46 protein-coding genes and 1 pseudogene (1 of these 47 running past the window's edge) are annotated in these 57,671 nt (G+C 45.5%); 18 read left to right on the top strand and 29 right to left on the bottom strand.

The window, feature by feature from the left end; translation table 11 throughout:
- The 9 genes and pseudogenes from tuf to rpoC all read left to right on the top strand — a co-directional run.
- Positions 1-239: pseudogene (tuf, locus tag AB6D80_RS07625) on the top strand (elongation factor Tu); the annotation flags it as partial.
- A 223-nt stretch (positions 240-462) separates the two neighbouring features.
- Positions 463-840, top strand: coding sequence for a preprotein translocase subunit SecE (gene secE, locus AB6D80_RS07630; protein ID WP_017096511.1), 378 nt, complete (start codon positions 463-465; stop codon positions 838-840).
- 13 nt (positions 841-853) lie between these two features.
- Positions 854-1,402: a transcription termination/antitermination protein NusG gene (gene nusG / locus AB6D80_RS07635; protein WP_012605006.1), complete on the top strand. Its 549-nt coding sequence runs from the start codon at positions 854-856 to the stop codon at positions 1,400-1,402.
- 212 nt (positions 1,403-1,614) lie between these two features.
- Positions 1,615-2,043, top strand: a complete 429-nt coding sequence (rplK, locus tag AB6D80_RS07640; RefSeq protein WP_010435555.1) for a 50S ribosomal protein L11 — start codon at positions 1,615-1,617, stop codon at positions 2,041-2,043.
- A gap of 4 nt (positions 2,044-2,047) precedes the next feature.
- A complete protein-coding gene (gene rplA, locus AB6D80_RS07645) occupies positions 2,048-2,752 on the top strand; it encodes a 50S ribosomal protein L1 (protein ID WP_372188166.1) in 705 nt (234 codons plus the stop codon).
- A gap of 242 nt (positions 2,753-2,994) precedes the next feature.
- Complete coding sequence (gene rplJ / locus AB6D80_RS07650; RefSeq protein ID WP_009844673.1) at positions 2,995-3,489, top strand: 50S ribosomal protein L10; 495 nt, start codon at positions 2,995-2,997, stop codon at positions 3,487-3,489.
- Between the two features lie 57 nt (positions 3,490-3,546).
- Entirely contained in the window at positions 3,547-3,912 is a 366-nt protein-coding gene (rplL, locus tag AB6D80_RS07655) for a 50S ribosomal protein L7/L12 (RefSeq protein ID WP_009844674.1), read from the top strand.
- Between the two features lie 234 nt (positions 3,913-4,146).
- On the top strand, positions 4,147-8,175 hold the full coding sequence (gene rpoB / locus AB6D80_RS07660; RefSeq protein WP_009844675.1) for a DNA-directed RNA polymerase subunit beta: 4,029 nt from the start codon (positions 4,147-4,149) through the stop codon (positions 8,173-8,175).
- Positions 8,176-8,265: 90 nt separating this feature from the next.
- Positions 8,266-12,468, top strand: coding sequence for a DNA-directed RNA polymerase subunit beta' (gene rpoC / locus AB6D80_RS07665; RefSeq protein ID WP_009844676.1), 4,203 nt, complete (start codon positions 8,266-8,268; stop codon positions 12,466-12,468).
- Between the two features lie 330 nt (positions 12,469-12,798).
- On the opposite strand, the gene AB6D80_RS07670 is transcribed toward rpoC, so the two are convergent.
- Entirely contained in the window at positions 12,799-13,296 is a 498-nt protein-coding gene (locus AB6D80_RS07670) for an Rsd/AlgQ family anti-sigma factor (RefSeq protein WP_012604999.1), read from the bottom strand.
- A gap of 164 nt (positions 13,297-13,460) precedes the next feature.
- On the opposite strand from AB6D80_RS07670, the gene nudC reads away from it, so the two are divergent.
- Positions 13,461-14,270 carry an NAD(+) diphosphatase gene (gene nudC, locus AB6D80_RS07675; protein ID WP_371702836.1) on the top strand — a complete coding sequence of 270 codons (810 nt, stop codon included), beginning with the start codon at positions 13,461-13,463 and terminating at the stop codon, positions 14,268-14,270.
- A gap of 299 nt (positions 14,271-14,569) precedes the next feature.
- Positions 14,570-15,637, top strand: a complete 1,068-nt coding sequence (gene hemE, locus AB6D80_RS07680) for a uroporphyrinogen decarboxylase (RefSeq protein ID WP_004729761.1) — start codon at positions 14,570-14,572, stop codon at positions 15,635-15,637.
- A gap of 108 nt (positions 15,638-15,745) precedes the next feature.
- Here the strand turns inward: hemE and AB6D80_RS07685 are convergent, their stop codons facing one another.
- The gene (locus AB6D80_RS07685; RefSeq protein WP_017096514.1) at positions 15,746-16,339 is read right to left on the bottom strand and encodes a uracil-DNA glycosylase family protein; all 594 of its coding nucleotides are present in this window, start codon (positions 16,337-16,339) and stop codon (positions 15,746-15,748) included.
- Positions 16,339-17,265 carry a D-2-hydroxyacid dehydrogenase gene (locus AB6D80_RS07690; protein ID WP_017096515.1) on the bottom strand — a complete coding sequence of 309 codons (927 nt, stop codon included), beginning with the start codon at positions 17,263-17,265 and terminating at the stop codon, positions 16,339-16,341. Before AB6D80_RS07690 ends, AB6D80_RS07685 begins: the two co-directional genes overlap by 1 nt.
- A 71-nt stretch (positions 17,266-17,336) precedes the next feature.
- Here AB6D80_RS07690 and AB6D80_RS07695 point away from each other — a divergent pair, with 71 nt between their 5' ends.
- Entirely contained in the window at positions 17,337-17,924 is a 588-nt protein-coding gene (locus AB6D80_RS07695; protein ID WP_017055908.1) for a YjaG family protein, read from the top strand.
- A gap of 83 nt (positions 17,925-18,007) precedes the next feature.
- Here AB6D80_RS07695 and AB6D80_RS07700 read toward each other — a convergent pair whose 3' ends face one another.
- Positions 18,008-19,159 (bottom strand): CNNM domain-containing protein, encoded by a 1,152-nt coding sequence (locus tag AB6D80_RS07700; RefSeq protein WP_372188167.1) that lies wholly within the window; start codon positions 19,157-19,159, stop codon positions 18,008-18,010.
- A gap of 270 nt (positions 19,160-19,429) precedes the next feature.
- Between AB6D80_RS07700 and hupA the strand changes: the two genes are divergently transcribed.
- Complete coding sequence (gene hupA, locus AB6D80_RS07705) at positions 19,430-19,702, top strand: nucleoid-associated protein HU-alpha (protein ID WP_004729753.1); 273 nt, start codon at positions 19,430-19,432, stop codon at positions 19,700-19,702.
- A gap of 47 nt (positions 19,703-19,749) precedes the next feature.
- A complete protein-coding gene (locus AB6D80_RS07710; protein WP_372188169.1) occupies positions 19,750-20,448 on the top strand; it encodes a DUF1481 domain-containing protein in 699 nt (232 codons plus the stop codon).
- 182 nt (positions 20,449-20,630) lie between these two features.
- On the opposite strand, the gene purD is transcribed toward AB6D80_RS07710, so the two are convergent.
- Together purD and purH are read right to left on the bottom strand one after the other, a co-directional pair.
- Complete coding sequence (gene purD / locus AB6D80_RS07715) at positions 20,631-21,920, bottom strand: phosphoribosylamine--glycine ligase (RefSeq protein WP_372188171.1); 1,290 nt, start codon at positions 21,918-21,920, stop codon at positions 20,631-20,633.
- Between the two features lie 282 nt (positions 21,921-22,202).
- Positions 22,203-23,795, bottom strand: coding sequence for a bifunctional phosphoribosylaminoimidazolecarboxamide formyltransferase/IMP cyclohydrolase (gene purH, locus AB6D80_RS07720; RefSeq protein ID WP_372188173.1), 1,593 nt, complete (start codon positions 23,793-23,795; stop codon positions 22,203-22,205).
- Positions 23,796-24,118: 323 nt separating this feature from the next.
- Between purH and zntR the strand changes: the two genes are divergently transcribed.
- Entirely contained in the window at positions 24,119-24,559 is a 441-nt protein-coding gene (gene zntR, locus AB6D80_RS07725; RefSeq protein WP_372188175.1) for a Zn(2+)-responsive transcriptional regulator, read from the top strand.
- Between the two features lie 90 nt (positions 24,560-24,649).
- Here zntR and fis read toward each other — a convergent pair whose 3' ends face one another.
- From fis to AB6D80_RS07770, 9 genes are all read right to left on the bottom strand, one after another.
- Entirely contained in the window at positions 24,650-24,946 is a 297-nt protein-coding gene (gene fis / locus AB6D80_RS07730; protein ID WP_004729744.1) for a DNA-binding transcriptional regulator Fis, read from the bottom strand.
- Positions 24,947-24,969: 23 nt separating this feature from the next.
- Entirely contained in the window at positions 24,970-25,938 is a 969-nt protein-coding gene (dusB, locus tag AB6D80_RS07735; RefSeq protein ID WP_004729742.1) for a tRNA dihydrouridine synthase DusB, read from the bottom strand.
- A 140-nt stretch (positions 25,939-26,078) separates the two neighbouring features.
- Entirely contained in the window at positions 26,079-26,966 is an 888-nt protein-coding gene (prmA, locus tag AB6D80_RS07740) for a 50S ribosomal protein L11 methyltransferase (protein WP_372188177.1), read from the bottom strand.
- 188 nt (positions 26,967-27,154) lie between these two features.
- Positions 27,155-28,498: an acetyl-CoA carboxylase biotin carboxylase subunit gene (gene accC / locus AB6D80_RS07745; RefSeq protein ID WP_102490926.1), complete on the bottom strand. Its 1,344-nt coding sequence runs from the start codon at positions 28,496-28,498 to the stop codon at positions 27,155-27,157.
- A 15-nt stretch (positions 28,499-28,513) separates the two neighbouring features.
- A complete protein-coding gene (gene accB / locus AB6D80_RS07750; protein WP_017083823.1) occupies positions 28,514-28,963 on the bottom strand; it encodes an acetyl-CoA carboxylase biotin carboxyl carrier protein in 450 nt (149 codons plus the stop codon).
- Between the two features lie 74 nt (positions 28,964-29,037).
- Positions 29,038-29,487, bottom strand: coding sequence for a type II 3-dehydroquinate dehydratase (gene aroQ, locus AB6D80_RS07755; RefSeq protein WP_004729735.1), 450 nt, complete (start codon positions 29,485-29,487; stop codon positions 29,038-29,040).
- A 323-nt stretch (positions 29,488-29,810) separates the two neighbouring features.
- On the bottom strand, positions 29,811-31,760 hold the full coding sequence (acs, locus tag AB6D80_RS07760) for an acetate--CoA ligase (protein WP_004729734.1): 1,950 nt from the start codon (positions 31,758-31,760) through the stop codon (positions 29,811-29,813).
- Positions 31,761-31,978: 218 nt separating this feature from the next.
- A complete protein-coding gene (locus AB6D80_RS07765) occupies positions 31,979-32,611 on the bottom strand; it encodes a 3'-5' exonuclease (protein ID WP_372188180.1) in 633 nt (210 codons plus the stop codon).
- 11 nt (positions 32,612-32,622) lie between these two features.
- Positions 32,623-34,455, bottom strand: a complete 1,833-nt coding sequence (locus AB6D80_RS07770; protein ID WP_372188194.1) for a DUF294 nucleotidyltransferase-like domain-containing protein — start codon at positions 34,453-34,455, stop codon at positions 32,623-32,625.
- Between the two features lie 232 nt (positions 34,456-34,687).
- Here AB6D80_RS07770 and AB6D80_RS07775 point away from each other — a divergent pair, with 232 nt between their 5' ends.
- Both AB6D80_RS07775 and AB6D80_RS07780 read left to right on the top strand, forming a co-directional pair.
- Positions 34,688-35,878, top strand: coding sequence for a 3-phenylpropionate MFS transporter (locus AB6D80_RS07775; RefSeq protein WP_017077574.1), 1,191 nt, complete (start codon positions 34,688-34,690; stop codon positions 35,876-35,878).
- A gap of 110 nt (positions 35,879-35,988) precedes the next feature.
- Positions 35,989-39,420 (top strand): PAS-domain containing protein, encoded by a 3,432-nt coding sequence (locus AB6D80_RS07780; RefSeq protein ID WP_372188182.1) that lies wholly within the window; start codon positions 35,989-35,991, stop codon positions 39,418-39,420.
- A gap of 83 nt (positions 39,421-39,503) precedes the next feature.
- Here AB6D80_RS07780 and AB6D80_RS07785 read toward each other — a convergent pair whose 3' ends face one another.
- The 4 genes from AB6D80_RS07785 to AB6D80_RS07800 all read right to left on the bottom strand — a co-directional run bounded on the left by AB6D80_RS07785 (position 39,504) and on the right by AB6D80_RS07800 (position 43,458).
- Complete coding sequence (locus AB6D80_RS07785; RefSeq protein WP_372188184.1) at positions 39,504-40,889, bottom strand: class II fumarate hydratase; 1,386 nt, start codon at positions 40,887-40,889, stop codon at positions 39,504-39,506.
- Between the two features lie 12 nt (positions 40,890-40,901).
- Entirely contained in the window at positions 40,902-41,285 is a 384-nt protein-coding gene (locus tag AB6D80_RS07790; RefSeq protein WP_371695201.1) for a hypothetical protein, read from the bottom strand.
- A 192-nt stretch (positions 41,286-41,477) separates the two neighbouring features.
- Positions 41,478-43,181, bottom strand: a complete 1,704-nt coding sequence (locus AB6D80_RS07795; RefSeq protein ID WP_372188186.1) for a sodium:solute symporter family protein — start codon at positions 43,179-43,181, stop codon at positions 41,478-41,480.
- Positions 43,182-43,191: 10 nt separating this feature from the next.
- Positions 43,192-43,458, bottom strand: coding sequence for a DUF4212 domain-containing protein (locus AB6D80_RS07800; protein ID WP_009844701.1), 267 nt, complete (start codon positions 43,456-43,458; stop codon positions 43,192-43,194).
- A 416-nt stretch (positions 43,459-43,874) separates the two neighbouring features.
- Between AB6D80_RS07800 and AB6D80_RS07805 the strand changes: the two genes are divergently transcribed.
- Positions 43,875-45,626 (top strand): potassium/proton antiporter, encoded by a 1,752-nt coding sequence (locus tag AB6D80_RS07805; protein ID WP_372188188.1) that lies wholly within the window; start codon positions 43,875-43,877, stop codon positions 45,624-45,626.
- Here AB6D80_RS07805 and AB6D80_RS07810 read toward each other — a convergent pair.
- From AB6D80_RS07810 to AB6D80_RS07855, 10 genes are all read right to left on the bottom strand, one after another.
- Entirely contained in the window at positions 45,623-46,252 is a 630-nt protein-coding gene (locus tag AB6D80_RS07810) for a response regulator transcription factor (RefSeq protein WP_012604978.1), read from the bottom strand. The two genes, AB6D80_RS07805 and AB6D80_RS07810, sit on opposite strands and share 4 nt — an antisense overlap.
- 212 nt (positions 46,253-46,464) lie before the next feature.
- Positions 46,465-48,330, bottom strand: coding sequence for a protein-disulfide reductase DsbD (locus AB6D80_RS07815; protein WP_372188190.1), 1,866 nt, complete (start codon positions 48,328-48,330; stop codon positions 46,465-46,467).
- 175 nt (positions 48,331-48,505) lie between these two features.
- Positions 48,506-48,994 carry an arginine repressor gene (locus AB6D80_RS07820; protein ID WP_009844705.1) on the bottom strand — a complete coding sequence of 163 codons (489 nt, stop codon included), beginning with the start codon at positions 48,992-48,994 and terminating at the stop codon, positions 48,506-48,508.
- 326 nt (positions 48,995-49,320) lie between these two features.
- The gene (pyrI, locus tag AB6D80_RS07825; protein WP_009844706.1) at positions 49,321-49,785 is read right to left on the bottom strand and encodes an aspartate carbamoyltransferase regulatory subunit; all 465 of its coding nucleotides are present in this window, start codon (positions 49,783-49,785) and stop codon (positions 49,321-49,323) included.
- 15 nt (positions 49,786-49,800) lie between these two features.
- A complete protein-coding gene (gene pyrB, locus AB6D80_RS07830) occupies positions 49,801-50,730 on the bottom strand; it encodes an aspartate carbamoyltransferase (RefSeq protein ID WP_372188192.1) in 930 nt (309 codons plus the stop codon).
- A gap of 499 nt (positions 50,731-51,229) precedes the next feature.
- Positions 51,230-52,240, bottom strand: coding sequence for an ornithine carbamoyltransferase (locus AB6D80_RS07835; RefSeq protein ID WP_076675508.1), 1,011 nt, complete (start codon positions 52,238-52,240; stop codon positions 51,230-51,232).
- 194 nt (positions 52,241-52,434) lie between these two features.
- Positions 52,435-53,346: a carbamate kinase gene (arcC, locus tag AB6D80_RS07840; protein ID WP_009844708.1), complete on the bottom strand. Its 912-nt coding sequence runs from the start codon at positions 53,344-53,346 to the stop codon at positions 52,435-52,437.
- Positions 53,347-53,418: 72 nt separating this feature from the next.
- Positions 53,419-54,642, bottom strand: coding sequence for an arginine deiminase (gene arcA, locus AB6D80_RS07845; protein WP_009844709.1), 1,224 nt, complete (start codon positions 54,640-54,642; stop codon positions 53,419-53,421).
- 804 nt (positions 54,643-55,446) lie between these two features.
- Complete coding sequence (locus AB6D80_RS07850) at positions 55,447-56,895, bottom strand: YfcC family protein (protein ID WP_017101330.1); 1,449 nt, start codon at positions 56,893-56,895, stop codon at positions 55,447-55,449.
- 510 nt (positions 56,896-57,405) lie between these two features.
- On the bottom strand, positions 57,406-57,671 hold the 3' end of the coding sequence (locus AB6D80_RS07855; RefSeq protein WP_017101331.1) for an anaerobic C4-dicarboxylate transporter. 1,042 nt of this gene lie beyond the right edge of the window; 266 of the gene's 1,308 nt are visible here — the last part of the coding sequence; its start codon lies off the right edge, out of view — the gene reads right to left on this strand; the stop codon is at positions 57,406-57,408.

Below are 57,671 nucleotides of genomic sequence, written 5' to 3' on the forward strand. Positions count from 1 at the left end.
AAGGCGGCCGTCACACTCCTTTCTTCAAGGGTTACCGTCCACAGTTCTACTTCCGAACAACTGACGTAACAGGCGATATCACTCTACCTGAAGGCGTAGAAATGGTAATGCCAGGTGACAACGTTCAAATGACTGTTGAGCTAATCGCTCCAATCGCAATGGACGAAGGTCTACGTTTCGCAATCCGCGAAGGTGGCCGTACAGTTGGTGCTGGTGTTGTAGCTAAAATCTTTGCATAAGATTTGACGAACCACTAGTAAAAAGGGCATCATTTGATGCCCTTTTTCTGCGCTGAAAAAAGAGTTGGGTGTTTTGACATCAATTTTAACTCTTAGCAAAGAATTAAACGGTCTTTTTAACTAAAATGACTGTTAGATGTGTTGTTTTGCAACGCAAAGGAATGTGCCCTGCAACAGCGGGGTTATTGTCGTCTATATTTAAGACTTATCACAGGTTGGTTTTATGAAAGCAAACGCTGAAACTCCTGATAGCTCAGGTGCAGCAGATACAATGAAGTGGGTAGTCGCTTTTGTACTGTTGGCTGCTGCTGTTGTGGGTAATTACCTGTATGGTGAATTGTCTGTTGTAATTCGCGCTGCAGGTGTAGTTGTGCTGATTGCTGCCGCACTAGGCGTTGCAGCAACAACAACTAAAGGTAAAGCTGCGATCGATTTTGCAAAAGAATCTCGTATGGAGATTCGTAAAGTTGTTTGGCCTACTCGCCAAGAAACTATGCAAACTACATTGATCGTTTTAGCTGTATGTATTGTTATGTCTCTAGTGCTTTGGGGAATTGACGGCATTATGGTCCGTTTAGTTTCTCTAGCAACTGGAGTGTAGAGGGTTCTGATTCATGAGTGAAGCTCCAAAAAAACGTTGGTATGTAGTTCAAGCCTTTTCTGGCTATGAAGGTCGTGTATCTCAATCGTTACGCGAACATATTAAAATGCACGACATGGAAGAATTCTTTGGTGACGTTTTAGTACCTACTGAAGAAGTAGTGGAAATGCGTGCAGGTCAACGCCGTAAAAGCGAACGTAAGTTCTTCCCTGGCTACGTATTAGTGCAAATGATCATGAATGATGAATCATGGCACTTAGTACGCAGCATTCCTCGTGTTATGGGCTTCATTGGTGGTACCTCTGATCGTCCTGCACCAATCACTGACAAAGAAGCTGATGCTATCTTGAACCGTCTAGAGAAAGCGAGCGAGTCTCCACGTCCTAAGACAATGTTCGAAGCGGGTGAAGTGGTTCGTGTGAACGATGGTCCGTTTGCTGATTTCAACGGTACAGTTGAAGAAGTAGATTACGAGAAAAGCCGCATTAAGGTATCTGTATCGATCTTTGGTCGTGCAACACCGGTTGAGCTTGAATTTGGTCAAGTTGAAAAGCTGGACTAAAACTCTAACTTTTGAACAAGCTGTGGATAAATACTTCATAAGTTGTTCAAAATAAAAGAGTATAAAAAACCACCTTTTTAGGGTTGTTAAAGGCGCGAATTATGATTATAATTTCGCGCCTTTTTACTTCTATCGAAGTAAGAAAGAGTTAATTGAAATTAAGGGGAGCTTGCCTCAGGGCTAGCGTATGTACCCAAAAATTAGGAAATATCATGGCTAAGAAAGTTGAAGCTTATATCAAACTGCAAGTTGCAGCTGGTATGGCAAACCCAAGTCCACCGGTTGGTCCTGCTCTAGGTCAACACGGCGTGAACATCATGGAATTCTGTAAAGCGTTCAACGCAAAAACAGAATCTGTTGAGAAAGGTCTACCTACTCCAGTAGTAATTACTGTTTACAACGACCGTTCTTTCACGTTCGTAACTAAGACTCCACCTGCTGCTGTTCTTCTTAAGAAAGCTGCTGGCGTTAAGTCTGGTTCAGGTCGTCCAAACACTGAGAAAGTTGGTACTGTAACTGACGCTCAAGTTCAGGAAATCGCAGAAACTAAAGCTGCTGATATGACTGGTGCTGACATCGAAGCAATGAAGCGTTCTATTGCTGGTACTGCTCGTTCAATGGGCCTAGTGGTAGAGGGATAAGATCATGGCAAAACTTACTAAGCGTATGCGCGTAATCCGCGACAAAGTTGAAGTAACTAAAGAATACGAAATCAACGAAGCTGTTGCTCTTCTTAAAGAACTAGCTACTGCTAAATTCGTTGAGTCTGTAGATGTTGCTGTTAACCTAGGCATTGATGCTCGTAAATCTGACCAAAACGTACGTGGCGCAACTGTGCTACCTCACGGTACTGGCCGTGACATCCGCGTTGCTGTGTTCACTCAAGGTGCAAACGCAGAAGCAGCTAAAGCAGCTGGCGCAGATATCGTTGGTATGGAAGATCTTGCTGAGCAAGTGAAAAAAGGCGAAATGAACTTCGACGTTGTTGTTGCTTCTCCTGATGCAATGCGTGTTGTTGGTCAACTAGGTACAATCCTAGGTCCACGCGGCCTTATGCCAAACCCTAAAGTTGGTACTGTAACTCCTAACGTTGCTGAAGCGGTTAAGAACGCTAAAGCTGGTCAGGTTCGTTACCGTAACGACAAGAACGGTATCATCCACACTACTATCGGCAAAGCATCTTTCGAAGCTAACCAGCTTCAAGAGAACCTAGAAACACTTCTAGTTGCTCTTAAGAAAGCTAAGCCTTCTTCAGCGAAAGGTACTTTCCTGAAGAAAGTAAGCATCTCTACTACAATGGGTGCTGGTGTTACTGTTGATCAAGCTAGTCTTGACACTCAAGCAAACTAATTTGCTTCGGCGCAGATTTAGTGTATACTTTTGCGCCTAATATTTGTGGTTGGGTGATTTTTGAAGCAATTCAGGTCATCCGTCCCAAGACCGTAGGCGCTGTACTCTTCGGAGATATGGCTTAATAAAACCTACGTAGGCGATGTTGTGGTTTGAAGTGAATTTATTCATTTTTAAATAACATCGTAAACGCTCATTACATTTTGTATGAGTGCTGTAATCACAACCAGAGGTTAATCCAAATGGCTTTAAATCTTCAAGACAAAAAAGCAATTGTTGCTGAAGTCAACGAAGCTGCCAGTGGTGCACTTTCTGCAGTTGTAGCTGATTCTCGTGGCGTTACTGTTGGCGCAATGACTTCTCTACGTAAACAAGCTCGCGAAGCGGGTGTTTACATGAGAGTTGTTCGTAACACACTAGCACGCCGTGCGATTCAGGGTACAGACTACGAGTGTCTAACAGACACTTTCACTGGTCCAACTCTGATCGCATTCTCTAATGAGCACCCAGGTGCTGCAGCGCGTCTTTTCAAAGACTTCGCAAAAGAGAATAAAGATTTCGAGATCAAAGCTGCTGCATTTGAAGGCGCAGTTACTGATGCTGAAGTACTAGCGACACTACCAACTTACGACGAAGCTATCGCACGCCTAATGATGTGCATGAAAGAAGCTTCTGCTGGCAAGCTGGTTCGTACTATCGCTGCTGTTCGCGACCAAAAAGAAGAAGCTGCGGCTTAAGCCTTGCTTTTCACTGGTTGCTATTTAAACTTATTGTTGACTTAAAAGAGAATTGTTATGTCTATTACTAACGAGCAAATCCTAGACGCAGTTGCAGAAATGTCTGTAATGCAAGTTGTTGAGCTTATCGAAGCTATGGAAGAGAAATTCGGTGTTACTGCTGCTGCTGCAGTTGTAGCTGGTGGTGCTTCTGCTGAAGCTGCTGCTGAGCAAACTGAATTCGACGTAATCCTAACTGCTGCTGGCGCTAACAAAGTACAAGTTATCAAAGCTGTACGTGGCGCAACTGGCCTAGGTCTTAAAGAAGCTAAAGGTCTTGTAGACTCAGCTCCTGCAGCGCTTAAAGAAGGCGTTGACAAAGCTGAAGCTGAAGCTCTTAAAGCACAGCTAGAAGAAGCTGGCGCTTCTGTTGAAGTTAAGTAATTATTACTTAATTTCTTAGCCGCAAGGCTAATGGCTGGTGGTTTATTAACCACCGGCCTTTTTGCGCTGTAGGGCTATGACGAAATTTCCGCTGTTTAACCGTCATAATCCAAGCAAAAAAACAGTCATTTTTTCGAAATGATTGTTCACTACAGTAAACAGCTGTTTGTCACCGCCCCCTCTGAAGAGTGTTTTGGGTGGTTTGGGTCACTTATCAGCGAGCTGAGGAACCCCATGGTTTACTCTTATACCGAGAAAAAGCGCATCCGTAAGGATTTTGGTACTCGTCCACAAGTTTTGGACATTCCATACCTGTTATCGATCCAGCTTGATTCTTTCGACAAATTCATCGAACAGGATCCTGAAGGTCAATACGGTCTTGAAGCTGCTTTCCGTTCTGTATTTCCAATTCAGAGCTACAACGGCAATTCTGAGCTGCAATACGTTAGCTACCGTCTTGGTGAGCCAGTTTTTGACGTTAAAGAATGTCAAATCCGCGGTGTTACTTACTCAAAGCCACTACGCGTAAAACTACGTCTAGTTATCTTTGATCGAGATGCACCAGCAGGTACTGTAAAAGACATTAAAGAACAAGAAGTCTACATGGGCGAAATTCCGCTTATGACAGACAATGGTACTTTCGTAATTAATGGTACCGAGAGGGTTATCGTATCCCAGCTGCACCGAAGCCCAGGCGTGTTCTTCGACAGTGATAAGGGTAAGACCCACTCATCAGGTAAAGTTCTTTATAACGCACGTGTAATTCCTTACCGTGGCTCATGGTTAGACTTTGAGTTCGATCCTAAGGATAACTTATTCGTACGTATCGACCGTCGTCGTAAGCTACCAGCATCGATTATCCTTCGTGCACTTGGTAAATCGACTGAAGAGATCCTAGATCTGTTCTTCGACAAAGTGAACTTCGAAGTGAAAGACCAAACTCTACTTATGGAGTTGGTTCCTGATCGTCTACGTGGTGAAACTGCGTCATTCGACATCGAAGCAAACGGCAAAACTTACGTTGAGACTGGTCGTCGTGTAACTGCTCGCCATATCCGTCAACTTGAAAAAGATGGCGTTGAGCACATCGAAGTACCAGTAGAGTACATCGTTGAAAAGATTGCTGCGAAAGATTACATCAACGAAGCAACTGGCGAGATCATCGTTGGCGCAAACCAAGAGATTAGCCTAGAAGCACTTGCTAACCTGTCTCAAGCAGGTCACAAGACTCTAGAAGTGCTGTTCACGAATGACCTAGACCATGGTCCATTCATGTCAGACACTCTACGTGCGGATAGCACAGTAGATCGCATCTCTGCATTGGTAGAAATCTACCGCATGATGCGTCCTGGCGAGCCACCAACGAAAGAAGCTGCAGAATCATTGTTCGAAAGCCTATTCTTCTCTGAAGATCGTTACGACCTATCAACTGTAGGCCGTATGAAATTCAACAGCTCTATCGAGCGTGAAGAAGAAGAAGAGCGCGGTACTCTGGATGAATCAGACATCATCGAAGTGATGAAGAAACTGATTGGTATCCGTAACGGCATTGGTGAAGTGGACGATATCGACCACCTTGGCAACCGTCGTATCCGTTCTGTAGGTGAAATGGCAGAAAACCAATTCCGTGTTGGTCTAGTTCGTGTAGAACGTGCCGTTAAAGAACGTTTAAGCCTTGGTGACCTTGATGCAATCATGCCTCAAGATCTTATCAACGCTAAGCCGATCTCTGCTGCAGTTAAAGAATTCTTTGGCTCTTCACAGCTTTCACAGTTTATGGACCAAAACAACCCATTGTCAGAAGTTACGCACAAGCGTCGTATCTCTGCTTTAGGTCCTGGTGGTCTTACTCGTGAGCGCGCAGGCTTCGAAGTACGTGACGTTCACGTAACTCACTACGGTCGTCTATGTCCGATCGAAACGCCTGAAGGTCCAAACATCGGTCTAATTAACTCGCTATCTGCATTTGCACGTTGTAACGATTACGGTTTCCTAGAAACTCCGTACCGTCGTGTAGTAGATGGTGTAGTAACAGAAGAAGTTGATTACCTGTCTGCAATCCAGGAAGGTCAATTCGTAATCGCGCAAGCAAACACCATTCTTACTGAAGAAGGTACGTTTGCAGATGAGCTAATCACAGCTCGTCAAAAAGGTGAATCTGGTCTTCACCCACGCGATCACGTTGACTACATGGACGTTGCGACAAACCAAGTAGTATCTATCGCTGCTTCGCTTATCCCGTTCCTAGAACACGATGATGCGAACCGTGCATTGATGGGTGCCAACATGCAACGTCAAGCTGTACCAACACTGAGAGCTGATAAGCCTCTAGTAGGTACGGGTATCGAACGTAACATCGCAGTTGACTCTGGTGTTACAGCGGTTGCTAAACGTGGTGGTCAAGTTCAGTCTGTTGACGCTTCTCGTATCGTAGTTAAGGTTAACGAAGATGAATTGGTACCTGGCGAAGCTGGTATCGATATCTACAACCTGACTAAGTACACGCGTTCGAACCAAAACACATGTATTAACCAACGTCCAACTGTACTTCCTGGTGAACCAGTTGCACGCGGCGATGTTCTTGCTGACGGTCCTTCAACAGACCTTGGTGAACTAGCTCTTGGCCAAAACATGCGTATCGCATTCATGCCTTGGAACGGTTACAACTTCGAAGACTCGATCTTAGTATCTGAGCGCGTAGTTCAAGAAGACCGTTTCACGACAATCCACATTCAAGAATTATCTTGTGTGGCTCGTGATACTAAGCTGGGTTCTGAAGAGATCACAGCTGATATTCCAAACGTAGGTGAGTCTGCTCTGTCTAAACTAGACGAGTCAGGTATCGTTTACATTGGTGCTGAAGTTAAGGGTGGCGACATCCTAGTTGGTAAAGTAACCCCTAAAGGTGAAACTCAACTGACTCCTGAAGAGAAGCTACTACGTGCTATCTTCGGTGAGAAAGCATCTGATGTTAAAGATACTTCTCTACGTGTACCAAACTCTGTTTCGGGTACTATCATCGATGTACAAGTCTTTACTCGCGATGGCGTAGAGAAAGACAAACGTGCACTTGAAATCGAACAGATGCAGCTTAAAGAAGCTAAGAAAGATCTAACTGAAGAGTTCCAAATTCTTGAGGGTGGCCTTCTTAACCGTGTTAAAGCTGTACTTCTGTCTGGTGGTTACTCTGAAGCTAAGCTTGATACTATCGGTCGTAAGCAATGGCTAGAGCAAGTTCTAGAAGACGATGCGCTACAAACACAGCTTGAGCAACTTGCTGAGCAGTGGGATGAGCTAAAAGCAGACTTCGATAAGAAGTTTGAAACTAAGCGTCGTAAAATCACTCAAGGTGATGATCTAGCACCTGGCGTTCTTAAGATTGTTAAAGTTTACCTAGCGGTTAAACGTCGTATCCAGCCTGGTGATAAGATGGCCGGTCGTCACGGTAACAAAGGTGTAATCTCTAAGATTAACCCTGTTGAAGACATGCCATACGATGAGAAAGGTCAGCCTGTAGACATCGTACTTAACCCGCTGGGTGTACCATCGCGTATGAACATTGGTCAGATCCTAGAAGTTCACTTAGGTTTGGCTGCGAAAGGTATCGGTGACAAGATCAACCAAATGGTTAAGGAACAACAAGAACTGCATAAGTTCCGTGAGTTCCTACAGAAGGTTTACGATCTTGGCGATACTCGTCAGAAAGTTGATATTGCTGAACTGTCTGATGATCAAGTTCGTACACTGATCAAGAACCTACGTGGCGGTCTACCGATTGCTACACCTGTGTTCGACGGTGCTTCTGAGTCTCTAATCAAAGAACTACTTAAACTGGGTGATCTGCCAGAATCTGGTCAGCTTAAACTGTTTGATGGGCGTACTGGTGATTCGTTTGAGCGTCCTGTAACTGTTGGTTACATGTACATGCTGAAACTGAACCACTTGGTTGATGACAAGATGCATGCTCGTTCAACTGGTTCTTACAGCCTAGTAACTCAGCAACCACTTGGTGGTAAAGCTCAGTTCGGTGGTCAGCGTTTCGGTGAGATGGAAGTATGGGCACTAGAAGCATACGGTGCTGCATATACTCTACAAGAAATGCTAACAGTTAAGTCGGATGACGTTAACGGCCGTACTAAGATGTACAAGAACATCGTAGATGGTAACCATAGCATGGAACCTGGCATGCCAGAGTCGTTCAACGTACTGTTGAAAGAGATTCGCTCGCTAGGTATCAACATCGAGCTAGAAGACGAAGAGTAATCCCTCTTTTTTATAAAGAAGATTGGATTACTTGGTAAAGGGGGCTCACTTTAGTCGGTGAGCTCCTTTAACTCCTTACAGGAGCTGAACGTGAAAGACTTATTAAACTTTCTAAAAGCACAGCATAAGACCGAAGAATTTGATGCAATCAAAATCGGTCTATCTTCACCAGACACGATCCGTTCGTGGTCTTTTGGTGAAGTTAAAAAGCCAGAAACAATTAACTATCGTACGTTCAAACCTGAACGTGATGGTCTGTTCTGTGCACGTATTTTTGGTCCAGTTAAAGACTACGAATGTCTTTGTGGCAAATACAAGCGCCTGAAGCACCGTGGTGTTATCTGTGAGAAGTGTGGCGTTGAAGTTACACAAACTAAAGTTCGTCGTGACCGTATGGGCCACATCGAGCTTGCTTCACCAGTTGCTCACATCTGGTTCCTAAAATCACTACCGTCTCGTATCGGTCTACTAATGGATATCCCTCTGCGTGATATCGAACGTGTTCTTTACTTCGAAATGTACGTAGTAACTGAACCGGGTATGACTGATCTAGAAAAATCTCAGATGCTTACTGAAGAAGAGTATCTGGATCGTCTAGAAGAGTGGGGTGACGAATTCACTGCTAAGATGGGTGCTGAAGCGATCAAAGATCTGCTTTCAACAATGGACCTTCATCAAGAAGTGGAAGAAATGCGCGAAGAGTTGGAAACAACTAACTCTGAAACTAAGCGTAAGAAAGTTACTAAGCGTTTGAAGCTAGTTGAAGCGTTCATTTCGTCAGGCAACAAGCCTGAGTGGATGATCCTGACTGTACTTCCAGTGCTACCGCCAGATCTACGCCCTCTAGTACCACTAGATGGCGGTCGTTTTGCGACTTCTGATCTGAACGACCTTTACCGTCGTGTGATCAACCGTAACAACCGTTTGAAGCGTCTTCTAGAGCTAGCGGCTCCAGACATCATCGTACGTAACGAAAAGCGTATGCTGCAAGAGTCTGTTGATGCCCTTCTAGATAACGGTCGTCGCGGTCGTGCGATCACGGGTTCTAACAAGCGTCCTCTGAAATCTCTTGCTGATATGATCAAGGGTAAACAAGGTCGTTTCCGTCAGAACCTTCTAGGTAAACGTGTAGACTATTCTGGCCGTTCTGTAATCACAGTTGGTCCATACCTTCGTCTACATCAGTGTGGTCTTCCTAAGAAGATGGCACTTGAGCTATTTAAGCCGTTCATCTACAGCAAGCTAGAAACTCGTGGCATGGCTACGACAATCAAAGCTGCTAAGAAAATGGTAGAGCGCGAAGAAGCGATCGTTTGGGATATCCTAGACGAAGTTATCCGTGAACACCCAGTACTGCTTAACCGTGCACCTACACTTCACCGTCTAGGTATCCAAGCGTTTGAACCAGTACTAATCGAAGGTAAAGCGATTCAGCTTCACCCACTAGTGTGTGCGGCATACAACGCCGACTTCGATGGTGACCAAATGGCTGTACACGTGCCTCTAACTCTAGAAGCACAGCTTGAAGCTCGTACCCTAATGATGTCGACGAATAACATTCTGTCGCCAGCATCAGGTGATCCAATCATCGTACCTTCTCAGGACGTTGTATTGGGTCTTTACTACATGACACGTGACAAGATCAACGTGAAAGGTGAAGGTATGTACCTTGCTGGCCCTGCTGAGGCTGAAAAGGCATACCGTACTAAGACTGCTGAGCTACACGCTCGCGTTAAAGTACGTATCACTGAAACTGTAGTAGATGAAGACGGCAATAGCACAACGAATACTGGCCTAGTTGATACGACTGTAGGTCGTGCAATGCTATGGCAGATCGTTCCAGCTGGCCTACCGTACAGCATCGTTAACCAAAAGTTAGGTAAGAAGCAGATCTCTACTCTTCTTAACGAGTGTTACCGTAAGCTTGGTCTAAAAGATACAGTAGTATTTGCTGACCAAATCATGTACGCAGGTTTCGCATACGCGGCACTTTCTGGTGTTTCTGTAGGTATCAACGATATGGTTGTTCCTCAAGCGAAATACGATGAAATTGAATCTGCTGAAGAAGAAGTTCGTGAAATCCAAGAGCAATTCCAATCAGGTCTTGTTACTGCGGGTGAGCGTTACAACAAAGTTATCGATATCTGGGCATCTACGAATGACCGCGTTGCGAAAGCAATGATGGATAACCTATCTTCTGAAACAGTTATCAACCGTGACGGCGAAGAAGAACAGCAAGAATCGTTCAACAGCATCTACATGATGGCTGACTCGGGCGCACGTGGTTCTGCAGCTCAGATTCGTCAGCTAGCAGGTATGCGTGGTCTGATGGCGCGTCCAGATGGTTCAATCATCGAAACGCCGATCACAGCGAACTTTAAAGAAGGTCTAAACGTCCTTCAGTACTTTATCTCAACGCACGGTGCTCGTAAGGGGCTTGCGGATACAGCACTGAAAACAGCAAACTCGGGTTACCTAACTCGTCGTCTAGTAGACGTTGCTCAAGACGTTGTAGTACACGAACATGACTGTGGCACGCATGAAGGTATCGACATGATGCCTCACATCGAAGGTGGTGACGTTAAAGTTGCACTTTCTGAGCTTGCTCTAGGTCGTGTAGTAGCTGAAGACGTTCTTAAGCCTGGTACTGAAGATGTACTGATTCCACGTAATACTCTGATTGATGAGAAGTGGTGTCAAATCATGGAAGACAACTCAGTAGATAGCATGAAAGTGCGCTCTGTTGTTACCTGTGATGCAGACTTCGGTTGTTGTGCACAGTGTTACGGTCGTGACCTAGCACGTGGTCACCTAGTGAACCAAGGTGAAGCAGTTGGTGTTATCGCTGCACAATCTATCGGTGAACCGGGTACACAGCTAACGATGCGTACGTTCCACATCGGTGGTGCGGCATCTACTGCAGCAGCAGAGAACAGCATCCAAGCTAAGACAACTGGTACTGTGAAACTTCACAATGCTAAGTTCGTAGTTAACAAAGATAAGAAACTGGTTATCACTTCTCGTGCATCTGAGATGACGATTATTGATGAATTCGGCCGTACTAAAGAGAAGCACAAACTTCCTTACGGTTCGATGCTAACCAAAGGCGACAACGCAGCAGTTACTGCTGGTGAAGTTGTAGCTAACTGGGAAGCGCATACCATGCCAATCATCACTGAAGTGGCAGGTCGTATCCAATTCGTAGATATGATCGATGGTATTACAGTTTCTCGTCAAACTGACGATCTAACGGGTCTTTCTTCAAGTGAAGTAACAGACGCAGCAGCTCGCCCAGCAGCAGGTAAAGATATGCGTCCAGCTATCAAACTTGTTGATGAACAAGGTAATGACGTAATGATCCCTGGTACTGATATGCCAGCTCACTACTTCCTACCTGGCAAAGCGATTGTAAACATCGAAGATGGCGCTGAAGTTGGCATTGGTGACACACTATCTCGTATCCCTCAAAAATCGAGCGGAAACAAAGATATCACCGGTGGTCTGCCACGCGTAGCTGACCTATTCGAAGCTCGTAAGCCTAAAGAGCCTGCGATCCTTGCTGAGCACACAGGTACTGTGTCTTTCGGTAAAGAAACGAAAGGTAAGCGTCGTCTAGTAATCACTCGTGAAGGCGGTGACGCTTACGAAGAGATGATTCCTAAGCACCGTCAATTGAACGTGTTCGAAGGTGAGAAGATTGAACGTGGTGATGTAATCGCCGACGGTCCTGAAACTCCACACGATATCCTGCGTCTACGTGGTATCCACGCAGTGACTCAGTACATCGCGAACGAAGTTCAAGAAGTTTACCGCTTACAAGGCGTAAAGATTAACGATAAGCACATCGAGACTATCGTTCGTCAAATGCTACGTAAGTGTACAATCACTCATTCTGGTGACTCTCCGTTCCTACCTGGCGAACAAGTTGAGTACCACAATGTTAAGATTGCTAACCGTAAGCTAGAAGCTGAAGGTAAAGAACTAGTGCGTTTCGAGCGTGACCTACTAGGTATTACTAAAGCATCTCTTGCAACTGAGTCATTCATCTCAGCTGCATCGTTCCAAGAAACGACTCGCGTACTAACAGAAGCTGCGGTTTCTGGTAAGCGTGATGACCTTCGCGGTCTGAAAGAGAACGTAATTGTTGGTCGTCTGATCCCAGCTGGTACTGGTTTCGCATACCACCAAGAGCGTCAAAAGCAACGTGAAGAAGAGCAAGAAGGTCCTTCAGCTGAACAAGCTACTGACAATCTAGCAGCACTTCTAAACGCTGGTTTCTCTTCAGAAGAGTAAGCTCTACGAGTAGTCTCTAAGAGATAAGAAAAAGGCACCTTCGGGTGCCTTTTTTGTATCTGGCGTATTGGTATTTAGCTATGACTTATAAAGTGATAGGTGTGATTATCTAGCTGGTGGGGTTGGATTTATGTCCTGAAGAGTGCTCTTTGAGGCCAGTAAGATAAAGGGTAGAGATGATTAGGCTGATTAGGGCTGTAACCATATGCTTATGGCTAAAGGTCAGGGCGAGCGAGTAAGCTCTGTCTGAAAGGTTCTGGGTAGTTTGGATAACCTTACAGACAAAACAAAAAGCTTGCACAGAGGCAAGCTTATTAAGGATTCAGCTAACTAAGCGCCTGGTGGAATCGCTAAACTGTCTGCAATAAGCTGGATAAGATTATCTTCTACTTCAAAACGTACTTCGAGTAGTTCACCTACTTTTGACATATCTCCTTCGAAGTTAGGCAACTCATCGTCTGCACTTACTTTAACGTACTTATCATTGAACTCTAGAAGCGGCTCGGTTGTAAGTACGATCTTCGCGTAAGTTGTATCAATCTCGTCATTGGTTTTAAAGCCTGTTGCTTGCCATTTTTTCATGACCATATCGTAGATCTTAAAATGACCCTCTGAGATATAATCGACAACATGATCGCAGAATGAGCTTATTTCTTTAGGAGAAGGGAGTTCAACAACGTTTGATTGCCCATTGCTAGCTGGCTGCAAGGCACCTAGCTTACAATACTCAACGATTAGAGACTGTCGAGTTTCGAGCCAATGATCGATGACCTCATTAGAGCCACCCCATTGTTCTTGTATTTGTTTGAATTTATTTAGCATGACCATGTCCTCATGATCTGATCACAACCTTGTGATCAAGTAATTGCCTAAGCAGGGTCCATTTATTGGTATCTACTAAAAGTAATAGTTTGAATTATTCTCGGCTACAACTCTAGTATGAAATCAGATTGCCAGTAAAATGAACGAACTGCAAGCAATGAGGCATAGGGATGTTAAAAAAAAGTGATAACAAAATGACAGAGCAAGCTTATTGGTGCGTCGTTTCAGGTAGTGATATTTGGGTTAATAATGATCAGTTTCCTTATGGCTCAGCTGAAGAGCTAGGGCTGGATGTCGAGCATGCAATCTGCATTGGTCAGCATCAAGGTCGTAAGGTGTATTGGCTCAACGATTGCGATGTGGAGATTGATCTGAGCATGGTCAGCCTAAGAGATTTGCTTCACTGGCCTGAATCAAGTTTTCTGATCGCAAGCAAAGCTATCCAGTATGGGCACATGACACAAAGTATGCGTTTTTGTCCTCAGTGCGGCGGTCGTAATCATTTGAATCATAATCAGGTGGCGATGCAATGTGGAGACTGCCGAACGCTTCATTACCCTCGTATCTTCCCGTGCATCATTGTCGCTGTACGAAACGACAACAAGATATTACTTGCGCAGCACCCAAGGCATAAAACGGGTATGTACACCGTAATAGCGGGCTTCCTAGAGGTTGGAGAAACCCTAGAGCAGTGTGTGGCGCGAGAAGTCAAAGAAGAAACGGGGATCGATGTGAGTAACATTCGTTACTTTGGTAGCCAGCCATGGGCGTTTCCATCGAGTATGATGATGGGCTTTCTTGCAGATTATGCTGGTGGTACGCTTAAACCCGATTACAGTGAACTGTCGGATGCCCAATGGTTTGACGTAACAAGCCTACCTGATGTTGCTCCAGTCGGAACGATTGCGAGACAATTGATTGAGAATACAGTCGATGACATAAGGAAAGCCGGCGTCGCGGAGCAAGAACTAGAACATTAAATTACCTGTGATAGTATTTAGCCTATGGGTGGTCAAACACTAAAAAAAACCCTCCACAAGTGGAGGGGGTAAGTAAGATGTCGTTATGAGATGCTGAGTAGTGACTACTCAGTTGTTATAATTGTAATTTTCGCTAGCGAACAAATTTTTAACATGCTCCTGTAATTGGGTGCAAATTAAGCATGGATTTAAAAGTTAATAACTTGATCTAGGTTGCAAAGCACACAGCTTTTACCCTTCAATCAGTGTTAGAATACTTGCCATCAAAACTAGACAAGATTGAATTGGAATTTAACGGAATGACCGAATTAAAAAACGATCGCTATTTACGCGCACTTTTAAAACAGCCTGTTGATTACACACCGGTATGGATGATGCGCCAAGCTGGCCGCTATCTTCCAGAGTACAAAGCAACGCGCGCTGAAGCGGGCGATTTCATGTCTTTGTGCAAAAACGCTGAACTAGCATCAGAAGTAACACTTCAACCTTTACGTCGTTTCCCGCTTGATGCGGCAATCTTGTTCTCTGACATCCTAACTATCCCAGATGCGATGGGGTTAGGTTTGTACTTCGAAACAGGTGAAGGCCCTAAGTTTGAACGCCCTATCACATGTAAAGCTGACGTAGAAAAAATTGGCCTACCTGATCCTGAAGGTGAACTTCAATACGTAATGAATGCCGTTCGTCAGATCCGTAAAGACCTGAAAGGCGAAGTGCCACTGATTGGTTTCTCTGGTAGCCCTTGGACATTGGCAACTTACATGGTTGAAGGCAGCAGCTCGAAGGCGTTCACTAAGATCAAGAAGATGATGTATGCAGAGCCACAAACGTTGCACTTACTTCTAGATAAGCTGGCTGACACTGTTATTGAATACCTGAACGCGCAAATTAAAGCAGGTGCACAATCGGTAATGGTATTCGACACATGGGGTGGTGTACTTACTCCGCGTGACTACAACCTGTTCTCACTGCAGTACATGCACAAAATTGTCGATGGCCTAATTCGTGAAAACGAAGGTCGCCGTGTACCGGTTACTCTGTTCACTAAGAACGGTGGCATGTGGCTAGAATCTATCGCAGCGACTGGCTGTGATGCAGTTGGGCTAGACTGGACAATCAATATTGCTGATGCAAAAGCACGTATTGGCGATAAAGTGGCTCTACAAGGCAACATGGACCCATCAGTACTTTACGCACAACCTGAGCGTATTCGTGAAGAAGTCGGCACTATCCTTGAAGGTTTTGGTGACGGCGGTACTGGCCACGTATTTAACCTTGGCCATGGTATTCACCTAGATGTGCCACCAGAAAATGCTGGTGTATTTGTGGACGCAGTTCACGACCTATCTAAGCCATACCATAAGTAATTCAGTATGTGTTTTTAGAAAAAGCGCTGTCGAGAAATCGGCAGCGCTTTTTTATTATCTTTCTATCCGCACTCAATATCGGCTAAATCATCGTTGATGTGCAGCTAATTAGGCATTTGGATCATGGCAGGCCAAATGCTCTGATACGTGCTTCCTGATATAGGGAATGACTTCACTTTCGAACCATGGGTTTTTCTTGAGCCAGATATTATTACGTGGTGAAGGGTGGGGAAGTGGCAAAAATTCTGGAGCCCAAGCCTGCCAGTTACGTACCGTTTCAGTGAGTGTGCTGGTGGCTTTATCTTTTAGATAATAGTTTTGCGCATACTGACCAATCAGCAAGGTCATTTGGATGTTGGGCAGTGATTGCAGTACTTTTTGGTGCCATAGCGCAGCGCACTCCTTTCGAGGCGGTAGATCGCCACTTTTTCCCTTTCCTGGATAGCAAAAGCCCATCGGGACAATCGCGACTTTTTGTTCGTCATAAAACGTATCGCTATCCATCTCTAGCCATTCTCTCAATCGCTCGCCACTGGCGTCGTTCCAAGGGATAGATGATTGATGAACCTTGATACCGGGTGCTTGGCCTATGATTAACAAGCGCGCGTTTGGGTGTGCCTGAATCACTGGGTTTGCACCGTGTGATAAATGAGGTTCACAAGCGGTGCATTGTCGTATCTCGGTGAGCAGTGACGAGAACATCAGTAGCCTTTATCAAAATCAATGGTGTTATTCAGTGTAAAACCATCTCGCCATTGTTGGTAATTATTGGCGAAGATCTCCACGACCTGTCTTGGCTCACTTAGAGCCGCAATGTGTGGTGTGATGGTCACTTGCGGCAACGTCCAAAACGGGTGTTCTTGTGTGAGAGGTTCGCATTCAAAGACATCTAAGAAAGCGTGTTCAACCCATTTATTCTTAATCGCAAGCAGTAACGCTTTATTGTCTACGCTTTCCCCGCGCCCCACATTAAACAGCAATACGTTAGAGCAGTAGCTTAAGGTGGTTTGATTCAGTAGTTGGTAGGTCTCATCCGTTGATGGCAGGGTGTTCACTACAATATCCGCTTGCTTGAGGGCGGCTTCTAGTTCATTAATGTGGAAAGTGTCTTTGAAGGTTTCTTGCTTTGATGGGATACCTGTCCGGTTGACACCTATGGTGTGAATACCAAAAGCAGCAGCGGTTTTAGCTAAATGACTGCCAATTGACCCCGTTCCTAAAATCACCATGGTTTTGTCAGTTAGGCTGGTATAAAGCTGCGGCTGCCAGTTTCGTTGTACTTGTTGCTGGTGGTAGTGAGGAAAGTGTCTACAGTGGCTGATCGTGTAACCCAACACGTATTCAGCAATCGCAGGGCCGAAGATGCCTTTGACGTTGGTCAGCGTATAATCTTGGCGAAGATCCGGCTGAGTGAGTTTATTGATTCCAGCATAGGTACTTTGCACCCAGTCTAGCTTTTTAAACTCATTAAGTCGCTCCACTATTAAAGGAGGAGCAGCCAGTACGATCTCAGCTAATTCGGGGTTTTGAGTGATTTCGAGGTCAGGTAACCCTTGGTTTAGAATCAGTTGCGTATAGGTATCGTCATGCTCGGTAAGAATATAGAGCTTATTCGTAAAATTGTTCATCGGCTTACCTTTTCCCCCCAGGGTTTATCAAGTACACTTTCGCTGTCTTTTTCTGCAATTATTGAGTGACTATGCTTCAGAATCCACTGCAGGTTCGTCTTGAAAAGTTAGAACCTTGGCAACAAATTACTTTTATGGCGTGTCTATGTGAGCGTATGTATCCTAACTATGCCATGTTTTGTGAGAATACAGAATTTGCGGAAGCTCGAATCTACCGTGATGTTTTGGATAGCATTTGGGAAATCCTAACCGTTAAAACGGCAAAGGTGAACTTTGAGCGTCAACTTGAGAAAGTAGAAGAGCTATTCCCTAGCGCAGATGATTTTGATTTCTATGGTGTTTACCCTGCAATGGATGCATGCCAAGGCTTAGCAACATTAATCCATGGTCTACTTGATCGTGAGCATATGTTGGAAGCGGTAATTAAAGTGAGTCAACAATCGGTGAAGACGGTTGCTGAGCTTGAGTTTGCTCAAGGCGCTGAAGAAGTGACGAACGAAAACCAGAAAGAAAACGAAGCGGTATGTGAAGAGTGGGACGTTCAGTGGGCCATTTTCCGACCTCTACGTGAAACGACTGAGCGTGACTTAGAGCTGATCAAAGACCTACGCCACGAACTGCGTGAAGACCCAGTGAGCAACATTGGTGTTGCGTTATAACGGATGTTGAGTTGTAGCGAATAGAATAAAAAACAAAGGCTCCCTAGGGAGCCTTTGTTGTATCTGACGCTATCAAATTTAGATTAAGCGTCTTTCTTGTCTTCTTTTTGAACCTTGCTTTCATCCGCTGACTTTGAGTCTGAGGTGTCGTTGTCTGCTAGAGTTTTTTCTTCTAGCTCGTCCTCTTCATCGCGGTTTTCGATAACACCGTGTGTTTCTTTCCATTGTTCCCAACGCTGAAATGCCAGTTCTTGCATGTCAGTTGTCTTATCTGCCTCGTCGACGATCTCTTCGCCCACTAGGTGCTCAAAGATATCTTCTAGGGTGATGATGCCCTGAATCGTACCGTACTCGTCAACCACTAAGGAAAGCTGCAGGCGGTTTGCCATCATTTGGTCAAAGGCTTTAGCCAAGCCCATGTTGTTCAGCAACACGTGGATAGGGCGCATTACTTCACCCAGAGCTTTCTCGCCACAACCCGCTTGTTGTAATCTAAACAGCTCCAGACGGTGTACAAAACCAATGATGTTGTCAGTTTGCTCGCTGTAAACTAATGGGCGCGAGAATGGTGTGTCTTTGTGCTGCTCTAGGAACGTATTCACGCTCATTTCGGCATCGACGCGGAATACAACAGGGCGCGGTGTCATCACCTGCGTCACGGGCACATCTTGAATGCCTAATAGGTTGCTCAGAATTTTTGATTCGCCTTCAGCAAACTCACCACTCTCTTTTGCCAAAATAGCCATTGCAGACAGCTCATCACGCATTTTTGGTGCTTGGTGGCCACGAGCAAGACGTTTGGTGATCTGTTCTGAGAACCAGACAAACGGTGTTAGAAAGAAAACCATCCAGCGAAGTACGTTTGATGATGCTGGAGCCAGTTGACGCCAGTAGGTTGCACCAATAGTTTTTGGAACAATCTCAGACAAAACCAAAATACCCAAAGTCAGTACGGCAGAGAATACACCTAACCATTGGCTACCAAAAACCACAGCCGCTTGTGCACCTGCCGTCGCAGCACCGATTGTGTGCGCGATGGTGTTGAGCGTTAAAATTGACGCGAGCGGGCGGTCAATGTCTGTTTTCAGTTTGTCTAAAGACTCTGCTGCAGGGTGCCCATTTTGTTTTAGTTGAGCAATGTAGCTTGGACTAATACTCAAAAGTACAGCTTCTAAAACAGAACAAATGAAAGAAACTCCAATAGCAATGGAGACGTAAATAGTTAGCAGCAGCATGTTTGCCCTTAAATTAAATTGTACGCTTTAACAGCGATTCAGCGTGGATTATAGAGATAAAGTAGTGGCTAGGTCATCATTAATTTGCCTCTCAGCCCCTTTTAAACAAGGGCTTACTCAATAAAATCAGTAACAAATTGTGAGTTATTACTCATATTATGGCTAAAACTACGGCATTAGAGCTAAAGATCGACGACAAACCTTTGCCAGATGGGGCATTTATGTTTTAGAGTAAATTGAATTCAAAAATACAAAGAAGGGAAACCTAAAATGAACAAGACTCAATTAATCGACTTTATTGCTGAAAAAGCGGACCTTTCTAAAGCACAAGCTAAAGCTGCTCTAGAAGCGACTCTTGGTGGTGTTACAGATGCTCTTAAAGATGGCGATCAAGTTCAGCTAATTGGTTTTGGTACTTTTAAAGTAAACCACCGTGCAGCTCGCACTGGTCGTAACCCAAAAACTGGTGATGAGATCCAAATCGCTGCTGCAAATGTTCCAGCATTTGTTGCAGGTAAAGCGCTGAAAGATTCAGTGAAATAATCTAAACTGTACCGAGGTAGTCGTATTTCACCTCGGTACAGGTTTTTATGAAAAAAGCATTTCTTCTCGTTTCACTATTATCTACATTCCTCATTGGCTGTTCATCGACCAGCCCCAGCAAAAACCTAGAGCAATTTGAAACTTACACCGGCGGCCAAGTCATGGGCGACGCGACAAGTTTTTACTGGGTTACAAACAAGCTAACACAACCTCATTCTTCAGCTGACTATGTCACTGTCGGCGATTACGGCTGGTACCAAACTGACTATGCTTGGTCGGAAGGTATACTTCGTGAATTCGTTCGTGAAGGCGAACAGCGTAATTCATCGAATAAGTTGGTGCCTTATCGTGTTCATGTGCGTTTCAACAAGTCAGGCGAGGCTGTGTATCAGCAGTATCGTATTGACAGCAAAATCTTACCTATCCAAGCCAAGCAGCTTGAAAACTATCAGAAAGAAGCGACGTCGGTTATAGAGACCACAACGAAGCAGCATGATGAAGGGCTTAGGCTGATTCAGGGTTACTGGAATGGCAGCTCTTTTAAAACGTGCGCTGGTGGTGAGTTTGATCGCATTGAATTTAACCAGACCTTACCAGGCTTCGTGATTGACCGATTGGCGTCTGTGGAAAGCTATGCGGCGTTTCTTGGCAGTGACTTACTCGGTAAGATGAGCGTAGAAGAGTTACTGATGCTGGCTGAAGACAGTCATGATTGTGTCGTAAGGCCATCGTTGCTGAAAGAATAGAAAGCAATCAAAGAATTAAGAGTATTTGGCCTACTGTAGGCTAAGTGCTTATTTGCCTGTAAAAATACAGTTTCTTGTATAGATGAGATAATAAAAAGGCGCCTATTGAGGCGCCTTTTTCTGTTATTCACTTGCTGTCATTTGCTTACTGTTATTGGAAAGTAAGCGAGCAACAAGATTGTTTACTGCTCTTGTTCGCGCGCAATCGCACGGTAACCAATGTCATTGCGGTGGAACATACCATTCCAGCTAACTTGCTTCGTCAACGCGTAAGCGCGCTCTTGAGCCTCAGAAACCGTATTGCCCAGTGCTGTTGCACAAAGTACACGACCGCCGTTTGTCACAACGTCGCCAGCTTCATTATTTGTCGTACCCGCGTGGAAAACCTTTTGGCCTTCAACTTCGCTTGTTGGTAGTGAAATAACGTCACCTTTTGCGTAGTCAGCAGGGTAACCGCCAGCCGCAAGAACAACACCGATAGAAGCGCGTGGATCCCACTTCGATTCTGCTTCGTCGAGCTTCTCGTCGATAGCCATTAGGCAAAGTTCAACAAGGTCTGACTCCATACGCATCATGATAGGTTGCGTTTCAGGGTCGCCAAAGCGGCAGTTGTATTCGATAACTTTAGGTGTGCCGTCAGCATCGATCATTAGGCCAGCGTAAAGGAAACCTGTGTAAGGTGCGCCTTCCGCGTCCATGCCACGTACTGTTGGGTAGATAACTTCCTCAAGGATACGGTTGTGGATTTCTGGAGTTACAACCGGCGCAGGAGAGTAAGCACCCATGCCGCCCGTGTTCGGCCCAGTGTCTTTGTCGCCAACACGTTTGTGATCTTGGCTGGTGGCCATAGGAAGCACGCTAGAGCCGTCAACCATTACGATGAAGCTTGCTTCTTCGCCTTCAAGGAACTCTTCGATAACAACGCGGCTGCCTGCTTCGCCAAAGGCGTTGCCCGCTAGCATGTCTTTGATTGCGTCTTCTGCTTCTTCAAGGGTCATCGCAACGATAACGCCTTTACCCGCGGCAAGACCGTCAGCTTTCACTACGATTGGAGCACCTTGCTCGCGAACGTAAGCGATAGCGGGCTCAATCTCAGTGAAGTTTGAGTAGTAACCTGTTGGGATATCATGACGAGCTAGGAAGTCTTTGGTGAATGCTTTAGAGCCTTCAAGCTGTGCTGCCTCTTGAGTTGGGCCGAAGATTGGCAAACCTACTTCGCGGAATGCATCAACCACACCGATAACCAATGGTGCTTCAGGGCCAACGATAGTCAGTTCGATTTTTTTCTCTTGAGCAAACGCCACTAAACCTGCGATGTCTTCAACACCGATGTTTACGTTCTCAAGTTTAGGCTCAAGCGCAGTACCTGCGTTACCTGGAGCGATGAATACTGTTTCAACGTTTGGGTTTTGTGCCGCTTTCCAACCAAGTGCATGCTCACGACCGCCGGCACCGATAATCAATACATTCATGTTTTAAAATCCTTATAGCTGCTTCAGAGCCTTTATTTCTGCGTCAAACATGCTCACTTATGGTCATAAGCTCCGCGTGTTTTCCTTGAACTAAAGTCACTGACTTGCTCTACGTATTTCAAATATCGGAATATTTAAAAAACAAAATTATAAGTTTTGCTCAAAGTAGTTGGTGATGTGGCTAGGCAGCAATTGAGCCCATCCCCGGGAGCATAGCTTGTTATGTGACCGGGGTGGGCGAAAGCAGCTAACGACGCCACAGTGCCAAATACGAAGAGGAAATTAGTGGCGGAAGTGACGCATGCCTGTAAAGATCATCGCCATGCCGTGTTCGTCTGCTGCTGCGATAACTTCGTCATCACGTATAGAGCCGCCCGGTTGGATAACACACTTGATGCCCGCTTCTGCTGCCGCGTCGATACCGTCACGGAATGGGAAGAATGCATCTGATGCCATTACACAACCTTCAACCTGTAGACCTTCGTCTGCCGCTTTGATGCCTGCGATTTTCGCAGAGTAAACGCGGCTCATTTGGCCAGCGCCAACACCAACCGTCATGTCACCTTTCGAGTAAACGATAGCGTTAGACTTAACGTACTTCGCTACTTTCCAGCAGAATAGAGCATCTTTTAGCTCTTCAGCTGTTGGTTGGCGCTTAGAAACTACTTTTAGGTCGTCTTCAGAAACCATGCCTTGGTCGCGGTCTTGAACTAGCAAACCACCGTTAACGCGTTTCACGTCAAAACCAGTTGTCTTAGTTGTCCACTCACCACACTCAAGCAGGCGAAGATTTTTCTTAGCCGCTACGATTGCTACTGCTTCAGCAGAAACAGATGGTGCAATGATAACTTCAACGAATTGACGCTCAGTGATAGCCGTTGCTGTTGCAGCGTCTAGTTCACGGTTGAATGCGATGATGCCGCCAAATGCAGACGTTGGGTCTGTTTTGAATGCGCGGTCGTAAGCTTCTAGGATATCTGTACCTAGTGCTACACCACATGGGTTAGCGTGCTTAACGATCACACATGCTGGCTGGTCGAACTCTTTCACACATTCAAGCGCTGCGTCAGTGTCAGCGATGTTGTTGTAAGAAAGCGCTTTGCCTTGGATTTGGCGAGCTGTAGAAACTGATGCTTCTTCAGGGTTTGCTTCAACGTAGAAAGCTGCTGCTTGGTGGCTGTTTTCACCGTAGCGCATGTCTTGCTTCTTCTCGAACTGTTGGTTGAACGTGCGAGGGAATTTGGACTTTTCGTCGCCTTCTTTGTTCTCACCGTAAGATGGAACCATAGTGCCGAAGTAGTTTGCGATCATACCGTCGTAAGAAGCGGTGTGTTCGAATGCTGCGATAGCGAGGTCGAAGCGAGTCTCTAGTGTTAGAGATTTCTCGTTCGCGTCCATTTCAGCCACAACACGCTCGTAGTCGTGTGCGTTTACAACGATCGTTACGTCTTTGTGGTTTTTAGCCGCAGAGCGAACCATGGTTGGGCCACCGATGTCGATGTTCTCAACAGCGTCAGCAAGGGTACAACCTTCTTTAGCAACGGTTTCTGCGAATGGGTATAGGTTTACAACAACCATATCGATAGGATTGATACCGTGAGTTTCCATCACGTCATCATCTTGGCCACGACGGCCTAGAACACCACCATGAACTTTCGGGTGCAGAGTCTTAACACGGCCATCCATCATTTCTGGGAAGCCAGTGTAGTCAGATACTTCTGTTACAGAGATGCCTTTTTCAGCAAGCAGGCGAGCAGTGCCACCAGTAGATAAGATATCTACACCACGGTTAGCAAGAGCTTGTGCAAATTCAACGATACCAGTTTTGTCTGATACGCTGATGAGAGCGCGGCGAATTGGACGAGCGTTATTCATGCTTCCATTTCCTCAAATTCATGGGGTTAAAATAAAGATATTTGCCAAAAAAGAACTTGTTTCTATCTTCTTAGCGTGGAGTATCTTAGATACCAGTAAGAGATAAAATATTGGCCAGTTTTGGTAAAGACCTTTTGGGTGTTCTTATAATCAAGCTATAAGATAACCAACTCCAAATTTGATGGCGCAGATTCTAACTAATTTATTACAAAAAAGCTCGCGCAATCGTTTGGCATCTCAAAATTAATTATGAAAAGTGCCATTTCAGCCTGAAAAGTAACAACAAGGTTAATAGTGGAATGGATGAAAGAATAGGAAAAAACATGTTTCAGATTGGCGAATTGGCGAAAAGATGCGGTGTGACAGCCGATACCTTGCGTTTTTATGAGAAGAATAACCTGATTGCACCAGCCAGTCGCAGTGAGTCGGGTTATCGTCTGTATGATGAAAATAACCAAAAGCAGGTGACGTTTATTCTCAAATCGAAAGAGTTAGGGCTGAGTTTAGATGAAATCAAAGAATTGTTAGAGATTCGTCTTGAAGCGACTCAACACAGTTGCGCTGAAGTGAAATCAATTACCTCAGCAAAACTAGAGATGATCGATGAGAAGATTACCGAGTTAACCAAGATTCGCACTGCACTTAAAAAGATCAATGATGCGTGTTGTGGCCACGTAGACGACGATGCAAGCCATTGTTCTATTCTGGCAGCCTTGGATTCAGCAAACGTTGATAAAGAGCGCTGCTGTCGCACTGGAGAGTAATCAGCCACCTATTACGGTTCGACAAGCCAAAAAAAAGCCAAACTCAAAAAATGAGCTTGGCTTTCCATTCAATAAATTACGAAAGAACGATTAGTTCATGCCGTATTTTTTAAGTTTCTTGCGAAGAGTACCGCGGTTAATACCCATCATGGTTGCTGCGCGAGTTTGGTTACCGCGAGTGTACTGCATGATAGTGTCTAGTAGTGGCTGTTCAACTTCAGCTAATACTAATTCGTATAACTCGCTGACTTCTTGACCGTTTAATTGAGCAAGGTAATTTTTCAATGATGCTTTAACTGAGTCACGTAGTGGTTTCTGCGTGATTTGGTCTTGTGATGTAACTGTAGTTACTGTCAATGCTTCTGAAGTCAGATTTTGTTCGAACATATTCGGTCTAGCTCTTCTCGTAATTATGGTGCAACGTTATCAAAAAAACCTTCTAGCGCTTCAAGCTGCAGATCACCTGCTTCGAATGCGTTGAAGGTACGGCGAAACTCACTCGCTTGTTCATGTTCTTTTAGGTACCAACCCACATGCTTACGAGCAATTCGGGGGCCTAAAAACTCGCCATAAAACTCATGTAGAGCGTTCACATGACCAAGCATGATGTCTTTCACTTCCGAAATCGGGAGCGGGTCCATCGTGGTGCCGTTTTCCAAATAGTGTAGGATTTCGTTAAAAATCCAAGGACGTCCTTGGGCAGGTCGACCTATCATTAAAGCATCAGCACCGGTGTACTCCAGCACAAACTTCGCTTTTTCCGGGCTATCGATATCACCGTTAGCGATAACCGGAATAGATACTGCTTGTTTCGCTGCTTTAATGTGTTTGTATTCTGCCTCACCTTTGTACATACAAGCGCGAGTTCTCCCATGAAGGGCAAGAGCTTGTATGCCGCAGTCTTCGGCTATTTTCGCGATTTGAACACAGTTTCTGTTGTCTGTGTCCCAGCCTGTGCGCGTTTTCAACGTTACTGGAACGTCGACAGCATTTACCACCGCTTTCAGAATATCTTCAATGAGTTCTGGATGCTGCAGTAGGGCTGAGCCCGCAAGCTTCTTATTCACTTTTTTGGCTGGACACCCCATGTTGATATCGATGATTTGCGCACCGTTATCGACATTAAATTGAGCAGCCTCGGCCATAAGCTGTGGATCTGCACCAGCGATTTGTACTGAACGAATGCCCGATTCGCCTTCATGTACCATACGCTGCTGAGACTTTGACGTTTTCCAAACTTTAGGATTGGAGGACATCATTTCACTGACTGCCATCCCCGCACCATAACGAAGACACAACTCACGGAATGGTCTATCCGTTACGCCAGCCATAGGAGCGACGATTAGATTGTTCTTAAGTTGATAATTTCCGATTTTCAAAAATGTCATCACAGTTCTGTACCAGCAAGGGCGCGCATTTTACGCATTTTTTCGCTGCGTGAAAAGACTAATATTTGAGCATTTACAATTTGTTTTTGTAATTTGTTTAAATTTCAGTCAATTAGCGCTCAAAGTCTTACCTAGCCTTGCTTCTGACCTGAGATTCGACACCATTCTTGTTGTTCAATGATCGGATCAATGTGAAGCTCATCACGATAATAAGTCGCAACATCTTCCGCTTGTGTATCTAAAACACCCGACATCGCAAGTACACCATTTTGCTTAACTAGGCCTTTAATGATGCCAGAAAGGTCGCGTAATGGGCCTGCAAGGATGTTGGCAACAACAACGTCAGCAAGCAAACCTTCCGGTTGATCTTGTGGTAAGAACACCTCTAGTTGCTCTGCCACGCCATTGCGTTGTGCGTTGTCTTTTGATGCAAGCAGGGCTTGAGGATCAATGTCGATCCCGATAACTTTTGCCGCGCCAAGTTTGATCGCAGCGATCGCTAGGATGCCTGAACCACAACCGAAATCGATCACGGTTTTGCCTGTAAGGTCTAAGCCTTCAAGCCACTCAAGACACAATGCCGTTGTCGGGTGAGTACCTGTACCAAATGCAAGACCGGGATCCAGCATGACGTTTACAGCGTCAGGTTCAGGGATATCGCGCCAGCTAGGGCAGATCCATAAACGCTCACCAAACTTCATTGGGTGGAAGTTGTCCATCCATTCACGTTCCCAATCCTTGTCTTCAATTTGCTCTACTTTATGAGCAAAGTCTGCAGGGAACATGTTGCTTGCTTTAATCTGCGCTAGAACGACACCAGTATCAGTCTCAGCGTCGTAAAGCGCGAGAATGTCAGTATCACCCCAAAGGCGAGTTTCACCCGGCAGAGGCTCAAATACAGGAGTATCTTGTGCATCCAGGAAAGTTACGGAAAGAGCACCAGTCTCTTCCATTAACATGTCGCCGATTTGTTCGGCATTTTCATTGGTCGCATTAAGCTTGATTTGAATCCAAGGCATGGCTGCATCTTCTATATGAGAAAAATTGGATGGGGAGTCTAGCAGAAAATATGAGCAAATTCATCAAAACACCGCGGATTATAAGAGGGATTATTGATTGATTTTTGCGAGTGTTTAAAAACAAAAATGCCCACCGAAGTGAGCATTTATTACTGTTCTACAGAGAACGTATTACGGAAGACTAGCTTCTATTGCAGACCAAGCTTCTTCTCAAGGTAGTGGATGTTTGCCCCACCGTGTTGGAAGTTTTCGTCGTTCATAATCGCTAATTGCAGCTCAGTATTGACGTTGATACCTTCAACAATCATCTCACCCAATGCGTTCTTCATACGAGCGATAGCGACATCACGGTTTTCACCGTAAGTGATCAGCTTACCAATCATTGAATCGTAGTGTGGTGGTACTGTGTAGCCAGTGTAGATGTGAGATTCCCAACGAACACCCATACCACCTGGAGCATGGAAGCGCGTGATCTTACCTGGAGATGGTAGGAAACGAACTGGGTCTTCCGCGTTGATACGACATTCGATTGAGTGGCCGCGCAGCTTAATATCATCCTGTGTGAATGATAGAGGCTGACCAGCAGCAATACGAAGTTGCTCTTTCACTAGGTCGATACCCGTTACCATTTCAGTAATCGTGTGCTCAACCTGGATACGAGTGTTCATTTCGATGAAGTAGAACTCACCGTTCTCGTATAGGAATTCAAATGTACCTGCGCCGCGGTAACCAATCTCAAGACATGCACGAGTACAACGGTCACCGATGTACTTACGCATCTCTTCAGTGATACCCGGTGCTGGCGCTTCTTCCACAACTTTCTGGTGACGACGCTGCATTGAACAGTCACGCTCACCTAGGTGGATAGCATTACCTTGACCATCTGCAAGCACTTGTACTTCAATGTGACGTGGGTTTTCTAGGAATTTTTCCATGTAAACCATGTCGTTATTGAAACATGCTTTTGCTTCAGCACGAGTCATTGCGATAGCTTCTGTTAGTTCTTTTTCAGTACGAACAACACGCATACCACGACCGCCGCCGCCGCCAGATGCCTTGATGATTACAGGGAAACCAATGCGCTTAGCGTGCGCTTTGTTTTTCACTTCATCATCATCAAGAGGGCCGTCAGAACCCGGTACACAAGGTACGCCAGCTTTCTTCATTGACGTGATAGCTGACACTTTGTCACCCATCATGCGAATGGTTTCAGCTTTAGGGCCAACGAAGATAAAACCACTGCGCTCTACCTGTTCTGCAAAATCTGCATTTTCAGATAGGAAGCCGTAGCCAGGGTGAACAGCTACTGCACCTGTAACTTCAGCTGCGCTGATGATACGAGGGATGTTTAGGTAGCTATCGATACCACGAGCTGGACCGATACAAATGGTTTCGTCAGCAAGCAGTACGTGCTTAAGATCGCGGTCAGCTGTTGAGTGAACCGCTACCGTTTTGATGCCAAGCTCTTTACATGCTCGCAGAATACGCAGTGCAATTTCACCACGGTTCGCGATTACTAATTTATCTAACATAATGAGTGCTCTCTATTATTCGATAATTACTAGAGCTTGGTCGAATTCTACTGGTTGACCGTCTTCAACTAGGATAGCCGTTACAACACCAGATTTATCAGCTTCGATTTGGTTCATCATTTTCATTGCTTCAACGATACATAGCGTTTCGCCAGCAGTTACAGATTGACCAACCTTAACGAATGGTTTTGCATCTGGGCTTGGAGCGCCGTAGAAAGTACCAACCATTGGAGAAAGAACTTGGTGACCAGCTGGAACTGCAGGAGCTGCTGCTTCTGCTGCTACAGGAGCCGCCGCAGGAGCTGCCGCTACAGGAGCTGGAGCCGCTGCATATTGAATAGGTGCTGCAGATACAGGGCTGTTACGACTGATTCGTACTGACTCTTCACCTTCAGAGATTTCTAGCTCAGAAATACCAGACTCTTCAACCAATTCGATTAGCTTTTTGATTTTGCGAATATCCATTGTTTCTTTCTCTTTATCTGTTGATTGAACTTACTCTTTGACTGAGTAGGTTAGTAATAGTTCGTTGTTTTTATTTACTTTGCGTTGAGCTTGTTGAGCGCAGCCGTCAAAGCAAATTGATAACCTTGGGCACCTAAGCCACAAATCACACCTTCTGCTTTATCAGATAGGTAAGAGTGGTGACGGAATGGTTCACGTGCGTGAACATTCGATAGGTGAACCTCAATAAATGGGATAGCAACGCCAAGTAGTGCATCACGCAACGCCACACTGGTATGTGTAAAGGCCGCTGGGTTGATAATAATGAAATCAACATTTTGATAAGCACTATGGATAGCTTCAATCAGTTCATACTCACGATTTGACTGTAAGTGAGACAGCTCAACATCTTGTGTTTTCGCTTGCTCGGTCAATGAGCTAATAATCTGGTCAAGTGTTTGAGAACCGTAGTGTGCAGGCTCTCTAAGGCCTAACAGGTTAAGGTTTGGGCCATTTAAAACTAGAATGCGAAACTTTGTAGACATTGTGGGGCTATCTTCCTTTATCGTGTTTACGAATGTGAATGTTGCCATTTTATTGAAAATTTGGGGTTAATTTCCAGTAAGAAAAACCCAAATTTAAAAATTAGAACCAGATTATAGCTAATTCAGCGCAAATCGCAGCAATTTACTGGTCTAATCTCCTATAAGTACAGCATGGAATTGTTATCAACTTAACAAAAAACCACGATGGCTTTAATTTTATCGAAGATATTTGAGATCAAGATCGGCCATAAAAAAACCGCCACATAGGTGACGGTTTCGTTATGGTCTGTTTTAAACAGTGATTAGCTAATGTGACGGGTTGCTTATGCCAGTTCTGCTTTCTCTGCAATCAGTTTATCAACCACACTTGGGTCGGCTAGTGTCGAGGTATCACCTAGGTTTCCAGTATCGCCGGTGGCAATTTTACGCAGGATACGACGCATGATCTTACCCGAACGAGTTTTTGGCAGAGAGTCTGTCCAATGCAGGACATCTGGCGTTGCGATAGGACCAATCTCTTTACGTACCCAGTCTTTCACTTCTTTATGAAGCTCTGCAGTTGGGAACTCACCATCATTCAACGTGATGTAAGCGTAAATGGCTTGGCCTTTAATATCATGAGGAATACCGACAATCGCGGCCTCAGCAATCTTATCAAACGCCACTAGAGCGGATTCAATCTCAGCGGTACCCATACGGTGACCAGATACGTTAAGCACGTCATCGACACGACCCGTAATCCAGTAGTAACCGTCTTCATCACGACGAGCACCATCACTCGTAAAGTACATGCCTTTAAAGGTAGAGAAGTAAGTTTGTTCAAAACGGTCATGATCGCCATGTACGGTACGCATTTGTCCCGGCCAAGAGTCAAGAATCACAAGGTTGCCGTCTGTTGCACCCTCAATGATGTTACCCATGTTATCAACCAGCGCGGGCTGTACACCGAAGAATGGGCGAGTCGCTGACCCCGGTTTTAGGTCTGTTGCGCCTGGCAGTGGTGAGATTAAGATACCGCCCGTTTCTGTTTGCCACCATGTATCGACAATCGGAGACTGCTCATTACCAATTGTTTTGTAGTACCACTCCCACGCTTCAGGGTTGATAGGTTCACCTACCGAACCCATGACTCTTAGGCTGTCACGAGAAGTACCTTCAACCGCTTCATTGCCTTTCGCCATCAAAGCGCGAATCGCTGTTGGTGCAGTATAAAGAATATTAACTTGATGCTTATCGACCACTTCACTCATACGGCTGGTGTTCGGGTAATTAGGAACGCCTTCGAATAGGATTGTTTTTGCGCCATTGGCAAGCGGCCCGTAAACAAGGTAAGTGTGACCGGTAATCCAGCCCACATCCGCAGTACACCAGAAGGTTTCGCCTTCTTGGTAATCGAATACGTATTTGAAGGTCATGGCTGCATAAACAAGGTAGCCACCTGTGGTGTGCATTACACCCTTAGGTTTGCCCGTTGAGCCTGATGTATAAAGAATGAATAGTGGATCTTCCGCATTCATCTCTTCAGGTGGGCAATCAGCTGATACGTTTGCGATAGCATCATGCCACCAAACATCACGGTGTTCGTGCCAAGCAACATCGCCGCCAGTGCGTTTGAATACGACAACCTTCTCGATGTTCTTCACTTCAGGGTTAGTCAGTGCTTCATCGACGTTTTTCTTCAGTGGAACAGCACGGCCGCCACGCACGCCTTCATCGGCAGTGATAACGACTTTAGAATTTGAATCGATAATACGACCAGACAGTGCTTCTGGTGAGAAACCACCAAATACGACTGTGTGAACCGCACCGATACGGGTACATGCCAGCATGGCTACTGCAGCTTCTGGAACCATTGGCATGTATAAACAAACCACATCACCTTTGCGTACACCTTGCTCTTTTAGAGCATTTGAAAACAGGCACACTTCTTTGTGTAGTTCATTAAAAGTTAGCGTTTTGTCATCAGCCGGGTCATCGCCTTCCCAGATAATAGCGACTTCATCACCGCGCTCAGCAAGGTGGCGGTCGATACAGTTAGCCGAAACGTTAAGCGTGCCATCTTCAAACCAGCGAATATCAATGTGGCCAGGGTCGAAAGAGGTGTTTTTTACCTGTGTGAAAGGCTTAATCCAATCAACGATTTTTCCGTGTTCACCCCAAAAGCCTTCAGGATCAGAAACAGATTGCTGGTACATGGCTAGGTAAGTGTCATTATCCGCGTGTGTGGTTGATTTAATATTTTCTTTTACCGGATAAACGTGGGCTTCACTCATTGCATCTCTCCTTGTGCCTACATTCCTAATGAACTGGCAACTTCCTTTGTGTTCAGTTTCTAGGTCTATTACAGAACCGTCGTTGTGCTATCACTCTCGGCTAGGACGGCGATTTCCACAATTAGACTTTAGGATGAGACGCCGCTTTTCACTTAAAAAATAGCGAGTTAAGTTCATTTTTGAGAGATTGCTCTCTATGTGGAAAGGCAGTAGTTGAATTAGGTATACGAAGAGTTGAAGCGTGGTAAGTCGCCGTGCTTTAGGCGAACAAAAATCAGCGCCGCGGAGATAGCGTCTTGTAATGCATCATGTTTATTGACCGGGATAGGTAAATCGAGCTGACGACAGATGGCATCGATACTGAGGTCAAAATAGGCATTCGGCAGCTGCCTTTCGAGTTTATCTTGGTAGAGCTGGCTCACTTCGACTAATCGGTTAGGCAGTGGAAACCCAAGCTGTTTTAAACAGGCACGGTCGAGAATCTTTTTATCATAGCGGATGTGATAGCCGACTAAAGGACGATTTCCGATGAAGTTCAGTAGCTCAATTAGGGCCTGTTTCTCTTCTAGACCGTGCTTTAGATCTTGATGGCGAATGCGGTGGATTTTGATGGAATTGCAATCGAGTGACTGAGGTGCTCTGAGTCGAACTTCAAAAGGTTGGCTGGTAATGATTCGGTTACCGATGATCTTTGTCGCGGCAATAGTGACTAATTCCGCCTGATTAGGGTCGAGGCTGGTGGTTTCACAATCGAGCGATACATATTCATTAAGCGTAGGCGTAGCAAACAGAGGCTGATAAGGAGAGCCTTTGAGCTTGTGATGCCAGTAATAACGAACCAATCTATTCATCGTTCAGCCGCCTAATCTCTTATTTGATAGTGGTAACCTAGCCATTGCTTGAATTTCTTCACCACATGTAAGCTATGACGAAGCAGATCTCTGTCTGCTCGCTCCATCAGTTTGACGTTAATCTTGTTGCTGCTGTGCTGCTGAGAAAGCCTTTGGGCTAAGCGCCACTTAAAGAATTGTTTGAGAGCTTCACTGAGATTGTCTGCGGTGCTTTGCTCTAATACCTTCTTGCTGACCAGCAGCTCAATGCGTTCGAAGGTGTTGTTGACCGTGACACCATGTTCAAGACAGAGTGCTCTCACACCATGCACGATAGGGAAAATACCGCCTTGTTTGATATCGAGCCCTGATTTGGATTTTTTTACATTACCAAACAGGGTGAGGGGAACCGAGAAGTTCAGAGCAGGGCGGCAGAATTCAGTCAGAATCAATTCCTGTCCGAGCATCAAATCACTGAGGTGTTGTTTTACTGGTTTTAATAACTCTCTGTTACCCGCAACGGCGTGTGCATCCGCCATAATGGCAATATCCATCACGGTGTCTGGCGTGGCTTTTTTTACCCAACGGGTGAGCGTTTGTTTCCACTCTTGTTCTGAATGTACCCATTTCGGGTTGTTGACCATCACATTGCCCGGGCACAGTGGATAGCCCAATTGCTGCAGTGTGTGGGTGAGATCGTTCATGGCACTTTGGCATTGATGCCACTCCAAGCCATCTTGAATTATTAGCGCGTTGTCTTGATCGGTTTTGAGAATTTGTTCTCCACGGCCTTCGGAACCCAATACGATTAGGCAGCAATGATTATGCAGTGCAGGTGGGATCACCAACTCAAAAGCTTTCTCTATGATCTGTTCATTAACCGCAGAAATCAGCTCCATGATAAAGCGTGTGCGAATCCCGTTACTGAGCAAGCTCTCGACCAGCTGACGCTGTTTGTTAGAAGCCATTGCCAATTCTTCAACGCTGGTGGCGCGAGCAATACGCAAAGTGAGAACGTGAGAGTGAGTGGAGAATGCACTGAGGATCTGTGTCATATCCACCATGCCGACCGCATTTAGACCATCACAAACCATCAACCTTTTTACTCGATTTCTGGTCATGGTGATCATGGCGTTAAACAAGAAGTCCCCTTGATTAACGTGCAGTACCGGGAACGTTGCGATCTTGCCGACGGGCGCATCCAGTGGGAAATTATCGAGCATCACAGCATGCAATAAATTGGTTCGAGTGACGATTCCATACGGTAAGGAACATGATGATCCAAAAGCTTTTGGATCATCATGTTCCAAATGAACGAGCGCTGAGTCCAACCCTTGTTCTTTAAGGGTTTGAGTGACTTGGTTGATGGGTTGGTTCGGTTCAAGTATCAGTGGTGGGTGATAGATAGAGTCATCCACTTTGGTCAATATGAACTCGGCTAGATTTTGTTGCTGTTGGGCAGCTTCAATTAGCGCTTTTCGTGTCGAAAGGTTGCTATCAAAGTAGGCGGCGAATTGGCCATTGGCGTGGTAAAGCTCGAGAAAAATATCGGTGGGCAGCAGATAACTTAATGTATCTTCGAGCGCGATATATTGGTGTTTGGTGTGAGATTCAAACTGGCTTCGGACATCAAAAATATCGTCATTGGCATAGTGTGCGTAAATCTCGCCATCACTGCTCGCGCGCTCTTCGATAGCCCCTTTGATCAAAATGTGCAGGTGTCGGCTCGGCCTATCGGCTTCCAGTATCACTTCTTGAGAGCGGTAATACACCACGTCTAATGAAGAGCGAAGCTTCAATTGTTCCGTATCGGACAGGCTGTCGAAGGGTGGGTGCTGCATACTAAATTTGTCAGGCATAAGCATCACAAGAAGAAATGGGAGTCTTTAATCAGTCTGACAAAATACCAGCGAAGCTCCAGACGACTTTAGTCTAAATGAGAGTATGGGTATCGATGAGCCTGAGATATCTCGTTGAAATGCGATATCCAAGTAAATTGAATATAGGAATACCATCCCAGTAATAATTCCCTTTTTCATCGTATGCGAGATAGGCATAATTGGTGCTGCCTTTTTCCGCACACTTTATAGGTTATTTATGTTTAGCCCTTCACCCTATGGCTGGATCTCTCAGTATTTTCTTGGTTTCTTTTTTGCGTATGGCGTGTACTTGCCATTTTGGGCGCTGTGGTTTGAAGACCAAGGCGTGTCTGCTGGTGATATTGGTGTATTGATTGGTATCGGCTTTGCGACGCGTTGTGTGGCCAACTTAGTGATTACGCCACGTATCCATAAAGTTGAACACTTGATGCCAGCTTTACGCTGTTTGAGTTTCGCCGCGCTGTTGTTTGTCGGCTTCCACTTTTTTACGGGTGGCAGTTTTATACTGATGTTGCTGGCAACGGTACTGTTTAATCTGTGTTGTGGGCCGATCATTCCTCTTTCTGACGCCATGGCTAACCATTACAGTCGTCTTAAGATGCTCGACTACGGCCGAACTCGCCTTTGGGGTTCGGTTGCTTTTATCGCGGGTTCAACCGTGGTTGGTTATCTAGTGGCTGAATTCGGCACTGACATGATTTTGTATACTGCGCTTGCCGGTGTGTTGTTGTCGTTGATTCTTGCGATGAGAAACCCCAATGTGATGCCAGTAACACAATCTGAGCAACAAGCGGTGCGACCAAAACTAGGTGAGTTACTGCGCGAGTCATCAGTGGTGAAATTTTTAGCCTTGATGGCACTGTTGCAAGGTAGCCATGCGGCTTACTACAGCTTTAGTGCAATTTATTGGAAAGAAGCCGGTCACTCAGAAGCGATCATCGGTTATTTGTGGAGCCTGGGTGTTGTCGCTGAGGTGGCCGTATTTGCGTTAAGTAAGCGCTTATTCTCTGGTTGGTCACTGCGTACTCTGTTCGTGGTAGCGGCAATTGGGGTGATGGCGCGTTGGGGTATTACCGCTTCTACCACAGCGATTTTCGCACTGGTTATGGTGCAACTGCTGCATGGTGTGACGTTTGCTATGGCACACATCGCAGCGATTCAATACATCCAATCTGAAGAACAGAACAAGATGGTGGCGCTACAAGCTCTCTATAATGCGATTCCATTGGGTGCATTTATCGCACTAATGACCACCTTAAGTGGTTGGGGATATGAGCTTTGGGGTGCCAATATCTTCTGGGGTATGGCCGCAATGGGAGCACTTGCCTTGTTTATTAAGGTCGATGAAAGAAGCTCAGTGGTTGAGGTTAATCAAACAGCCTCAGCTCAATCTGATGCTCAGAATTAAAGCCTAAAGCACAGAATTTAAGCGATGCGATTGAGTTAAACGCACTTCCCTAGTTAAATGAAACCTCTCCCTTATGGAGAGGTTTTTTTATGGATGAAAAAGGGTTTTTAATGCAAGGATGGATAGTAATTCCAGTCTCTTTAGCCTATTTGGGCGTGTTGTTTTTGATCGCTTGGTATGGAGACAGGCAAGTTCGTTGGCTATCACGCTGGCGTCCATGGATCTATAGCCTTTCTATTGCGGTGTATTGTACCTCTTGGACCTTTTATGGAACGGTCGGGCAGGCGAGCAATAACCCATGGTCCTTCTTGCCCATCTACCTCGCGCCTATTTTGGTTTTCACGTTGGGATGGCGGATCTTAGCTCGGCTTATCCTCATCGCGAAGCGTGAACACATCACCTCTATTGCCGACTTTATCGCGGCTCGTTATGGAAAATCTCAAGGCTTAGCGGTGGCGGTGACCATTATCGCTGTGGTTGGCATTCTTCCTTATATCGCGCTGCAATTGCGCGGTATTACCATGGGGTTGGATATTGTTGCGCCAAACCTAGCCACTGATTTTGGTTATCAGGACTATCACGTCTCTTGGTTTGTGGTCGGTGCATTGGCCATTTTTACCATGCTGTTTGGCACGCGACACATCGATAACACTGAACACCACCGTGGCATGATGATGGCTGTAGCGTTTGAATCCATTGTTAAGCTCGCGGCATTTTTGATTGTTGGCTTGTTCATCATGTACCTGGCGGTGAGTAGTGACAAAATCGACCTGCTTGATGTGGCGGCTTCCACCTATGAATCGCCGAATATTCCGACCTTAATTATTCATACCGTTTTAACCATGTTGGCGATTGTCTGTCTGCCGCGCCAATTCCACACCATGGTGGTTGAGAACGAACGTCCTCAAGATTTGCATACTGCTCGCTGGCTGTTTCCGCTTTATCTGATTTTGATGGGACTTTTCGTGCTGCCAATTGCTTGGGCAGGACAAGGGTTGCTCACTGACATGCCGGCTGATACTTACGTTATCAGTGTGCCAATGGCAGAAGGTGCGAATCACATTGCTTTGTTAGCTTTCCTCGGAGGTACTTCGGCGGCGAGTGGCATGGTGATTGTATCGACCATAGCATTAGCGATCATGGTATCGAATGATTTAGTGATGCCATTGCTGCTGCGTCGTATGCGTCTAACCCAAAGAACACATCGACATTTTTCTGGCCTGTTACTGGTGATTCGACGTGGGTTAATTTTGCTGCTGTTACTTGGTGCTTGGTTGTTTTATCAGGCCCTCGATACTATCCATTCATTGTCGGCTATTGGCTTTCTTTCTTTTGCTGCGATTGCTCAGTTCGCTCCTGCATTAATTGGTGGATTGTACTGGCGTCCCGGAAACCGAAAGGGTGTCTATGTCGGTTTGCTTGTCGGTTCGGTGATCTGGCTGATTACCCTGATGAGTCAAACCAGCATGCTAGCGGGCGATAGTGAAAGTAACTTACTGCTTTGGATTATCACACCGCCAGAACTGCTGAGAAGTTGGGATGTTAGCAGCTCAAATTGGGGCATAGTGCTGAGTATTTTACTCAATACCTTGTGCTATGCCGTGGTCTCAATGACGACCAGACCAAGCCTAAGTGAGCGCTTACAATCGGCAGCATTTGTTGGTACACCACTGCCTGAAAATGAGAACATCAGCCTCTATCAGAACCGTGTGACAGTCGCAGAATTAGAGATGTTGGCATCGCGTTTTGTGGGTCGCAAGCGAGCGAAAAGCGCCTTACATAGCTATTGGCAGCAGCACGGTCAGCCGTTACTTCCTAATCAACAAGCGCCCGCAAGCCTGATTAGACATGCAGAGCGCGTGCTTGCTGGTGTGTTCGGTGCTTCGTCTGCTAAGTTAGTACTCACTTCTGCTTTACAAGGCAGAAACATGCAGCTTGAAGAGGTTGCAACGATCGTTGATGAAGCCTCGGAATTGTACGACTTCAGCCGTGGTTTACTGCAAGGTGCGATTGAACATATTGGCCAAGGTATTGCAGTAATCGACAAACAAATGAGGTTGGTGGCGTGGAATCAACGTTACTTAGAACTGTTTGAGTTCCCTGCTGGCTTGATTCAGGTTGGTCGACCCATCTCAGATGTTATTCGCCATAATGCTGAGCAAGGTTTGTGTGGCCCAGGCGACCCAGAAGATCACGTTCGACGCCGTGTTTATCACCTTGAGCAAGGCACGCGACACACCTCATCTCGTATTCGTCCGGATGGTCGAGTGATTGAGGTGCAAGGTAACCCAATGCCTAGTGGTGGCTTCGTCATGAGCTTTACCGACATCACGGTTTTCAGACAAGCAGAGCAAGCGCTAAAAGATGCCAATGAAAGCTTGGAATCGAGAGTCCATGAACGAACTCAAGAGCTCGAGAAGCTTAACCATCGCTTGGTAAAGGCGACGCAAATTTCTGACCAAGAATCACAATCTAAGAGTCGTTTTCTTGCGGCTGTTAGTCACGATTTGATGCAGCCATTAAATGCTGCTCGCTTGTTTGCTTCTTCGCTATCTGAGGTCGCAAAAGAACAAGAGGAGAAGCAGCTTTCTTCTCATATCGAAAGTGCGTTGGGTGCGGCTGAAGATCTGATTGGCGACCTGCTTGATATCTCGCGATTGGAGTCAGGAAAATTAGAAACCAACATTCACGCGATTGCCGTGCATGATGTGCTGACCAATTTGAATGCCGAATTTAGTGCTTTAGCAACGCAGCAGAAGATCCAATTTCAGATGATCCCATCGTCACTGTTTATTCACTCTGACCCTAAGTTATTAAGACGAGTGATTCAGAACTTTTTAACGAATGCGTTTCGCTATAACCCTGAAGGAAAAGTGGTACTCGGTGCGAGACGAGTCAATGGTCAAGTACGCATTGATGTGTGGGATAACGGAACCGGTATCGATGAAGACAAGCAACAAGAGATATTCGAAGAGTTTACGCGAGGTAGTCAAGTTCGTGCCGATCAGGGGTTGGGATTAGGGTTGGCGATTTCGAAAGGGATTGCTCATGTGCTTGGTCATCAAATCTCGATGCGTTCATGGCCGGGAGAAGGCAGCGTCTTTTCCATCACCTTAGCGAGAGCAGAGCAAGTGGCTCCGGTTGTGCAAGCTTCTACGCCAATGGCGACCAGTGATATCGAGCACTTGAAAATACTGTGTGTCGATAATGAGCGAGAAATTTTGGTCGGTATGGAGAACTTGATAGGGCGATGGGGCTGTGAAGTTAAGACCGCCGTCGACTTAGTCGAAAGTTTGAAGTGTCTCGATGATGATTGGCAGCCGGATGTGATTTTCTCTGATTACCGTTTAGATAATGGCAGAACGGGGCTCGAAGTATTGCAGCAGTGTCGTTTGCGCCTTGGGGACTCTTTTGAAGGGGTCATCATCAGTGCTGATAGAACCGATGACATGCTGGCAGCGATAAAAGCCAATAGCTTCAGCTTTATCGCTAAACCCGTCAAGCCGCTAAAACTCAGAGCGGTCTTAAATCGGGTGAGTTAGTTTAATTAACTCTTAGATATTAAAAAGGCCTCAGCTGAGGCCTTTTTCGATCTGTTCGCTCGGTTATGGATGACCGATTTACTTTAACCCGCGATACCGCCTTGAGTGAGTGTAGTTGGGTCAAGCAGTTTGCTGAGCTCTTCTCGGCTAAGATCGGTTTCTCTTTCTGCGACATCCAGAATTGGTAGGCCTTCTTTATAGGCTTTCTTGGCAATATCAGCCGCCTTCAAGTAGCCAATCACAGGGTTAAGTGCGGTCACCAGAATTGGATTCTTTGACAGTGCCAAATCGAGGTTGTCTTGGCGTACCATGAAGGTAGAAATTGCTTTATCAGCCAGTGCGACTGAACTGTTTGCTAACAACTCAATGCTTTCTAATACGTTATGAGCAATAACGGGCAGCATCACATTCAATTGGAAGTTACCCGATTGGCCTGCAATCGTAATGGTGGTGTCATTACCTATTACTTGAGCCGCCGCCATGGCTGCAGCTTCTGGAATTACAGGGTTTACCTTGCCAGGCATGATAGACGAGCCCGGTTGTAGAGCCTGCAACTCAATTTCCCCTAAGCCAGCTAACGGCCCTGAGTTCATCCAGCGAAGATCGTTTGAGATCTTCATGATCGCAACTGCTGCAGTTTTAAGCTGACCTGACAGTGCAACGATCGCGTCTTGGCTGCTGAGGTTAAAAAAGAAGTTTTCACTCGAGGTAAAACTGATCTTTGTCGATTGAGACAGGTTACTTGCAAACTTATCGGCAAAGCGTGGGTCGGCATTGATCCCCGTACCTACCGCTGTGCCACCTTGAGCAAGCGCCTTGATTGCTGGCAAACTGCTTTCAATCGCTTGCTTGGCGTGTTCAATCTGGAACTTCCAACCACCAAGCTCTTGAGCAAAGGTAATCGGCATCGCATCCATTAGGTGAGTACGACCTGTTTTTACTACCTCAGCAAGCTCTTGCTGTTTAACGGTAAGTGTTGCAGAAAGGTGGGTAAGTGCAGGCAGCAGCTTATTTTCCGCCATCAAAGCGACACTGACTTGAATTGCTGTTGGCACGACATCGTTACTGCTTTGCCCCATGTTTACGTGATCATTCGGGTTCACGTCTCCTTGCAGGCTTCTTGAAGCGAGTGTCGCAATCACTTCGTTAGCATTCATGTTAGAGCTGGTGCCAGAGCCCGTCTGATAGACATCAATAGGGAATTGCTCGAGGTGTTTACCATCGATGATCTCTTGGCTGGCTTCGGCTATCGCGTTGGCAATATCACCTTCCAGTAAACCTAGCTGAGCATTAGTATCGGCGGCGGCCAGTTTAATTAACGCCAGTGCTTGAATGAAGCTGGTTGGCATCTTGTGTGAACTAAACGCGAAATTATCCGCGGCACGTTGAGTTTGGGCTTGGTATAGCGCATCGGCAGGAACTTTCACTTCGCCCATGCTGTCTTTTTCTATCCGAAATTGTAGGGTCATGTTCTATCCTTGTTAGCCAAGTGGGGCTTGGACTTGTTGTAGTGTTTGGCTGAGATTCAAAAAACGCGCTTGGCCTTGTGGTTGCTGGCAGTAGTGGCGTTTCAAATAAAATAGTGGTGAGTGAATAGAGTCTAGGCAGATATGTCGAAAGGCGAAACTGCGGTCACGAGACTCAATCGCTTCTATCAAATGAAAGAAAACTTGGCGCAGATACAGCTCGCATAACAAGATGTTTTCTTGGGCGGCATGCTTTTCATAGTAAGCCGAAAGCGTTAGACCACATTGAATATAGTCTCGAATCACAAAAGGCTCGTGGCCTTGAACTTGCTCTAATGAAGCAAAGCGATCTTGTGCTTTGTAAAACCTCGAATAGAGACCCTGCTGTTCTTTCATCATTATTTGCATCTCTTCAATGGGATGTTAATGATAATTATTATCAAATGAGATTTTAAAAACAACCCTTTGTTTATCTTTTTATAAAATGGAGGGGAAAAGAAAAAGCCGATACATGACGTATCGGCTTTCTGAGATTCAGTACCTAATCCCTACAATGTAAGTACTGATTCATTTTTTGCTAAACATCTTTGTTTAGTGGTCGTGAGCTTCACCAGCACCTTTCGGGTAACGGATGTTCTCAACCATATCTTGTACATCTTGTGGAACTTCAGCAGTTACTTTGTTTACAGCAATTGATACTACGAAGTTTAGACACATACCTAGCGTACCGATGCCTTCTGGGCTGATACCAAACCACCAGTTTTCCGGTGTGCTTGCTGCTGGGTTAATGAACTTGAAGTAGATGATGTAGCTTGCTGTGAAGGCAATACCTGACAACATACCTGCAATTGCGCCTTCCTTATTCATCTTCTTGTAGAAGATACCTAGGATGATGGCAGGGAAGAAGGATGCTGCGGCTAAGCCGAAGGCAAACGCTACTACCTGAGCTACGAAGCCTGGTGGGTTAATACCCAAGTAACCTGCGCCAACAATCGCGACCATGGCAGCCAAACGAGCGGTTAATAGCTCCTGCTTGTCGGTCATGTTTGGTCTGAAGCCTTTCTTCAACAAGTCATGTGAAATCGACGTTGAGATTACCAGTAGTAGACCAGCGGCTGTTGATAGTGCGGCAGCTAGGCCACCGGCTGCAAGTAGTGCTACAACCCAGTTTGGTAGTTTTGCTAGCTCTGGAGAAGCCAGTACGATGATGTCACGGTTAATCTTCATCTCGTTGCGTTCGTCGCCCGAGTAGAACATTTTGCCATCGCCGTTCTTATCTTCCCAACCAACTAGGCCAGTGCTTTCCCAGTTTTTGTACCAGCTTGGTGCGTCTGCTGCTGCGACACCTTGCATGTCTGGGCCGTTAATCGTTTCGATCATGTTTACACGAGCGAAGGCTGCAACACCAGGTGCTGTTGTGTATAGCAATGAGATGAACAGTAGTGCCCAACCTGCTGAGATACGAGCATCACGTACTTTTGGTACCGTGAAGAAACGAATGATTACGTGTGGAAGACCGGCAGTACCTACCATTAGAGCTGCACAGATGAAGAATACATCTACCATGCTCTTGTTACCTTCGGTATAGGCGGTAAATCCGAGTTCTTCGGTGAGTCCATCCAGTTTATCAAGTAGGTATACATCTGTACCTGATAGAGTCGAGCCCATACCAACTTGTGGAAGTGGGTTACCTGTCATCATGATTGAGGTAAAGATTGCTGGAACAAGGAAGGCGAAAATGAGGACACAGAATTGAGCTACCTGCGTATAAGTGATGCCTTTCATGCCACCAAGCACTGCGTAGAAGAACACAATACCCATACCAATGATGATGCCTAGGTTAATATCAACTTCTAGGAAACGAGAGAATACAACGCCAACACCACGCATCTGGCCTGCAACGTACGTAAATGATACGAAGATTGCACAAAATACCGCTACCATACGTGCTGTTTTCGAGTAGTAACGTTCACCGATGAAATCAGGAACCGTAAACTGACCGAACTTACGTAGGTAAGGTGCTAAACATAGCGCAAGTAGTACATAACCACCTGTCCAACCCATTAGGTAAACCGCACCGTCGTAACCAACGAATGAGATGATACCAGCCATTGAGATGAATGATGCTGCCGACATCCAGTCAGCGGCTGTTGCCATGCCGTTTGCTACTGGGTGTACGCCGCCGCCAGCAACGTAGAATTCACTCGTTGTTCCAGCACGAGCCCAGATTGCGATGCCGATATAGACTGCGAAAGTAATACCGACGAGAATAAACGTCCAAGTTTGAATATCCATGTTCTAGCCTCTAGTCTTCCTGTACGTTGTATTTTTTGTCCAGCTTATTCATGCGAACAACGTAAATAAATATCAACGCCACGAAGGTATAAATTGAACCTTGTTGAGCGAACCAAAAACCTAGCTTAAACCCGCCAAATTGAATGGTATTTAGGACATCCACAAATAAGATGCCAGCGCCATAAGACACCACAAACCAGACAGCGAGTAGTGTTCCCATTATTCCCAAGTTTTCCTTCCAGTAGGCTTGAGCATGTTCCGTAGATTCGAACGCCATTGCCTTCTCCTTTAATTCCGTTTTCGTAGAAACCGTTTCTGTAGAAATTGCCGTGTTAACGTAATGTTACGATTTAGAGTGTAGCAAGGATAAATCAAGGGATCTGTGCAACTTTAGTCGGGACGCTATTAGCGCTAATGTCCTGAAATATGGGAGCTAGGAGACAGAACCATAGAAAAACGTGATGTTGCAATAATGTTAAATTAGCCAAAGGTCTAACAAAGAGGGATGAATTAGAGTGCGAGTCATAAAATTTAACAACTAAATGACCGAGAAACTGTATTTAGCCCTGCTTATGACACGAAGCGAAACATAAGTTTGTTATAGTAACTACGGCACTTTCACCGACCGTGCCTTGCTAAACGGCAAAAGATCAACAGGCTTAAAGCTCGGATTTTATTCTTTGGGGGAACGAATTGGACGCAATAACCATTAACCACTTATTCTTGACTGGTGCCGTACTCATCGCCATCAGCGTACTTTTCTCACAAGTGTCCTCTCGATTGGGCGTTCCGATTCTTTTGATCTTTTTGTTCGTTGGTATGTTAGCGGGTGAAGATGGACCCGGTAATATTCATTTCGATGATTACTCACTGACCTATTTGGTGAGTAACCTTGCGCTTGCCGTGATTCTGTTGGATGGCGGTATGCGAACCAAGGTGGCGAGCTTCAAGGTCGCTTTCTGGCCTTCGCTCTCGCTGGCGACGATAGGTGTCGCATGTACAGCAACCTTAACCGGATTAATGGCGGCTTGGCTGTTTGACTTGTCATTAATGCAGGGCATCTTGGTCGGGGCGATTGTTGGTTCAACCGATGCGGCAGCGGTATTCTCTTTGCTGAAAGGACAGAGTCTCAATGAGCGTGTGGGTTCAACTCTAGAGATCGAATCAGGCACTAACGACCCAATGGCGGTGTTCCTGACGGTGACTTTAATTGCGCTGTTAGGTAACCCTGACGCTGAGATGGGAATGAACTTCCTACTGCAAAGTTTTGCGATGCAGTTTGGTATCGGTACTCTTGTTGGTATTGGCGGCGGCTGGGTTCTATGGAGCTTAATCAATCGAGTACAACTGGCTGATGGCCTTTACTCCATTCTGGTACTCAGTGGGGGCGTGGCTCTGTTTGCGTTCTCTAACATGCTTGGCGGTAGTGGCATCTTATCGATTTACCTCGTAGGTCTGTTCATTGGTAATCGTCCAACGCGTTCTCGACACTCTATTCTTAATGTCCTAGACGGTATGACGTGGCTAAGTCAGATCGTGATGTTCTTGGTGTTGGGTTTATTGGTGACACCATCGACCTTAATGGACATTGCACTTCCTGCGTTAGCATTGGCTTTCGGTATGATCTTGTTTGCTCGCCCGTTGTCTGTTTGGTTGGGTTTACTGCCGTTCAGAAGCTTTACCACCAAAGAACGTTGGTTTGTTTCTTGGGTAGGTTTACGTGGCGCTGTGCCGATCATTTTGGCGGTGTTCCCGATGATGGCTGGCCTGCCCAATGCTCAGCTTTACTTCAATATCGCCTTCTTCGTGGTTATGGTTTCGCTGATTGTTCAGGGCGGTAGCTTGATGAAAGTGGCGAGGTTGGCTCAGGTGACCTTACCACCCACACCAACACCGATTTCTCGTACTGGCATGGAGATTTATCCGACCAGTGAGTGGGAGATGTTTGTCTACAAGCTGAAAGAAGAAAAGTGGTGTGTTGGTGAACCGCTTAAGCGTTTGTCTATGCCTGAAGGGACGCGAATTACGGCACTGTTTAGAAAAGATGCTTTGCTTCACCCATCGGGTAGCACCGTGTTAGAGGCGAACGATATTCTCTGTGTGCTTGGTCAAGATAAAGACCTAGATAGCTTAAGTGCGCTATTCAGTGAGGCTCCTCTAGCTGAAGAGTCCGCTCGATTCTTTGGTGATTTCTTCCTGGATGTCGAACTATCGATTACAGCGGTCAGTGATTGTTATGGTATCGAACTGGGCTCGGAAGAAGAGCGAGAAATGACGCTAAAACAATTGGCAGAGCGAGAGCTTGGTGCACACCCTGTATTGGGTGATAGCTTTATGTGGTATGACATTACTTGGGTGGTCGCAGAGATAGATGATCATAAAGTCGTCAGGTTGGGTTTATGTTTGCCAAAGACGACTTTAGAAGAGGATATAAGTGAAGTTTAGTTGTGGACTTCTTGTAGCAAGATAACCGCCTGAGTTCGGTTTTTCACATCCAGTTTACGGAAGATGGCTGTCATATGTGCTTTGATAGTCGCTTCCGAAACATTCAATTCATAGGCGATTTGCTTGTTTAGCAAGCCGTCTGAAAGCATCCCTAGCACCTTGTATTGCTGAGGTGTCAGTGTGGAAAGCTTTTCCGCAAGGTCGCTACAGGCTGCATTATTGGTGATAAGCCCTTCAGGAAAGAACGGGTCGCCATTCAGCACTTGATTCAGTGCACTGACCAATTCACGCATATCACTCGACTTAGGAATGAAACCAAACGCACCGTGGCTTTTCACTTGAGTGACAACGCTGGCATCCTCGCTGGCTGATATCACCACGATCGGTAAATCTGGATATTCAGCACGCAGTTGAATTAAGCCCGACATCCCGTTTGCTCCCGGCATTTTAAGGTCGAGAAGTAACAGGTCTGGTTCATCTTCTTTTTTTAGTAGAGTCAGTAAGGCATCGAGAGAATCAGCCTCAAGCAGGTTCGCACCGCTGATAGCCATATGAACTGACTGAAATAGGGCGTTGCGAAAGAGAGGGTGGTCATCAGCAATGATGATGGTATAGGTCGAGTCCATGACGTTCATACTTTTAACAATTTAGTTAATATTTATTATCATCCTGATTGAGTATGTGGACAATATTTATGCATTAAAAGTCTGAACCATATCGACTTTTATCCCCAGAATAAGAAAGCGTTACTCTGAATAACAAAAAAGCCGCACAGCCATCTCGTTACGGAGGGGCGGTGCGGCTTTCGTTAGTGCTTGTATTTAGACGAATGTCGTCGCTATAGCTGGTGGTCTTGCATGTGTTTTAAGAATACATCGGCAGGCATAAAGCCCGTCACACGAGCATTTGGAACATGGTTACCCTCACCATCCCAGAACTCTATGGTTGGCAACCCGAGTACCTGCAATTGTTTAAGCAGTTCAATGTCTTGAGGCATGTTTCTCGTTACGTCAGCCTGAAGCAGGACGAAATCAGAAAGCTTGTTCTCAACATCTGCTTGGTGGAAGGTGTACTTCTCAAACTCTTTACATGCCACACACCAATCGGCGTAGAAATCGAGCATCACTGGTTTGCCGAGTTTCTTGGCTTCGATGAGCTGGATTTCTAACTCTTCAACCGTGTTGACGCGGGCAAATTGGATTTGTTGCTCAACCACAACGCTCTTTTCTGCGAACCAGTAATTGAGTGCAGGTTGAGCTGATGCGAACAGGCCAAGCATCGCGATGATACCTACAGCGCTCTGTTTCCAACCACCGAATGGCAGTGCATTCTTGCTGTGGTAAAGCCAACCAAAGGCGATGAAACCAAGCCCAGACCAAAGCACGGTTGCCCATAATTCAGGGATAATACGCTCTAGTAGGAAGATAGGGGCTGCCAGCAAGATAAAGCCAAATACGATCTTAACCTTGTCCATCCAGCTACCTGCTTTCGGCAGAAGCTTATTACCAAATACCGCAACCAAGATCAGCGGGATACCCATACCCATGGCTAAGGCATACAGAGCAATCGCACCCGTTAATAGGTCGCCACTTTGAGCCACATACAGCAGCGCACCTGACAATGGAGCTGTGGTACAAGGTGAACACACCAAGCCAGAGATAGCACCCATCGCGAACACGCCCAAGGTATTGCCGCCTTGCTGTTTGTTACTTTGATTGTTAAGCCAAGTTTGGATACTGCTTGGAAGTTGCAGGTTATAAACGCCAAACATCGACATGGCTAATGCCACGAATAGAACGCTCAACGCAATTAATACATAAGGGTGTTGCATCGCAGCTTGGAACTGCATGCCCGCAGAGGCAACCACTAAACCTAATAAGGTGTAGGTCAGTGCCATGCCTTGCACATAGATGAAGGACAGCATCAGCGCGCGACCTTGGCTGAGCTTGCCGCCGCCTAATACGATACCGGTTAGGATTGGGTACATAGGCAGAACACACGGCGTAAAGGCTAAGCCAACACCGAGAGCTAAGAATAATAGTGGCGTCCACCAACTGTCACCCAGCTTATCGGCTAAGCCAGCTTCTTTTGATACGGGAGCATTGGCTTGTTGAGTGGTATTGCTTGCTGCGTCAGTGGTAGGAGAAGAGGCTTGTACTGAATTGTCAGCTTCACCAGCTGCATCAGAAGAACCTTGTAAAGCACCACTGTTTTGCTCATCACTGCTTTTCATATCCCCAGAACTCGTCGCAGTAAACGGTTCAATGTCGATTACTCGGATCTCTGGTGGGTAACAGAAACCAGCATCTGCACAGCCTTGATACTTAACGATAAGCTGTGAGCCATCTTGGTAACTCTGTAGAGGAACTTGCACGAATAATGGCTGAGTATAGATGCTCACCTCACCGAAGAATTCATCTTGGTGTGGTTGGCCATTTTCCATTTCAACATTGCCGATAGTGAGATTTTGGCCAGTGAACGAGAGGCTATGTTGATAGAGGTAGTAGCCCTCTTTTACTTGCCAGTCGAGAAGGACCTTGCCGTCTTGCTGGTAGTAATTGAAAGGGAAAGCTTGGTCTACAGGGACAAAACCGTTGTTATTGCCTCCGAAGCTTGGCTCGGCGTTGTCGTTTCCAAAAAGCGCCCACGCAGGCTGGGTGAACAGGGAAACACAAACAAAAAGTAATGTGGCAAGTCGTCGCATACTATTTAGTCATCAAAATGGAGTTGAAGGTATCTTAACTCAATCAGACCGTAATAGTTTGTGATTAGTTTCATCGGTAGACAAATATCCCCTAAGGCGGGTGGGCTATTTTCTGGGGCAGTCGAGAGAGTGTCAGTCGCTCAACATGAGTTGTCAGCTTTTGCCAATAAGACATTTAAGCCACTCCTAAGCGTGCTCTTACTACTTGTTCGCAAGCATCTATATTCGTGGTGTCTTTCGGAATAATTAACACCGTGTCATTGCCGCCAACCGTACCGATAATCTCGGTATGTGGGTCGATATCAACCAATCTTGCGACCAACTGTGCGCAACCAGGGTTTGTTTTTACGATCACCATTGCTTGGTTGTGAGTAATTAATTCGATTTGTGATGAGATTGACGCATCGACACGTACCGGTGCGCTTTCTACGGTGATGCAGTAAACCTTTTTGCCACAGGCGTTCTGGATTTTGACAACACCGAGTTGTGACAAAATACGAGACACAGTCGACTGGCTAATGCCTGTATAACCAATGTCGACGAGTTTCTCTCGCAGCTGGTTCTGGGTCGAGAAGCTTTGCTGTTGTAGTAAGCGTTTGCACGCTGCAGTCAGTGTTTTATCTTCAGCTGAATACAAGCAACCGTGCTCAGTGATTTGGTTCATGAACAACTCCTTAAAGCCAACGTGTGGGTATCGCTTGTCCATAGCGCAGAACGCACTCCCAAAGCCGTAGAGTACGATTGTTAATTAGGGCTTACCGATGAATCCCGAAATAAATAGGAAGGGTATGCGTGATGTATGATCTTCTATTCATCCAGTCTACCACTAAAGAATAGTTATCTTTTTGAAGGCGATCACCAAACAAAATTCTGGTTATTTGCTTTTTTGTGGAATTTTATTCTTTGGGTAAGTGGATATTTATTCCGGGTTGGGAATAAATATCCATGTAGTTTGAGCGGTTTCTTTTACGAAGGTAAGAGCGCTAAGGGCTAGCGGATTTCACTCATGATCTCGCGAGAGAATACTTTTTCACAATAGTGACATTTTAGTTGGACGTTTTCGTGTTTTAGCTGCACTTTAAAGCTACTTTCAACGGGTTCACCGTGCGAAATACAGTTGCTATTCGGGCAAGAGTACACACTGTTGATTTGGTCTGGCAGTACTAATGTTAGCTTATTAACCACCTTGTACTCTTCAATCTGATTTACCGTCGCTTGCGGCGCATACAGAGCCAATTGGTTGGCTTGTTCCTTGGTCAGAAAGATGTTCTCAATCTTGATCAGATCTTTGTGACCAAGCGCAGATGATGGCAGATTCAATCCCATGGTGATGCGTTGTTCTGTTTTGTGTAGCTTAAACAGTTTAAGGATTTTGATACCAAGATGAGCAGGGATGTGGTCAATCACGCTGCCGTTACGGATCGCTTCTACTTGTAGCTGAGTTTGTTTAACCATGACTGTTTCTCCTGCTTATAAAGTGTCGTTAAGAACTAGGGCCAATAGGGCTTCGCGAGCGTATACACCGTTTTCAGCTTGTTCAAAGTAGTAAGCGTGTGGCGTTTTATCTACGTCGGTTGTGATTTCATCGACGCGTGGTAATGGGTGAAGCACCTTCATGTTCTGGCGTGCATCTTTCAAGGTATCGGCCGTTAGAATGTAAGCCGACTTCATGTGCGCGTATTCTGACGCATCAAAGCGCTCTTTCTGTACGCGAGTCATGTACAGGACATCCAGTTCAGGCACCACTTCTTCAATGCTGCTGTGGGTGCTGTATTGGATGCCCATCTCTTCCAACTCTTCACAGATGTAATCAGGCATCGCTAACACTTCTGGCGCGATAAAGAAGAAACGCACGTTATTGAATTTTGATAGTGCTTGCGTCAAAGAGTGTACGGTACGGCCATATTTTAGGTCGCCGACGAAAGCCACATTGAGGTTATCGAGCGTGCCTTGCGTTTCGTAAATCGAGAACAGATCCAATAAGGTTTGCGTTGGGTGTTGGTTTGCACCGTCGCCACCATTCACAATTGGCACACCGTTAGAAAATTCAGACGCTAAGCGCGCCGCGCCTTCTTGTGGGTGACGCATCACAAAGGCATCCACGTAAGATGAAATCACTTGAACGGAATCGGCAAGTGTTTCGCCTTTTTTCGCCAGCGATGTGTTGCCGCCATTATCAAAGCCGATGACTGTGCCGCCAAGGCGTTGAACTGCGGTTTCAAATGAGAGGCGAGTTCGAGTTGAAGGCTCAAAGAAGCAGCTCGCAACGACTTTATTTTTCAGCAGATCAGGGTTTGGTTCTGCTTTGAGTCTTGCTGCAGTATCGACGATAAGCTCCAGTTCATCACGAGATAGCTCTGGAATGGAGATGATGTGCTTGTTAAATAACGAATGCGCCATAACGGGTCTTCCTTTTTCTATGCATACAGTCAAATTGCGGACAAAAAAAAGCCCCCTAAAAATAGGAGGCTTCGAAATGATCAATAGAGCAAAATAAAAATGACACCAACGCCGTTCTAAGGCGTATTGGCTGACAATCATGTGCGAAAAAATTGCGGTTCATTTTTTGCTCTCTTAAGACAAATTGCGGAGGATTATACTCAGATAAAAAGGCCATGCAATACTTTCTGTAAAGTATTCATTTAATGGATTTTTATGCGAGATTACGTCCATTTTAAACTCCCATTTAAGTCTTTGTTGGGGCTGAGACTTACAGGGTTTTCCAGGAAATTATCTCTTCAACCACATGAAAAAAAATGCGAGTTTTATTCAAGGTCAAAATCCCAAGAACGCCACTCGCATTTCCCTGTCATTGCACTTAACTTATCAACGTATTTCGAACAAGTGAGTGCCTAGCTTCTTAATTTTTAACGTCTTAACTGTTTTGTTTCTTAGGTAATTAGCTGCCTAATGTCGCAACCATTACTGCTTTGATGGTGTGCATGCGGTTTTCTGCTTCATCGAACACGATAGAGTATTCAGACTCAACCACTTCATCCGTCACTTCTACGCCATCTTTAAGCTGCGGATATTCAGCAGCAAGCTGTTTGCCGACAGTTGTATCTTCGCCGTGGAAAGCAGGTAGGCAGTGCATGAATTTCACATGTGGGTTGCCTGTTGCTTTGATCATGTCCATGTTGACTTGGTAAGGCATCATTAGGTTGATACGCTCAGCCCATGCTTCTTTCGCTTCGCCCATTGATACCCAAACGTCGGTGTATAGGAAGTCACAACCTTGCACGCCTTCTTGAACATCTTCTGTTAGCGTGATTTTGCCGCCAGTGTGTTCTGCGATTTCACGACATTGAGCCAATAGCTCTTCTTGTGGCCAGAATTGTTTTGGAGCAACAAGGCGAATGTCCATGCCCATTTTCGCAGCGCCAACCATTAGAGAGTTACCCATGTTGTTGCGAGCATCACCTAGGTAAGCAAACTTGATTTCATGCAATTGCTTGCCACGGCCGTATTCCGTCATAGTTAGGAAGTCAGCTAGGATTTGTGTTGGGTGGAATTCGTCAGTCAGGCCATTCCACACAGGAACGCCAGCGTAAGCGCCTAGCTCTTCAACGATTTCTTGACCAAAGCCGCGGTATTCGATGCCATCGTACATACGGCCTAGAACGCGAGCGGTGTCTTTCATTGATTCTTTGTGGCCAATTTGAGAGCCAGATGGGCCTAAGTAAGAAACTCGAGCACCTTGGTCGAATGCTGCTACTTCGAATGCACAGCGAGTACGAGTTGAGGTTTTTTCAAAGATAAGCGCAATGTTTTTGCCAGTCAGTGTTGGCTGTTCGTAACCGTTGTACTTCGCTTTTTTTAGCTCCATAGAAAGATCTAACAAGTGTTGAATTTCGCGTGGAGTGAAATCTAGTAGTTTTAGGAAGTTACGATTGCGTAGGTTAAAAGCCATGATGTATTCCTTCTTAGATTTAGGCGCTTCCTTGTTACAGGGAAATAAAATTCAAGAAAGCGCGATTCAATTTTTAGTTAAAGTTGTTCGGTTTTGTTTGTTTCGTTTAATCTGTTTTCGCAAGCTTTAAAAGCTTTCAAGACTTAAGGTTCTCAAGCTTTAAGTTTTTCAAGATGATAAAGCTCGCTAGTGCATTAACCTTTGGTGATATTGGTGCCCGCTTGGCCTTGCAGGATTTGCAAACCATCTTCGAGTGCGCCGATACCCACTACTTTGCCGCCTTGCTGAATGAACTCGCACGATGCTTCAATTTTTGGCCCCATTGAGCCTGCATCAAATGTAAACTTCGCCAATTCACTTGGTGTAGTACTGCGCAGTGCGTGTTGAGTCGGTTTGCCCCAATCAAGATAAACAGCGTCAGCATCGGTCAGAATAAGTAGTGCATCCGCATCCAATTGTTTCGCCAAGAAAGCCGCTGACATGTCTTTGTCGATAACCGCTTCAACGCCGACTAATTTGCCATTTTCTTTTTTCACTGGGATGCCACCACCGCCAGTACAAATTACGAGGTGACCTGCATCGATAAGTTGAGTGATCGCTTCGTGTTCAACAATGCCAGTAGGGCGTGGGCTTGGCACTACTCGACGGAAATGTTGACCGTCTGGTTTTACGATCCAGTGGAATTTCTCCGCTAACTCACGCGCTTCTGCTTCTTCGTAGATCGGGCCAATTGGCTTAGTTGGATCTGCGAATGCAGGATCGTTTGGATCAACGGTCATTTGCGTCAACATGCATGAGATGTTGCGGTCAGGCAGGTAGTTTTTGAACTCTTGCATCAGCATGTAGCCGATCATGCCTTGAGTCTCACTGCCCAATACATCCAATGGATACGGGTTTACTTTTTTGTACTCCAAACCTTGCAGAGCAAGTAAGCCAACTTGTGGACCATTACCGTGCACTAGAACCACGTTGTACACTTTCGCGATTTCAGAGATGGTTTTAACAGCCGTTTCAATATTACGGCGTTGAACATCGGCTTCTAACGGCTCACCGCGACGAAGTAGGGCATTACCGCCGAGTGCAACAACAACAGTTTGCTTAGTCATAATTGTGTTCTCTCATTTTGGCCAAGTTGAGATTATTTAAGGTCGTTCAACTTGGCCGTTTCGTCTTAGTGATTAGATACCATCACGCTCAATTGGGCAGCTCATGCAGCGTGCACCACCGCGACCGCGACCAAGTTCGTCTCCTGGAATCGGAAGAACCGTGATGCCTGCTTTGTCGTATTTTTCGTTGGTGTATGTGTTGCCTTCGTAGCCAATAACAACGCCAGGTTTAACCGTTAGAACGTTGTTTGCATCGTTCCACTGCTCACGTTCTGCATGGAAGTTGTCGCCACCCGTTGTGATTAGGTTTAGCTTGTCTACGCCAAGTGCTTTCTCGATAGCTGTTACGAAGTAGCCTTCTTCTTTCACTTTCACTGCGCCTGACTCATCGCCAGTTAGGTTCCAGCACTGCACGTCTTTACTTACCACTTCAGGGTAAACAGAGAACGTATCTTCGTTCATGTGAGTCATCACGGTGTCTAAGTGCATGCAAGAACGGTGTTTTGGTAGCTGCATTGCGATAACTTGTGTCGCTTGACCGTGTTTGAATAGGCTAGACGCTAAGTGTTCAACACCTTGTGCTGTTGTACGCTCAGACATACCGATAAGAACCGCGCCACGGCCGAGAACAAGAACGTCACCACCTTCGATTGTTGAGTTGTCGTAGTTGATGTTTTCTTCATCACCGAAGTATTTAATGAAGTCTTCGCCTGCGAATGTTGGGTGCCAGCGGTAAATAGCGCGAACGTGGTTTGTTTCACGTTGACGAGCAGGTTTCGCCATCGGGTTGATAGATACGCCACCGTATACCCAGCAAGATGTGTCACGAGTAAATAGGTGGTTTGGTAGAGGTTCGATAATGAAGTCAGTTGGTGCGTGCATGCCTTGCATCATTGAAGATGATTTCATTGGCATTTCAGCGTAAGACAGACCGCCCGTTAGGATTTTTGCTAGCTCTAAGTTTGGTAAGTCGCCCAAGTAGCAGCGCACATCATTAGCGAATGTTTTACCCAAACGGTAATCAGATACCTGGCAGCTTAGTAGCCAGTCTTTCGCTTCTGGCACTGCTAGTGTGTCTGCTAGTAGGTCAGTAAGAAGAAGAACTTCAACACCCTGATCACGTAGCGTTTTAGTAAATGCGTCATGCTCTTTACCTGCGCGCTCAACAGCCAGTACGTCATCAAATAGTAAATCGTGACAGTTAGAGGGTGTTAGGTGAGTCAGTGCGCGTCTTGGGCGGTGAACTAGAACACGGCGCAATTGACCTATTTCAGAACCTACATAGAACTTACTCATGATCGTCTCTCTCTTATATATTTGAATTACTTTTATCGCTAAGAGTAATTATTTATTTTCAGTGGAGAATAATGAATTATTTTATTCATATCTCTTGTCTGGAATTAATATTACGCCTGCTACTCAGGTATTCTTAGAGATCTATCACAAATCGTTTTTTATCCCGCAGCCCTTTAAAATTAAGGGTTTTAACAAACTTTATGCACTTTTAGTCATGACGATTACATTCTAAATAGTTAGCTGTTAGGGAACTTTATGCACGCTTTTTTGATGAACCTTCCTAGAATCAAAATTGTTAGGGATTATATGCATAATAGTTTTATTGATAAGAATGTACTTAGCTTGGAAGTATGCAAAGTTTCTATTTAGATATTTAATTTTGGATGTGAAATTAATTATTTATTAACAAAATAAATGCGAATAAAGCTGTTGTGGTCACACTTTATAATTGGTTTTTTTAAGCCAGTTTTCTAAAAAAATAGCTTTTATTTCCCCTTTGGTTATTACAAGGTGAATAACTTTAAATATAATTAACGTTAATAAATGACTAAATATCTTTATAAACATAATGGAGAGGGATGGATTATTTTTTATTAGCCTTAACATCAATATTAAAACGTTGATTTACGCTTTGTCGAAGGTGTCCTTGGGTTGTTTAAGGTTGGCTGATGAGGTTAGCTATAGAGAGGCTTAAAATAGAGTGTGTGCAGCTCGTGAGGTTGTTTTGGGGACTGGCTCTGAGGGAGATAGCAATAAAAAAGCCGCTAAGAAAGCGGCTTTGAACGAGAAGGTGGTGTGTAGGTTTTAGATAAGCGCACCAATACTTAGTACAACGATGCAGAACACCATCAAGATTCCGATTAATGGCATCACCCATTTAACCCAGCGCACGTAAGGGACACGAGCAATCGCCAAGCCGCCCATTACCACTGCAGAGGTTGGAGTGATTAAGTTGACCAAGCCAGATGCAGATTGGTAAGCGGTGATAACAAGGTCACGACCTACGCCAGCAAAATCGGCTAATGGCGCCATGATTGGCATAGTCAGCACTGCTAGACCAGAGGTCGAAGGTACTAAGAATGACAGTAGAATTTCTAAGAAGAACATCACGTTAATGAAGACAACTGAAGAAAGGCCAGTCACCATTTGTTCTGCTGAGAAAAGAATAGTGTCGGTGATCATACCGCGGTCCATTACGACTACGATACCACGTGCGATACCTATGATAAGCGCAACGCCCAGTAGGTCTCGAGCACCGTCAATGAAGCTAGTTGTGAACTCTTCCTCGCTCATGCGAGACACAATACCGACAATAATAGTCGCTGCTAAGAACATCGCGGAGATCTCTGCCATCCACCATCCAGCAACGGATACACCGTAAATCATGACAGCGAAAGAGCCACCAAAAATGGCCAGGATCAGTTTGCGAGTCGCGGTGAACTCCAGTTTTTCACCACTTGCGTTGCCAAGGAAGTGCGCTTTGTTCTCTTCGTATTTGTCGTAAACAATCGATGTTGTTGGATCGGCTTGTACCATTCTTGCGTAGTGCATGACGTAGGCGACACAGATACCCCAACCAATAATCAGCATTCCAATACGCAGCGCGATACCGTCGGTAAATGGAATACCAGAGGCGTTGGCAGCAATAACGGTCGCGAATGGGTTAATGGTAGAGCCTAGCACCCCAATGCCCGCGCCAAGCAATACCGTCGCAGCCGCAACTAGAGGGTCAAAGCGAGCTGCCATCATTACTGGTACTAGTAATGTATAGAATGGCAGTGATTCTTCCGCCATGCCGTAGACGGTACCGCCAGCGGCAAACAATGCCATCAGTATCGGTATCATCAACTCTTCTCGCCCCTCTAAGCGGGCGGTAACGCGCTCGATGCCAGCATCAATGGCACCCGTTTTGGTTACTAGCCCTAAGAAGCCACCAATGATTAAGATGAACAGCGAAACGTCGATAGCCGCGGCTTCATAGCTATTGTGGTCGTAGAAGCCATCAATAGGCGCTAGCAGTACATCAATCACGCCTTGAGGGTTACCTTCTACCGCTTGATAGGTTCCGGTTACGGGTACTTCTCGGCCTAGCTCTTCATTCATTGCACGGTCGTATTGGCCTGCTGGAACAATCCAGGTAAGCAGCGCGACGAACGCAATCAGAATAAATAGAATGGTGTAGGCAGAAGGAAATTTAAAGTTGGCAAAGAAGCCGCCCTTTTTTTTCTCGCTTGGTATCGTTTGAGTTGTCATGGCTATCTCCTTACATCATCTTAAATAGAAGTGATGTGAATTAGCGACTAATGATTTATAGATTGTAAATACACGGACACTTATAAAGCACTCAACGATATAAAGTTGCTGACTTTAAATTAAGGTTGTTTTTATATTTACCAATCCAAATGAAGTTAGATTTAATTTAGCTGCGGTTATTTTATTCCTTACGTAAGTATTTAAGTTTGGTGCTGTTCACAAAAATAATGGCTAATGAAAGGGCTGAAAAATGGCAGAAAATTGGCAAGGTTTTTTGGTTAGTTAGCTTGGATTAATATTCGATGGGGATGACGGTAAATCAAAGGGAGATTGACTGGGTAGGCATTCCTAATTAATGGACTGAATAATCCTGGAATTTTATTCAAACTTTATTTTTAGTTGGTTTTTGAATTTTATAACGGTTATTTGACGTGTATCAAATAACACATTGAGCAGAAAACAAAAAAGGAAGCCGAAGCTTCCTTTTTTAGTTTAGAACATTAGTGATTACTAGATGAATAGGCCGCCAAATGCGAAGCCGAGTGCAACCGCTGTACTGATTGTTACCACACCAGGAATGAAGAATGGGTGATTAAATACGTACTTACCAATACGCGTTGAGCCTGTGTCATCCATCTCAACCGCTGCCAGTAGCGTAGGGTAAGTTGGAAGTACGAACAGTGCACTTACTGCAGCAAAAGAAGCCACGGCTGTTAGTGGTGCTACGCCAATCGCTAGAGCTGCTGGCATTAGTGCAACTGTTGTTGCGCCTTGAG

Origin of the sequence: Vibrio sp. 10N.247.310.17 (assembly GCF_041466605.1) — a bacterium.
Classification (GTDB): Bacteria; Pseudomonadota; Gammaproteobacteria; order Enterobacterales; family Vibrionaceae; genus Vibrio; species Vibrio tasmaniensis_A.

Excerpts from the sequence above, each read along its gene's own strand:
- AB6D80_RS07810 (WP_012604978.1), bottom strand. The coding sequence starts at position 46,252 with ATGGACTCGACCTATACCATCATCATTGCTGATGACCACCCTCTCTTT.
- AB6D80_RS07690 (WP_017096515.1), bottom strand. The coding sequence starts at position 17,265 with ATGAACAATTTTACGAATAAGCTCTATATTCTTACCGAGCATGACGAT.
- AB6D80_RS07815 (WP_372188190.1), bottom strand. The coding sequence starts at position 48,330 with ATGCGACGACTTGCCACATTACTTTTTGTTTGTGTTTCCCTGTTCACC.
- fis (WP_004729744.1), bottom strand. The coding sequence starts at position 24,946 with ATGTTCGAACAAAATCTGACTTCAGAAGCATTGACAGTAACTACAGTT.
- AB6D80_RS07850 (WP_017101330.1), bottom strand. The coding sequence starts at position 56,895 with ATGACAACTCAAACGATACCAAGCGAGAAAAAAAAGGGCGGCTTCTTT.
- secE (WP_017096511.1), top strand. The coding sequence starts at position 463 with ATGAAAGCAAACGCTGAAACTCCTGATAGCTCAGGTGCAGCAGATACA.
- purD (WP_372188171.1), bottom strand. The coding sequence starts at position 21,920 with ATGAATGTATTGATTATCGGTGCCGGCGGTCGTGAGCATGCACTTGGT.
- AB6D80_RS07765 (WP_372188180.1), bottom strand. The coding sequence starts at position 32,611 with ATGAATAGATTGGTTCGTTATTACTGGCATCACAAGCTCAAAGGCTCT.
- AB6D80_RS07710 (WP_372188169.1), top strand. The coding sequence starts at position 19,750 with ATGAAAAAAGCATTTCTTCTCGTTTCACTATTATCTACATTCCTCATT.
- AB6D80_RS07820 (WP_009844705.1), bottom strand. The coding sequence starts at position 48,994 with ATGAACCAAATCACTGAGCACGGTTGCTTGTATTCAGCTGAAGATAAA.
- AB6D80_RS07770 (WP_372188194.1), bottom strand. The coding sequence starts at position 34,455 with ATGCTTATGCCTGACAAATTTAGTATGCAGCACCCACCCTTCGACAGC.
- rpoB (WP_009844675.1), top strand. The coding sequence starts at position 4,147 with ATGGTTTACTCTTATACCGAGAAAAAGCGCATCCGTAAGGATTTTGGT.
- rplK (WP_010435555.1), top strand. The coding sequence starts at position 1,615 with ATGGCTAAGAAAGTTGAAGCTTATATCAAACTGCAAGTTGCAGCTGGT.
- prmA (WP_372188177.1), bottom strand. The coding sequence starts at position 26,966 with ATGCCTTGGATTCAAATCAAGCTTAATGCGACCAATGAAAATGCCGAA.
- AB6D80_RS07695 (WP_017055908.1), top strand. The coding sequence starts at position 17,337 with ATGCTTCAGAATCCACTGCAGGTTCGTCTTGAAAAGTTAGAACCTTGG.
- purH (WP_372188173.1), bottom strand. The coding sequence starts at position 23,795 with ATGAATAACGCTCGTCCAATTCGCCGCGCTCTCATCAGCGTATCAGAC.
- pyrI (WP_009844706.1), bottom strand. The coding sequence starts at position 49,785 with ATGGTTAAACAAACTCAGCTACAAGTAGAAGCGATCCGTAACGGCAGC.
- pyrB (WP_372188192.1), bottom strand. The coding sequence starts at position 50,730 with ATGGCGCATTCGTTATTTAACAAGCACATCATCTCCATTCCAGAGCTA.
- AB6D80_RS07835 (WP_076675508.1), bottom strand. The coding sequence starts at position 52,240 with ATGGCTTTTAACCTACGCAATCGTAACTTCCTAAAACTACTAGATTTC.
- AB6D80_RS07785 (WP_372188184.1), bottom strand. The coding sequence starts at position 40,889 with ATGACCCTACAATTTCGGATAGAAAAAGACAGCATGGGCGAAGTGAAA.
- rplJ (WP_009844673.1), top strand. The coding sequence starts at position 2,995 with ATGGCTTTAAATCTTCAAGACAAAAAAGCAATTGTTGCTGAAGTCAAC.
- zntR (WP_372188175.1), top strand. The coding sequence starts at position 24,119 with ATGTTTCAGATTGGCGAATTGGCGAAAAGATGCGGTGTGACAGCCGAT.
- accC (WP_102490926.1), bottom strand. The coding sequence starts at position 28,498 with ATGTTAGATAAATTAGTAATCGCGAACCGTGGTGAAATTGCACTGCGT.
- aroQ (WP_004729735.1), bottom strand. The coding sequence starts at position 29,487 with ATGTCTACAAAGTTTCGCATTCTAGTTTTAAATGGCCCAAACCTTAAC.
- AB6D80_RS07700 (WP_372188167.1), bottom strand. The coding sequence starts at position 19,159 with ATGCTGCTGCTAACTATTTACGTCTCCATTGCTATTGGAGTTTCTTTC.
- nusG (WP_012605006.1), top strand. The coding sequence starts at position 854 with ATGAGTGAAGCTCCAAAAAAACGTTGGTATGTAGTTCAAGCCTTTTCT.
- AB6D80_RS07790 (WP_371695201.1), bottom strand. The coding sequence starts at position 41,285 with ATGATGAAAGAACAGCAGGGTCTCTATTCGAGGTTTTACAAAGCACAA.
- hupA (WP_004729753.1), top strand. The coding sequence starts at position 19,430 with ATGAACAAGACTCAATTAATCGACTTTATTGCTGAAAAAGCGGACCTT.
- hemE (WP_004729761.1), top strand. The coding sequence starts at position 14,570 with ATGACCGAATTAAAAAACGATCGCTATTTACGCGCACTTTTAAAACAG.
- rplA (WP_372188166.1), top strand. The coding sequence starts at position 2,048 with ATGGCAAAACTTACTAAGCGTATGCGCGTAATCCGCGACAAAGTTGAA.
- accB (WP_017083823.1), bottom strand. The coding sequence starts at position 28,963 with ATGGATATTCGCAAAATCAAAAAGCTAATCGAATTGGTTGAAGAGTCT.
- nudC (WP_371702836.1), top strand. The coding sequence starts at position 13,461 with ATGTTAAAAAAAAGTGATAACAAAATGACAGAGCAAGCTTATTGGTGC.
- acs (WP_004729734.1), bottom strand. The coding sequence starts at position 31,760 with ATGAGTGAAGCCCACGTTTATCCGGTAAAAGAAAATATTAAATCAACC.
- AB6D80_RS07670 (WP_012604999.1), bottom strand. The coding sequence starts at position 13,296 with ATGGTCATGCTAAATAAATTCAAACAAATACAAGAACAATGGGGTGGC.
- AB6D80_RS07685 (WP_017096514.1), bottom strand. The coding sequence starts at position 16,339 with ATGTTCTCGTCACTGCTCACCGAGATACGACAATGCACCGCTTGTGAA.
- AB6D80_RS07775 (WP_017077574.1), top strand. The coding sequence starts at position 34,688 with ATGTTTAGCCCTTCACCCTATGGCTGGATCTCTCAGTATTTTCTTGGT.
- rplL (WP_009844674.1), top strand. The coding sequence starts at position 3,547 with ATGTCTATTACTAACGAGCAAATCCTAGACGCAGTTGCAGAAATGTCT.
- arcA (WP_009844709.1), bottom strand. The coding sequence starts at position 54,642 with ATGAGTAAGTTCTATGTAGGTTCTGAAATAGGTCAATTGCGCCGTGTT.
- AB6D80_RS07780 (WP_372188182.1), top strand. The coding sequence starts at position 35,989 with ATGCAAGGATGGATAGTAATTCCAGTCTCTTTAGCCTATTTGGGCGTG.
- AB6D80_RS07795 (WP_372188186.1), bottom strand. The coding sequence starts at position 43,181 with ATGGATATTCAAACTTGGACGTTTATTCTCGTCGGTATTACTTTCGCA.
- arcC (WP_009844708.1), bottom strand. The coding sequence starts at position 53,346 with ATGACTAAGCAAACTGTTGTTGTTGCACTCGGCGGTAATGCCCTACTT.
- AB6D80_RS07800 (WP_009844701.1), bottom strand. The coding sequence starts at position 43,458 with ATGGCGTTCGAATCTACGGAACATGCTCAAGCCTACTGGAAGGAAAAC.